Source organism: Mesorhizobium sp. A623 (assembly GCF_054489405.1).
In genome coordinates this window covers 1-54,853 of sequence record NZ_JBTMXB010000022.1, presented here as the reverse complement: position 1 = coordinate 54,853, position 54,853 = coordinate 1, and the positions used below count along the sequence as shown (strand labels likewise).

The 54,853-nt window shown below is 62.7% G+C and carries 55 protein-coding genes and 1 pseudogene (1 of these 56 cut by a window edge); 30 read left to right on the top strand and 26 right to left on the bottom strand.

Annotated elements, in window-relative coordinates:
- The 5 genes from ACX3P1_RS19630 to ACX3P1_RS19610 form a co-directional block, all read left to right on the top strand.
- A protein-coding gene (locus tag ACX3P1_RS19630) for a YcnI family copper-binding membrane protein (RefSeq protein ID WP_459081282.1) crosses the window boundary here: on the top strand, window positions 1–462 show its 3' portion. Its footprint begins 99 nt before the window's first position; 462 of the gene's 561 nt are visible here — the last part of the coding sequence; its start codon lies beyond the left edge, outside the window; it ends in the stop codon at window positions 460–462.
- A gap of 55 nt (window positions 463–517) precedes the next feature.
- Window positions 518–2,161 (top strand): copper resistance CopC/CopD family protein, encoded by a 1,644-nt coding sequence (locus ACX3P1_RS19625; RefSeq protein WP_459081281.1) that lies wholly within the window; start codon window positions 518–520, stop codon window positions 2,159–2,161.
- A 131-nt stretch (window positions 2,162–2,292) separates the two neighbouring features.
- Entirely contained in the window at window positions 2,293–3,720 is a 1,428-nt protein-coding gene (gene gndA, locus ACX3P1_RS19620; RefSeq protein ID WP_459081280.1) for an NADP-dependent phosphogluconate dehydrogenase, read from the top strand.
- 46 nt (window positions 3,721–3,766) lie between these two features.
- Window positions 3,767–4,813 (top strand): L-glyceraldehyde 3-phosphate reductase, encoded by a 1,047-nt coding sequence (gene mgrA / locus ACX3P1_RS19615; RefSeq protein ID WP_459081279.1) that lies wholly within the window; start codon window positions 3,767–3,769, stop codon window positions 4,811–4,813.
- 169 nt (window positions 4,814–4,982) lie between these two features.
- Window positions 4,983–5,387, top strand: coding sequence for a Fur family transcriptional regulator (locus ACX3P1_RS19610; protein WP_459081278.1), 405 nt, complete (start codon window positions 4,983–4,985; stop codon window positions 5,385–5,387).
- Window positions 5,388–5,404: 17 nt separating this feature from the next.
- On the opposite strand, the gene ACX3P1_RS19605 is transcribed toward ACX3P1_RS19610, so the two are convergent.
- On the bottom strand, window positions 5,405–6,838 hold the full coding sequence (locus ACX3P1_RS19605) for an aminotransferase-like domain-containing protein (RefSeq protein ID WP_459081277.1): 1,434 nt from the start codon (window positions 6,836–6,838) through the stop codon (window positions 5,405–5,407).
- An 86-nt stretch (window positions 6,839–6,924) separates the two neighbouring features.
- On the opposite strand from ACX3P1_RS19605, the gene ACX3P1_RS19600 reads away from it, so the two are divergent.
- On the top strand, window positions 6,925–7,788 hold the full coding sequence (locus tag ACX3P1_RS19600; protein ID WP_459081276.1) for a DMT family transporter: 864 nt from the start codon (window positions 6,925–6,927) through the stop codon (window positions 7,786–7,788).
- Between the two features lie 27 nt (window positions 7,789–7,815).
- On the opposite strand, the gene polA is transcribed toward ACX3P1_RS19600, so the two are convergent.
- Window positions 7,816–10,755, bottom strand: a complete 2,940-nt coding sequence (gene polA / locus ACX3P1_RS19595; RefSeq protein WP_459081301.1) for a DNA polymerase I — start codon at window positions 10,753–10,755, stop codon at window positions 7,816–7,818.
- 384 nt (window positions 10,756–11,139) lie between these two features.
- Between polA and ACX3P1_RS19590 the strand changes: the two genes are divergently transcribed.
- The 4 genes from ACX3P1_RS19590 to ACX3P1_RS19575 all read left to right on the top strand — a co-directional run bounded on the left by ACX3P1_RS19590 (window position 11,140) and on the right by ACX3P1_RS19575 (window position 13,816).
- A complete protein-coding gene (locus tag ACX3P1_RS19590; RefSeq protein WP_459081275.1) occupies window positions 11,140–12,525 on the top strand; it encodes a M20/M25/M40 family metallo-hydrolase in 1,386 nt (461 codons plus the stop codon).
- A 42-nt stretch (window positions 12,526–12,567) separates the two neighbouring features.
- Entirely contained in the window at window positions 12,568–13,188 is a 621-nt protein-coding gene (locus tag ACX3P1_RS19585; protein ID WP_459081274.1) for a ribonuclease D, read from the top strand.
- 57 nt (window positions 13,189–13,245) lie between these two features.
- Entirely contained in the window at window positions 13,246–13,458 is a 213-nt protein-coding gene (locus ACX3P1_RS19580; RefSeq protein WP_459081273.1) for a hypothetical protein, read from the top strand.
- A 103-nt stretch (window positions 13,459–13,561) separates the two neighbouring features.
- The gene (locus tag ACX3P1_RS19575) at window positions 13,562–13,816 is read left to right on the top strand and encodes a GlsB/YeaQ/YmgE family stress response membrane protein (protein ID WP_459081272.1); all 255 of its coding nucleotides are present in this window, start codon (window positions 13,562–13,564) and stop codon (window positions 13,814–13,816) included.
- Window positions 13,817–13,930: 114 nt separating this feature from the next.
- Here the strand turns inward: ACX3P1_RS19575 and ACX3P1_RS19570 are convergent, their stop codons facing one another.
- Window positions 13,931–16,177, bottom strand: a complete 2,247-nt coding sequence (locus ACX3P1_RS19570; RefSeq protein ID WP_459081271.1) for a transglycosylase domain-containing protein — start codon at window positions 16,175–16,177, stop codon at window positions 13,931–13,933.
- A 221-nt stretch (window positions 16,178–16,398) separates the two neighbouring features.
- Here ACX3P1_RS19570 and ACX3P1_RS19565 point away from each other — a divergent pair, with 221 nt between their 5' ends.
- Entirely contained in the window at window positions 16,399–16,929 is a 531-nt protein-coding gene (locus ACX3P1_RS19565; protein WP_459081270.1) for a DUF2380 domain-containing protein, read from the top strand.
- A gap of 93 nt (window positions 16,930–17,022) precedes the next feature.
- Here the strand turns inward: ACX3P1_RS19565 and ACX3P1_RS19560 are convergent, their stop codons facing one another.
- Together ACX3P1_RS19560 and ACX3P1_RS19555 are read right to left on the bottom strand one after the other, a co-directional pair.
- A complete protein-coding gene (locus ACX3P1_RS19560) occupies window positions 17,023–17,322 on the bottom strand; it encodes a hypothetical protein (RefSeq protein ID WP_459081269.1) in 300 nt (99 codons plus the stop codon).
- A 265-nt stretch (window positions 17,323–17,587) separates the two neighbouring features.
- The gene (locus tag ACX3P1_RS19555; RefSeq protein WP_459081300.1) at window positions 17,588–19,507 is read right to left on the bottom strand and encodes a DUF4214 domain-containing protein; all 1,920 of its coding nucleotides are present in this window, start codon (window positions 19,505–19,507) and stop codon (window positions 17,588–17,590) included.
- A gap of 632 nt (window positions 19,508–20,139) precedes the next feature.
- Here ACX3P1_RS19555 and ACX3P1_RS19550 point away from each other — a divergent pair.
- The 6 genes from ACX3P1_RS19550 to ACX3P1_RS19525 all read left to right on the top strand — a co-directional run bounded on the left by ACX3P1_RS19550 (window position 20,140) and on the right by ACX3P1_RS19525 (window position 25,532).
- The gene (locus ACX3P1_RS19550; RefSeq protein WP_459081268.1) at window positions 20,140–20,445 is read left to right on the top strand and encodes a DUF982 domain-containing protein; all 306 of its coding nucleotides are present in this window, start codon (window positions 20,140–20,142) and stop codon (window positions 20,443–20,445) included.
- 355 nt (window positions 20,446–20,800) lie between these two features.
- Window positions 20,801–22,261: a siroheme synthase CysG gene (cysG, locus tag ACX3P1_RS19545; RefSeq protein ID WP_459081267.1), complete on the top strand. Its 1,461-nt coding sequence runs from the start codon at window positions 20,801–20,803 to the stop codon at window positions 22,259–22,261.
- Window positions 22,258–22,554 carry a DUF2849 domain-containing protein gene (locus ACX3P1_RS19540; protein ID WP_459081266.1) on the top strand — a complete coding sequence of 99 codons (297 nt, stop codon included), beginning with the start codon at window positions 22,258–22,260 and terminating at the stop codon, window positions 22,552–22,554. The genes cysG and ACX3P1_RS19540 overlap by 4 nt, the downstream gene beginning before the upstream one ends.
- A 22-nt stretch (window positions 22,555–22,576) precedes the next feature.
- Complete coding sequence (locus ACX3P1_RS19535; protein WP_459081265.1) at window positions 22,577–24,247, top strand: nitrite/sulfite reductase; 1,671 nt, start codon at window positions 22,577–22,579, stop codon at window positions 24,245–24,247.
- Window positions 24,222–24,986, top strand: coding sequence for a phosphoadenylyl-sulfate reductase (locus tag ACX3P1_RS19530; RefSeq protein WP_459081264.1), 765 nt, complete (start codon window positions 24,222–24,224; stop codon window positions 24,984–24,986). The genes ACX3P1_RS19535 and ACX3P1_RS19530 overlap by 26 nt, the downstream gene beginning before the upstream one ends.
- Before the next feature lie 9 nt (window positions 24,987–24,995).
- Window positions 24,996–25,532, top strand: coding sequence for a DUF934 domain-containing protein (locus tag ACX3P1_RS19525; RefSeq protein WP_459081263.1), 537 nt, complete (start codon window positions 24,996–24,998; stop codon window positions 25,530–25,532).
- A gap of 13 nt (window positions 25,533–25,545) precedes the next feature.
- Here the strand turns inward: ACX3P1_RS19525 and ACX3P1_RS19520 are convergent, their stop codons facing one another.
- Window positions 25,546–25,740: a hypothetical protein gene (locus ACX3P1_RS19520; RefSeq protein ID WP_459081261.1), complete on the bottom strand. Its 195-nt coding sequence runs from the start codon at window positions 25,738–25,740 to the stop codon at window positions 25,546–25,548.
- A gap of 237 nt (window positions 25,741–25,977) precedes the next feature.
- Between ACX3P1_RS19520 and grpE the strand changes: the two genes are divergently transcribed.
- A complete protein-coding gene (grpE, locus tag ACX3P1_RS19515) occupies window positions 25,978–26,613 on the top strand; it encodes a nucleotide exchange factor GrpE (RefSeq protein WP_459081260.1) in 636 nt (211 codons plus the stop codon).
- 137 nt (window positions 26,614–26,750) lie between these two features.
- Window positions 26,751–27,383 carry a trimeric intracellular cation channel family protein gene (locus ACX3P1_RS19510; protein WP_459081259.1) on the top strand — a complete coding sequence of 211 codons (633 nt, stop codon included), beginning with the start codon at window positions 26,751–26,753 and terminating at the stop codon, window positions 27,381–27,383.
- A gap of 21 nt (window positions 27,384–27,404) precedes the next feature.
- On the opposite strand, the gene olsB is transcribed toward ACX3P1_RS19510, so the two are convergent.
- The 9 genes from olsB to sppA all read right to left on the bottom strand — a co-directional run bounded on the left by olsB (window position 27,405) and on the right by sppA (window position 35,938).
- The gene (gene olsB, locus ACX3P1_RS19505) at window positions 27,405–28,274 is read right to left on the bottom strand and encodes a l-ornithine N(alpha)-acyltransferase (protein ID WP_459081299.1); all 870 of its coding nucleotides are present in this window, start codon (window positions 28,272–28,274) and stop codon (window positions 27,405–27,407) included.
- Window positions 28,275–28,422: 148 nt separating this feature from the next.
- The gene (locus ACX3P1_RS19500; RefSeq protein ID WP_459081258.1) at window positions 28,423–30,693 is read right to left on the bottom strand and encodes an ATP-binding protein; all 2,271 of its coding nucleotides are present in this window, start codon (window positions 30,691–30,693) and stop codon (window positions 28,423–28,425) included.
- Between the two features lie 71 nt (window positions 30,694–30,764).
- Window positions 30,765–31,238 carry a signal peptidase II gene (gene lspA / locus ACX3P1_RS19495; RefSeq protein WP_459081257.1) on the bottom strand — a complete coding sequence of 158 codons (474 nt, stop codon included), beginning with the start codon at window positions 31,236–31,238 and terminating at the stop codon, window positions 30,765–30,767.
- A complete protein-coding gene (locus ACX3P1_RS19490) occupies window positions 31,235–32,095 on the bottom strand; it encodes a TrmH family RNA methyltransferase (RefSeq protein WP_459081256.1) in 861 nt (286 codons plus the stop codon). The genes lspA and ACX3P1_RS19490 overlap by 4 nt, the downstream gene beginning before the upstream one ends.
- The gene (locus tag ACX3P1_RS19485) at window positions 32,092–33,162 is read right to left on the bottom strand and encodes a class I SAM-dependent methyltransferase (RefSeq protein WP_459081255.1); all 1,071 of its coding nucleotides are present in this window, start codon (window positions 33,160–33,162) and stop codon (window positions 32,092–32,094) included. The genes ACX3P1_RS19490 and ACX3P1_RS19485 overlap by 4 nt, the downstream gene beginning before the upstream one ends.
- 68 nt (window positions 33,163–33,230) lie before the next feature.
- Window positions 33,231–34,196 carry a bifunctional Delta(1)-pyrroline-2-carboxylate/Delta(1)-piperideine-2-carboxylate reductase gene (lhpI, locus tag ACX3P1_RS19480; protein ID WP_459081254.1) on the bottom strand — a complete coding sequence of 322 codons (966 nt, stop codon included), beginning with the start codon at window positions 34,194–34,196 and terminating at the stop codon, window positions 33,231–33,233.
- A 33-nt stretch (window positions 34,197–34,229) separates the two neighbouring features.
- On the bottom strand, window positions 34,230–34,571 hold the full coding sequence (locus ACX3P1_RS19475; protein ID WP_459081253.1) for a LapA family protein: 342 nt from the start codon (window positions 34,569–34,571) through the stop codon (window positions 34,230–34,232).
- Between the two features lie 48 nt (window positions 34,572–34,619).
- Window positions 34,620–34,904 carry an integration host factor subunit beta gene (locus ACX3P1_RS19470; protein WP_459081252.1) on the bottom strand — a complete coding sequence of 95 codons (285 nt, stop codon included), beginning with the start codon at window positions 34,902–34,904 and terminating at the stop codon, window positions 34,620–34,622.
- 77 nt (window positions 34,905–34,981) lie between these two features.
- Window positions 34,982–35,938 carry a signal peptide peptidase SppA gene (gene sppA / locus ACX3P1_RS19465; RefSeq protein ID WP_459081251.1) on the bottom strand — a complete coding sequence of 319 codons (957 nt, stop codon included), beginning with the start codon at window positions 35,936–35,938 and terminating at the stop codon, window positions 34,982–34,984.
- Window positions 35,939–36,313: 375 nt separating this feature from the next.
- Between sppA and lptC the strand changes: the two genes are divergently transcribed.
- The 6 genes from lptC to ptsN all read left to right on the top strand — a co-directional run bounded on the left by lptC (window position 36,314) and on the right by ptsN (window position 41,471).
- Entirely contained in the window at window positions 36,314–37,021 is a 708-nt protein-coding gene (gene lptC, locus ACX3P1_RS19460) for an LPS export ABC transporter periplasmic protein LptC (protein WP_459081250.1), read from the top strand.
- A 1-nt stretch (window position 37,022) separates the two neighbouring features.
- Window positions 37,023–37,634, top strand: a complete 612-nt coding sequence (locus tag ACX3P1_RS19455; RefSeq protein WP_459081249.1) for an LptA/OstA family protein — start codon at window positions 37,023–37,025, stop codon at window positions 37,632–37,634.
- Complete coding sequence (lptB, locus tag ACX3P1_RS19450; protein ID WP_459081248.1) at window positions 37,634–38,434, top strand: LPS export ABC transporter ATP-binding protein; 801 nt, start codon at window positions 37,634–37,636, stop codon at window positions 38,432–38,434. The genes ACX3P1_RS19455 and lptB overlap by 1 nt, the downstream gene beginning before the upstream one ends.
- Before the next feature lie 132 nt (window positions 38,435–38,566).
- A complete protein-coding gene (gene rpoN, locus ACX3P1_RS19445; RefSeq protein ID WP_459081298.1) occupies window positions 38,567–40,105 on the top strand; it encodes an RNA polymerase factor sigma-54 in 1,539 nt (512 codons plus the stop codon).
- A 254-nt stretch (window positions 40,106–40,359) separates the two neighbouring features.
- Window positions 40,360–40,944, top strand: a complete 585-nt coding sequence (hpf, locus tag ACX3P1_RS19440) for a ribosome hibernation-promoting factor, HPF/YfiA family (protein ID WP_459081247.1) — start codon at window positions 40,360–40,362, stop codon at window positions 40,942–40,944.
- 62 nt (window positions 40,945–41,006) lie between these two features.
- Window positions 41,007–41,471, top strand: a complete 465-nt coding sequence (ptsN, locus tag ACX3P1_RS19435) for a PTS IIA-like nitrogen regulatory protein PtsN (protein ID WP_459081246.1) — start codon at window positions 41,007–41,009, stop codon at window positions 41,469–41,471.
- 65 nt (window positions 41,472–41,536) lie between these two features.
- Here the strand turns inward: ptsN and ACX3P1_RS19430 are convergent, their stop codons facing one another.
- Window positions 41,537–41,794 (bottom strand): BQ00720 family protein, encoded by a 258-nt coding sequence (locus tag ACX3P1_RS19430; protein WP_459081245.1) that lies wholly within the window; start codon window positions 41,792–41,794, stop codon window positions 41,537–41,539.
- A 63-nt stretch (window positions 41,795–41,857) separates the two neighbouring features.
- Entirely contained in the window at window positions 41,858–42,283 is a 426-nt protein-coding gene (locus ACX3P1_RS19425; RefSeq protein WP_459081244.1) for an Hsp20 family protein, read from the bottom strand.
- 143 nt (window positions 42,284–42,426) lie between these two features.
- Between ACX3P1_RS19425 and ACX3P1_RS19420 the strand changes: the two genes are divergently transcribed.
- Entirely contained in the window at window positions 42,427–43,368 is a 942-nt protein-coding gene (locus ACX3P1_RS19420; RefSeq protein WP_459081243.1) for a nucleoside hydrolase, read from the top strand.
- Window positions 43,369–43,374: 6 nt separating this feature from the next.
- On the opposite strand, the gene ACX3P1_RS19415 is transcribed toward ACX3P1_RS19420, so the two are convergent.
- The 4 genes from ACX3P1_RS19415 to ACX3P1_RS19400 form a co-directional block, all read right to left on the bottom strand.
- The gene (locus ACX3P1_RS19415) at window positions 43,375–44,835 is read right to left on the bottom strand and encodes an amidase (protein WP_459081242.1); all 1,461 of its coding nucleotides are present in this window, start codon (window positions 44,833–44,835) and stop codon (window positions 43,375–43,377) included.
- A complete protein-coding gene (locus tag ACX3P1_RS19410; RefSeq protein WP_459081241.1) occupies window positions 44,832–45,737 on the bottom strand; it encodes a ribokinase in 906 nt (301 codons plus the stop codon). Before ACX3P1_RS19410 ends, ACX3P1_RS19415 begins: the two co-directional genes overlap by 4 nt.
- 78 nt (window positions 45,738–45,815) lie before the next feature.
- Window positions 45,816–46,709 carry a methylated-DNA--[protein]-cysteine S-methyltransferase gene (locus tag ACX3P1_RS19405; protein WP_459081297.1) on the bottom strand — a complete coding sequence of 298 codons (894 nt, stop codon included), beginning with the start codon at window positions 46,707–46,709 and terminating at the stop codon, window positions 45,816–45,818.
- Window positions 46,710–46,821: 112 nt separating this feature from the next.
- The gene (locus ACX3P1_RS19400; protein ID WP_459081240.1) at window positions 46,822–47,346 is read right to left on the bottom strand and encodes a DUF2244 domain-containing protein; all 525 of its coding nucleotides are present in this window, start codon (window positions 47,344–47,346) and stop codon (window positions 46,822–46,824) included.
- A 22-nt stretch (window positions 47,347–47,368) separates the two neighbouring features.
- Between ACX3P1_RS19400 and nth the strand changes: the two genes are divergently transcribed.
- Window positions 47,369–48,154 (top strand): endonuclease III, encoded by a 786-nt coding sequence (gene nth, locus ACX3P1_RS19395; protein WP_459081239.1) that lies wholly within the window; start codon window positions 47,369–47,371, stop codon window positions 48,152–48,154.
- Between the two features lie 14 nt (window positions 48,155–48,168).
- Here the strand turns inward: nth and ACX3P1_RS19390 are convergent, their stop codons facing one another.
- Both ACX3P1_RS19390 and ACX3P1_RS19385 read right to left on the bottom strand, forming a co-directional pair.
- Window positions 48,169–48,624, bottom strand: a complete 456-nt coding sequence (locus tag ACX3P1_RS19390) for a DUF2214 family protein (RefSeq protein ID WP_459081238.1) — start codon at window positions 48,622–48,624, stop codon at window positions 48,169–48,171.
- A gap of 30 nt (window positions 48,625–48,654) precedes the next feature.
- Window positions 48,655–49,152 carry an NUDIX hydrolase gene (locus tag ACX3P1_RS19385; protein ID WP_459081237.1) on the bottom strand — a complete coding sequence of 166 codons (498 nt, stop codon included), beginning with the start codon at window positions 49,150–49,152 and terminating at the stop codon, window positions 48,655–48,657.
- A gap of 201 nt (window positions 49,153–49,353) precedes the next feature.
- Between ACX3P1_RS19385 and ACX3P1_RS19380 the strand changes: the two genes are divergently transcribed.
- Complete coding sequence (locus tag ACX3P1_RS19380) at window positions 49,354–49,587, top strand: hypothetical protein (RefSeq protein ID WP_459081236.1); 234 nt, start codon at window positions 49,354–49,356, stop codon at window positions 49,585–49,587.
- A 179-nt stretch (window positions 49,588–49,766) separates the two neighbouring features.
- On the opposite strand, the gene ACX3P1_RS19375 is transcribed toward ACX3P1_RS19380, so the two are convergent.
- On the bottom strand, window positions 49,767–50,228 hold the full coding sequence (locus ACX3P1_RS19375) for a DUF4214 domain-containing protein (RefSeq protein WP_459081235.1): 462 nt from the start codon (window positions 50,226–50,228) through the stop codon (window positions 49,767–49,769).
- A 59-nt stretch (window positions 50,229–50,287) separates the two neighbouring features.
- Here ACX3P1_RS19375 and ACX3P1_RS19370 point away from each other — a divergent pair, with 59 nt between their 5' ends.
- Together ACX3P1_RS19370 and ACX3P1_RS19365 are read left to right on the top strand one after the other, a co-directional pair.
- Complete coding sequence (locus ACX3P1_RS19370; protein ID WP_459081234.1) at window positions 50,288–51,793, top strand: lipopolysaccharide biosynthesis protein; 1,506 nt, start codon at window positions 50,288–50,290, stop codon at window positions 51,791–51,793.
- Window positions 51,790–53,481: a glycosyltransferase family protein gene (locus ACX3P1_RS19365; RefSeq protein ID WP_459081233.1), complete on the top strand. Its 1,692-nt coding sequence runs from the start codon at window positions 51,790–51,792 to the stop codon at window positions 53,479–53,481. Before ACX3P1_RS19370 ends, ACX3P1_RS19365 begins: the two co-directional genes overlap by 4 nt.
- Before the next feature lie 97 nt (window positions 53,482–53,578).
- Here ACX3P1_RS19365 and ACX3P1_RS19360 read toward each other — a convergent pair whose 3' ends face one another.
- A complete protein-coding gene (locus tag ACX3P1_RS19360; protein ID WP_459081232.1) occupies window positions 53,579–54,577 on the bottom strand; it encodes a glycosyltransferase in 999 nt (332 codons plus the stop codon).
- Between the two features lie 195 nt (window positions 54,578–54,772).
- Window positions 54,773–54,853 (bottom strand): annotated as a pseudogene (locus tag ACX3P1_RS19355) (integrase core domain-containing protein); the annotation flags it as partial.

The window sequence follows — 54,853 nt, the reverse complement described above, 5'->3', positions numbered from 1 at the left end:
TCCGCCCATGTCACGCTTGAAACACAGGAAGCAGCGGTCGGCTCGACCTACAAGGCGGTCGTTCGCGTGCCGCATGGCTGCGAAGGCAAGGCGACCACGGCCATTCGCGTAAAAATGCCGGAAGGCTTCATCGCCGTGAAGCCGATGCCGAAACCCGGCTGGGAAGTCGAAACCGTCAAGGGCGCCTATGCCAGATCCTACACGCTGTGGGGCGAGGCGGTCACGCAAGGCGTCACGGAAGTCGACTGGAAGGGCGGCAATTTGCCGGACGAATTCTACGACGAATTCGTCTTCCGGGGTACGTTCGCGGATAGCCTGACAGCAGGCGAGAAGCTGTACTTCCCGGTGGTGCAGGAATGCGGCGAAGCGACGGACCGCTGGATCGAGATTCCAACTGCGGGGCAGGACGCGGACGCGCTGGAATCCACAGCGCCCGGCGTAAAGCTGCTGCCGAAGAAATAATTTTCTTCGAAGCGGCGTCTTTGACTGAGGATGCCGCCTGGGAAGGGGGAGCGGTATGAGCACGATCAAGCGGCCAGGCCGACTGTTCAGGGCGCTCCGGAAATCTGGAACGGGCGTGTGCCGGGCCGCCGCATGCCTGCTTTGCCTGTTGTGGGTGCTTGCCGCTCTGGCTCTACCCGCTCCCGCTTTTGCCCATGCGGCGCTGATCGGTACGGAGCCTGCCGATGGTGCTGTGCTGGCGCAAAGTCCGGACCGGTTTTCGCTGACGTTCAGCGAGCCGGTTTCGCCGCTGGTGCTGTCGCTGGTCAAGCCCGGCGGCGGCACCGAGGCGTTGACCTCGTTTCGGCTTGATGGCCAGACGGTCGAAATCGACAATGCGCAAGAACTCGGGAAAGGCACGTATGTGCTGAGTTGGCGGGTGATTTCCACCGACGGGCATCCGGTGGCTGGCTCCCTCTTGTTTTCCATAGGCGCAGCCGGCACCGCGCCTGTGGCATCCGAACCTGTCGACTGGTCGTTGCGATCGGCCATTTGGCTTGCCAAAGTCTGTCTCTACATCGGCCTATTCATCGGCGTCGGCGGCACATTCGTGCTTTGCTGGCTGTCGCCGGCCGCCGGAAAGCGCGTGGTCGTCGCGGCGCTGTGGGGCGGTATCGTTGCGGCGGTGGTGTCGCTTGGTTTCCAGGGGCTGGATGCGCTTGGCCTGCCGCTTGCGCGAATTGCCGAACCGCTGGTGTGGAAGACCGCCCTTGGCACCACATTCGGCTGGACGGTGGTGATTGGGCTTTGCGCGCTGGGGCTTGGCCTGCTCTCCCTGATCGTGCCTTGTCTCTTGGCAAAAACCCTCTCCCTTGTCGCTCTGGTGGGCGTCGGTGTTGCGCTTGCCGCCAGTGGCCACGCCAGTGCCGCCGAGCCGCAATGGCTGACGCGGCCGATGGTGTTCCTGCATGGCGTAGGCATCGCCTTTTGGGCGGGCGCGCTTATCCCGCTGGGCTTGGCTTTGAAGGGCAGGACCGTGGAATCCGGTCTTTTCCTGCGGCGGTTTTCGAAAACGATCATGCCTGTCGTCGTGGTGCTGGCGGGGGCGGGGATCGTTCTCGCGGTCATCCAGGTGCAGACGCCGTCGGCTCTTGTCGCCACTGCTTATGGCCGGCTCTTGCTTATCAAACTTGGGTTGCTCGCGGTTCTGTTCGCATTCGCGGCCTTCAACCGCTGGCGGCTGACCGCTCCCACTGAGGCCGGCGATGAGGCGGCGCGGAAAAAGCTGGTGCGTTCAATCGGGGTCGAGACGGTTATCGTGCTGGCAATCTTCGGCGTCGTCGCCGGCTGGCGCTTCACGCCGCCGCCCCGCGCGCTGGCGATTGCCGCCGCGCAACCTGCCTCGATACACATCCATACGCTGAAAGCGATGGCGGATATTTCGATCACCCCCGGCCACACAGGGCCGGTTGCCGCCTCCATCTTCATCATGACCGGCGATTTCGGGCCGCTCAACGCCAAGGAAATGACGCTGGTCCTGTCGAAACCCGATTCCGGCATCGAGCCGCTGAAGCGCCCGGCGAAAAAAGCGGGTGACGGCACTTGGCGGGTCGACGATCTCGTCATTCCGCTGCCCGGCAAGTGGACGGTGGGGCTCGATATTCTGGTTTCCGATTTCGATGCTGTGAAGATCGAAGGGCCTATCGACATCCGGCCGTGACGGGCGCGGGGAATCGGTCTAATCGATTGAAAGAATATGCAGCCGGCACGCCATGCGTGTTGACGAAGCCGGTGCGCAGGGTCGATCATGGCGCTTTGCGGCGAAGAACGAACAATCACAGGCGGAATGATATGACGGAAAAAGCCGAAATCGGCCTGATCGGCCTTGGCACGATGGGTTCCAACCTGGCGCTCAACATCGCCGAAAAAGGGCACCGCATCGCCGTTTTCAACCGCACCACGGCCAAGACGGACGCCTTTGTCGAGAACGCCGGCGCGTTGCGAAGCATGGTGGTGCCGTGCAAGAGCCTGTCCGAACTGGCCGATGCCATCCGGCCGCCGCGCCCGGTCATCATCATGGTGCTGGCCGGCCAGCCGGTGGACGAGCAGATTGCCGCGTTGCGCGGCGAACTTGCGGCCAACGACATCATCATCGACGCCGGCAACGCCAATTTCCGCGACACGATGCGGCGCTTCAAGGAACTGGAAGGTTCCGGCCTGACCTTCATCGGCATGGGCGTGTCTGGCGGCGAGGAGGGCGCGCGCCACGGCCCGTCGATCATGGTCGGCGGCACGGAAGCTTCGTGGAAGCGCGTCGAGAAGGTCATCACCGCCATTTCCGCCAAGTTCAAGGGCGAGCCATGCGCTGCCTGGCTAGGCACCGACGGTGCCGGGCATTTCGTGAAAACCATCCATAACGGCATCGAATATGCCGACATGCAGATGATCGCCGAGATTTACGGCGTGCTGCGCGACGGGCTTGGCATGGGGCCAAAGGAAATCGCGCCGGTGTTTGCCGGCTGGAACAAGGGGCGGCTGGATTCCTACCTGATCGAGATCACCGCCAAGGCGCTCGAAGCCGACGATCCGAAGACCGGCAAGCCGGTGGTCGACATTATTCTCGACCGGGCCGGCCAGAAAGGCACCGGCAAATGGTCGGTGATCGAGGCGCAGCAATTGGGCATTCCAGCGACCGCCATCGAGGCGGCTGTCGCGGCGCGGGTGCTGTCGTCGCTGAAGGACGAACGCGAGGCCGCCGAAAAGGCCTATGGCAAGCTCGACGTGACCCGGCTCTCGGGATCGAAAGAGGATCTGCTCAAGGATCTTGAACTGGCGCTGTTCGCCGGCAAGATCGCGGCCTACGCGCAGGGCTTCGCGGTGATGGCCGGCGCATCCAAGGCGTTCGGCTGGAACCTGCCGATGCCGACCATCGCCAGGATCTGGCGGGCCGGCTGCATCATCCGCTCGCAGATGCTGGATACGATGGCCGAGGCTTTTGGCAAGGGTGGCGCCGAGGTCAACCTTTTGATGGCTCCGGCCTTCGTCGACATGATGAAGGAAGCGCATCCTTCGTTGCGGCGCATCGTTGCGCGGGCTGCGGAAGCCGGCCTGCCGGTGCCGGCGCTTTCCTCGGCGCTCGCCTATTTCGACGCCTATCGCCAGGGGCGTGGCACCTCCAACCTGATCCAGGCGCAGCGCGACTTTTTCGGCGCGCACGGCTTCGAGCGCATCGACGGGCCAGGCGCGTTCCACGGCCCATGGGGCAGCGCACAAGGCTGAGCCTGCCAAAGCCAGCAGCGTCCCGTTCATTCAGTAAGGAAAGAAAATGGCCTATACCCCTGCGGAAAATCGCTACGACACCATGATCTACAATCGCTGCGGCCACTCCGGCCTGAAGCTGCCGGCGATCTCGCTCGGCCTGTGGCACAATTTTGGCGGTGATACGCCGCACGAGACGAAGCGGGCAATTGCGCGAAAGGCCTTCGATCTCGGCATTACCCATTTCGACCTCGCCAATAATTACGGCCCGCCGCCCGGATCGGCCGAAACGGCGTTCGGCGAGATATTGCGGACGGATTTCGCCAATCATCGCGACGAACTGATTATCTCGAGCAAGGCCGGCTATGAGATGTGGAAAGGGCCTTATGGCGAATGGGGCAGCCGGAAATACCTGCTTTCGAGCCTCGACCAGAGCCTGAAGCGGATGGGGCTCGACTATGTCGATATTTTTTATTCGCACCGTTTCGACCCCGAGACGCCGCTGGAGGAAACGATGGGCGCGCTCGACCATGCCGTACGGTCGGGCAGGGCGCTCTATGCCGGCATCTCGTCCTACAATTCACAGCGCACCCGTGAAGCTGCATCCATTCTCAAGCAGCTTGGGACGCCGTGCCTGATCCATCAGCCAAGCTATTCCATGCTGAACCGCTGGGTCGAGGAGGACGGCCTGCTCGATACGCTGGAAGGGCTTGGCGCCGGTTCCATCGTGTTCTCGCCGCTGGCGCAAGGCATGCTGACGACCAAATATCTGCACGGCATCCCGGAAGACAGCCGTGCCGCGCAGGGCAAGTCGCTGCGTCAGTCCTTCATCAGCGAGCAGGCGCTCACCAACATCAAGGCGTTGAACGCCATCGCCGGGCGGCGCGGCCAGAGCCTGGCGCAGATGGCGCTGGCCTGGGTGCTGCGCAAGGGCCGTGTAACCTCGGCGCTGATCGGGGCGAGCCGGCCGGAGCAGGTGGAAGACTGCCTCGGCGCGTTGAAAAACCTCGACTTCAGCGATGCCGATCTAGCCGAGATCGACACATATGCCCGCGATAGCGGCATCAATCTTTGGGCGGCTTCCGCCGAGCTGAAAGGACCGGTGCGCAAGTAGGGGCCGCCCTCCGGCCGCCGTGCCTGAGGAGGATTTGACGCCTTTTGCGTTGTCGCAATCAAGAGGGCAGGCGGGGAACTGCGCCGGCACGGTAGCAAAAGGGGACGTTCATCGCTATTTCATGGGGGCCCGGAAAAACGGGCGATGATCGAGATCGAAGGCAGGGATCATGGCGGCAAGGAATGCGCTGACCAAAAATCAGACATGCGTGCTGGAAAAGCTTGAAGCCGCCGGTGCGCCGCTCAGCGCCTATACCTTGCTCGACCAGTTGCGCGAGCAGGGGTTTCGTGCGCCGCTTCAGGTCTATCGGGCGCTCGATACGCTGGTGAAGTCGGGGCTCGTGCATCGATTGGAGAGCCTGAACTCCTTCGTCGCCTGCGCCGAGCCGCACGACCACAGCCATTCGATGACCGCCTTCGCCATCTGCGACATATGCGGCCAGGTGACCGAATTTTCCGATCCGGACGTCGGCCACCATCTGGATGAGTGGATGCACTCGACCGGTTTTTCCGCCAAGAAAGCCGTCATCGAGTTTCGCGGCACCTGCGCGAAATGCCAGGTCGAGGCGGCGTAAAGCGGCGGCTTGGCCGGCTATCGACGCCGCCGCCGGGTTTCCTGCACCAGGACCTCTCGCAGCACCTGGAACGACTGGTCATCCAGCATTTGCGAGACATTGAACCGCATATAGTTCGTGGCCGATTGTGAGGGGCTGAAGGCATTGCCCGGCGCCAGCACGATTTTTTGCTGGAGTGCCGCGCGGGCGATGTCTGCGGCATCGACGCCACCCGGCAGGCTGCACCATAGGAACATGCCGGCTTGCGGCTCGATCCAGGGCGCTATTCCGAGCGTTCTCAGTTTTGCCGAGACGTCGAACATGGCGCGCGCGAGACGGCTGCGCAGGCCCTCCAGATGCTTGCGATAGCCGCCGTCGCTCAGGGTCTTCAGGATCAGTTCGGCGGCAAGCCGCCCGCCGCCGAACGACGTTGCGATCTTGAGATCGATCAGGCTTTCGATCCATTCGGGCCTAGCTGCCACGAAGCCGCAACGAACCGAAGCGGACAGCGTTTTTGAGAAACTGCCGATGTGAATGACGCGGTCCAGTCCGTCGAACGCTGCGAGGCGCGGTGCCGGGCTGTGTTCGAAATCGGCGAATATGTCGTCCTCGATGATGGTCAGCGCGAACTGCTCGGCAAGCTTGAGAACCCTGTGGGCCACGACAGGAGACAGGATCGCGCCGGTCGGATTGTGGATGGCCGAGTTGGTCAAATAGAGCCGCGGCCTGTGTTCGGAAAGGACGGCGGCGAACTGGTCGATGTCCGGACCGGCGGGGGTGTAGGACACGCTGACGATCTTGGCGCGGTGTGCGCGCAAAAGCGCCTGGAAATTGAAATAGCAAGGATCGTCCACCAGCACCGTGTCGCCAGGTTCGAGCAACATCCGGCAAAGCAGGTCCATCGCCTGGGTACCGGACTCGGTCAGCATGATCTGGTCCGGCGAGCACTCCATGCCTTTCTCCGCCATCCGGCGGGCGATGAGCTGACGCAGCGGCGGGAGACCCAAGGGAGAGCCGTAGTCACCCAGTGCGGGAACGTCCGCCCGCGACAGCGACCGCAGCGCCTTCCTGATGCCCGCTTCGGGCAACCACGATGTCGGCAGCCACCCGCAACCGGGTTTCATGGTGCTGTCGCTTGTCTCCAGCGATTGCCTCGAAATCCAGAAAGGATCGATGACCCGGTCCAGCTTCGGGCCGATTTCCGAAAGGGACAGGGGAGCCGTCAGGCCGGCGACATAAAAGCCGGAGCCGGGCCGGGAATGGATGACGCCTTCGGCGGCCAGCCGCTCATAGGCCTCCACCACCGTCGAGGTCGACACGTTCAACATGACGGCCAATCGCCGGATCGACGGCAGTTTCGCGCCTTGGGTCAGGCTGCGGGCGGCGATGCGCTGCCGGATCGCGGCCATGACCATGGCCACCCGACTGGTTCCAGCCGCCTGCTCATCCATCTGTACTGCACCTTGCACCATTACAGTCTGGCGAAAGTGTACCGGACTGTCACTGGTAACACCAGCGGCCGCCATGGATAAGAGCGGCGCAATTGAAGGAGCGTGCCATGGACCGGATTAAAAGCGGGTGGACCAACGGTCTCATCGGCGTCGTGATCTTCAGCGGGTCGCTGCCCGCCACGCGCGTGGCGGTGATGCAGATCGATCCCGTCTTCCTGACCGTCGCCCGTGCGGCGATTGCCGGCGTGCTGGCTCTTTGCCTGCTGCTGGTGTTCAAGGAGAAACGCCCGTCGCGTGGCGACATGCTATCGCTGATCGTCGTCGCATTGGGAGTCGTGGTCGGCTTTCCCCTGTTGAGCGCGCTGGCGCTTCAGCATGTGACATCGGCACACTCGATCGTTTTTATCGGCCTTTTGCCGCTGGCGACGGCTATTTTCGGGGTTATTCGCGGTGGCGAGCGGCCGAAGCCGGCATTCTGGTTGTTTTCGGTGCTGGGCAGCGCGCTGGTGGCGGGCTTCGCCCTGACGCAGGGGCTCGCGGCCTCGCCCATCGGCGATACGCTGATGTTGGCGGCCGTCATCGTCTGTGGGCTGGGTTACGCGGAGGGCGCAAGGCTTTCGCGTCGGCTGGGAGGCTGGCAGGTCATTTCCTGGGCACTGGTGATATCGTTGCCGATCATGGCCGTGCTGGCGATGGTTCTCGTTCCCTCGACGTTTTCCGGCATCGAGACGCCTGCCTGGCTCGGCCTGGCCTATGTCTCGCTGTTCAGCATGTTGATCGGTTTCGTGTTCTGGTATCGCGGCCTGGCGCAAGGAGGCATCGCTGCCGTTGGCCAGTTGCAGCTTCTGCAACCGTTCTTCGGCCTGGCGCTGGCCGCGACCCTGCTGCATGAGCCGGTAACCGGGGCGATGCTGGCGGTGACCGTTGCGGTCATCCTGTGCGTGGTCGGCGCGCGCAAATTCGCCAATTGAACCGGGGCTAACCCTCGAACCACGCTGTCAGTGCGCCTCGTCCCAATTGGCGGCGGCGCGGGCGTCGACTTGCAGCGGCACGCGTAGCGCGACCGCCGGCATGGCGGCGTTTTCCATCACCGTCTTCACCACCGGCATGGTCACTTCGGCTTCCGCTTGCGGCGTCTCGAAGATCAGTTCGTCGTGCACCTGCAACAGCATGCGCGCCGAAAGACCGGCCTTGGCGAGTGCGCCGTCCATGCGCACCATGGCGCGGCGGATGATGTCGGCTGCCGAGCCCTGGATCGGCGCGTTGATGGCGGCGCGCTCGTTGTTGGCGCGGATCGAGGGATTGGAGGCGCGGATTTCGGGATAATGGGCGCGGCGGCCGAAGATGGTCTCGACATAGCCGTTTTCGCGCGCGAACGCCTTGGTCGCCTCCATATAGTCGCGGATGCCCGGAAAACGCTCGAAATAGCGCTTGATGTAGTCGCCGGCTTCTTCGCGGGCGATGGAAAGCTGGTTGGCCAGCCCGAAGGCGGATATGCCGTAGATGATGCCGAAATTGATGGCTTTGGCGCGCCGGCGCACATCAGAGGGCATGCCTTCGACCGGTACGCCAAACATTTCCGAGGCAGTCATGGCATGGATGTCGACTCCGTCGGAGAACGCCTGCACAAGCTGCGGGATTTCGGCCATATGCGCCAGGATGCGCAGTTCGATCTGGCTGTAATCCGCCGAAATCAGCAAATTGCCCTTGTCGGCGATGAAGGCGGTGCGGATCTTGCGGCCCTCGGCGGTGCGGACCGGAATGTTCTGCAGGTTCGGTTCGACCGAGGAAAGCCGGCCCGTCGAGGTCGCGGCCAGCGCGTAGGAGGTGTGGACGCGTTTTGTTTCGGGGTTCACATAACCGGGCAGGGCGTCGGTGTAGGTCGATTTCAGCTTGGTCAACTGACGCCAGTCGACGATCTTGCGCGGCAGTTCGTGTCCCTCGGCCGCCAATTCCTCCAGCACCTGCGCGGTGGTCGACCATTGGCCGGTCTTGGTCTTCGAGCCGCCGGGCAGGCCCATGCGCCCGAACAATATGTCGCCCAACTGCTTGGGCGAGCCGATGGTGAAGGTCTCGCCGGCGAGTTGATAGACCTCGTCTTCAAGGCTGGCTGCGCGCTGCGCAAGTTCGCCCGACAGACGCGACAGGATCTGCCGGTCGATGGAGATGCCGCGCTGCTCCATGGCGGCCAGCGTGCGCACCAGCGGCCGCTCCAGCCGCTCGTAAACGGAAACCAGACCCTTGGCGGCAAGGCGCGGCTTCAACACATGCCACAGCCGCAGGGCGATGTCGGCTTCCTCGCCGGCATAGGCGGTGGCGCGCTCCAGCGCGACATGGTCGAACGGGACGGCGCTCTTGCCGGTGCCGACGACTTCCTTGAAGGCCATGGCTGCATGGCCGAACCATTTTTCCGACAGCGATTCCAGATTATGGGCGTTGGTGCCCGCGTCGAGCACATAGGAGATCAGCATGGTGTCGTCATACGGCGCTATGTCGAGCCCGTGCCGCTGCAGGACCGTCATGTCGAACTTGGCGTTCTGCAGGATTTTGAGCACCGAAGCGTCGGTGAGCAGCGGCTTGATCGCGGCCAGCGCCTCGCGGACGGGAATCTGGTTCTCCACCAGCCCGCCGCCGAGCAGATCGCCGGCGCCCGATTGGTGCGTCAGCGGCACATAGGCGGCACGGCCGGGCCGGACAGCCAGCGCGAAACCGCACAATTCGGCCTGCATCGGGTCCTGGGTCGTGGTCAGGGTATCGAGCGCGACGATGCCGGCCTCCAGGGCCTCGGCAAGCCAGGCCTGCAGCGTCGGCAGGTCGCGGATCGTGACATAGGCGCTGGTGTCGAACTTGCTGGCGACAGCGGATTCGGCGCGTAGCGCGGAAAGCAGCGATGGCGTCCTGCTTTCCCCGGACCCGGCCGCTGGTGTCGGCTGGCCGGCTTCGTCGCTTGAAGAAAAGAGGGAGGGCTGACCGCTGCCCACATCCGGCCCATGCGCCGTGTCGGCCCGCTCCACCGCAATCTTGGCGGCTTCGATCTCGCCGGCGGCGGTGCCGGTTGCTTCGGCCACCCGGCGCGTCAACGTGGAAAATTCCATCGTCTTGAGAAAGCCGATCAGCTTCGGGCCGTCCGGTTCGTGCAGCACGAAACCTTCCAGCCCGTCAGCAACCGGCACGTCGATCTTCAGCGTCACCAGTTCGCGCGAGATGCGGGCCTTGTCGGCATTGTCGATGATCGACTGGCGGCGCTTTTCCTGCTTGATTTCGCCGGCACGCGCCAGAAGCTGGTCCAAATCGCCGAACTGTTCGAGCAGGAGGGCCGCCGTCTTGGGGCCGATGCCCGGCACGCCCGGCACGTTGTCGACGGAATCGCCTGTCAGCGCCTGCAGGTCGATCATCTTTTCGGGCGGTACGCCCCATTTCTCGATGACTTCCGCAACGCCGATCTGGCGGTCCTTCATCGGGTCGTACATGCCGACGGTCGGGCCGACCAGTTGCATCAGATCCTTGTCGGACGAAATGATGGTGGTATCGCCGCCGGCCTCGCAGGCTAGCCGTGCATAGGTGGCGATGAGGTCGTCGGCCTCAAACCCTTCCATTTCGATGCAGGGCAGGTTGAAGGCGCGCGTCGCCTCGCGGATCAGCCCGAATTGCGGGATCAAATCCTCTGGAGGGGCTAACCGGTTGGCCTTGTATTCAGGATAGAGCTGGTTGCGGAAGGTCTTGGACGAATAGTCGAAAATGACGGCGAAATGCGTCGGCACCACGCCGGCGTCGGTGTTGCGGGCATCCACCATCAGCTTCCACAGCATATTGCAGAAGCCGGCGACAGCGCCGACTGGCAGCCCGTCGGACTTGCGCGTCAGCGGCGGCAATGCGTGATAGGCGCGGAAGATGTAGCCGGAGCCGTCGACAAGGAAGAGATGATCGCCTTTTTTCATGGGCGAAGGGATAGCGCGGCACGGCTTCGCGGTCCATGCCAAAGGCGTTTGCAAGCGACGGTTCCGGCAAAATCCTGACAAGCCGGCCGGTAACACGTATGTTACGAACTTGTAATTTTCGTGCCCTTGAATCGCCACCTTCCGGATCACAAATACAAGGCATCGGCAATTATCGCCGAGTCCGGAGCAAGGCCCGTCCCCCGCCTATACCGGACATTGCGGCAGCCTATCCCCCTCTCCGGGCTGCCGCACCGTTTAATGTGCCGCCGTGGTTCCCCCTCCGCCACGGCGGCATTTTTTTGCACGGCTGGTCCAACTTGCTGGGCTTTTCGTTTGCGGCCCAGCGCTTTAGGGTGCTCCGCAGAATCGAAAGGCCCTCAAAGAATGTCTTCTGTCGCTCCCGTTCTCGACCGTCTCGACCACAATCTTGATCAAAGCCTCGATCGGCTGTTCGATCTGCTCAAGCTGAAGTCGATCTCCACCGATCCGGCCTATGCCGCCGAGTGCCGCAAGGCGGCCGAGTGGCTGGTCGCGGATTTGAAGACCATCGGCTTTACCGCCAGTGTGCGCGATACGCCCGGCCACCCGATGGTGGTGGCTCACCACGCCGGCCCTGCTGGTGCGCCGCACGTGCTGTTTTACGGCCACTATGACGTGCAGCCGGTCGATCCGGTCGAACTGTGGGACAACGACCCGTTCGCCCCTTCGATCAAGGAAATCGCGCCCGGCCACAAGGTCATCACTGGACGCGGTTCGGCCGACGACAAGGGCCAGTTGATGACCTTCGTCGAAGCCTGCCGCGCCTGGAAACAGGTGCATGGCGGCTTGCCCTGCGAAATCACCATCCTGTTCGAAGGCGAGGAGGAATCCGGTTCGCCATCGCTGAAGCCGTTCCTCGCCGCCAATGCGGAGGAACTGAAGGCCGATTTCGCGCTGGTCTGCGACACCGGCATGTGGGACCGTGATACGCCCGCCATCGCGACGGCGCTGCGCGGGCTGGTGGGTGAGGAGATCACCATCCAGGCCGCCAACCGCGACCTGCATTCGGGCGAGTTCGGCGGCGCTGCCGCCAACCCGATCCGCATCCTGGCGAAAATCCTCGCCGACATTCACGATGTGGATGGCCGCATCACCATTCCCGGCTTCTACGAAGGGGTCGAGGAAACGCCGTCGCAGATACTGAAGTCCTGGGAGACGCTCGGCGAGACAGCGGAGGATTTTCTTGGGCCGATCGGCCTGTCCATCCCCTCGGGCGAAAAGGGGCGGTCGATCCTGGAACTGGTCTGGGCGCGGCCGACGGCGGAATTCAACGGCATCAACGGCGGCTATACCGGCAAGGGTTTCAAGACCGTGATTGCCGCGCAGGCCTCGGCCAAGGTTTCGTTTCGCCTCGTCCACAAGCAGGACCCCGCCAAAATCCGCGCCGCCTTCCGCAAATTTGTCGAGGAACGGTTGCCGGCCGACTGCTCGGTCGAATTCCATGAACATGGCGGTTCGCCGGCGATCCAGCTTTCCTACGATTCACCATTCCTGACCAAGGCGAAGCAGGCTTTGTCGGATGAGTGGCCGAAGCCGGCGGTCATGATCGCCATGGGCGGCTCGATCCCGATTGTCGGCGATTTCCAGACCTATCTCGGCATGGAATCGCTTCTGGTCGGCTTCGGCCTTTCCGACGATCGAATTCACTCGCCCAACGAAAAATACGAGCTTTCTTCTTTCCACAAGGGACAGCGCTCCTGGGCGCGCATTCTCGACGCCCTGACCCGTTGAAAGTCTCCCCCGCTGAACGTTTTTCCCCCTGAAGGTTTTCCGATGACGAATATCCGTTTCCACAAGAACGACCTGCCTGACCTGTCGCATTATGATGTCGATGCGGTTGCCATCGATACCGAGACGCTGGGGCTCAATCCGCATCGCGACCGGCTATGCGTGGTGCAGATTTCGCCCGGCGACGGCTCGGCCGACGTGATCCAGATCGCACCCGGCCAGAAGCGGGCGCCGAACCTGGTCAGCCTGCTTCGGAACCGCAAGGTGACCAAGCTGTTCCATTTCGGGCGCTTCGATATTGCCGTGCTCTATCACGCCTTCGGCGTCATGGCCGAACCTGTGTTCTGCACCAAGATCGCCTCGCGGCTGACACGTACCTATACCGATCGCCATGGCCTGAAGGACCTCTGCAACGAATTGTTGGGCGTCAGCCTTTCCAAGCAGCAGCAATCTTCGGACTGGGCGGCGCAAACACTGTCGCCGGAGCAGCTCGAATATGCTGCTTCCGACGTGCTCTACCTACATCGGCTACGTGACGAACTGGCCGGACGGCTTGCCCGCGAAAACCGCGAAAAGGAAGCCGACGCCTGTTTCCGCTTCCTGCCGACACGCGCCAAGCTCGACCTGATGGGGTGGTCGGAAGCCGATATTTTCGCCCACAGCTAAGGGAACTCTGACGGCTGGGCGGCGTTCAGTTGTTCATAGGCAGGCAGGGGAGGCGAAATGACAGCCAGACAACCGATTTCCACCGCACCCAAGGACGGCTCGCGGGTCACGGTCCACTGGACCGACGGCGATGGCGTGGCGAATGAATCCATCGCCCGATGGGACAAGGAGGATGGCGCGTGGTGGGCCTATACAGACGGCCATACGCAAAAGAAAATCGAGCCGACAAGCTGGCGGCCGGCTTCATCGGGCGATGACGACGACGAATAGTCCCCATCTGGCGGGCAACGCCGCTTTGCCATATTCTTTTAACGCAACTTGACCCGATTCGGAGCGTCGCTCCCGATCCCGTCTTTCTTTGGAGGGAACTGCCATGGGTATTGAAAGTCTGCTCGTCTTCCTCATCATCGGTGCAATCGCCGGCTGGCTGGCCGGGCTTATCGTCCAGGGTTTCGGTTTCGGCCTGATCGGCAACATCGTCGTCGGCATCGTCGGCGCTCTTATCGCCGGCTGGCTGCTGCCACGGGTGGGCCTTGCCTTTGGCGGCGGCATGCTGGCCGCGATCATCCATGCCGTCATCGGCGCGGTGATCCTGCTGTTGATCATCCGGCTCGTAAAGCGAGCGTAGCCAAGCCTTCGACAAAGGCTGAATTTCAAAACGCCGCGCGTTCGATGAGACGCGCGGCGTTTTGTTTCGACTGAAGTCTGGTGGGTGGGTGGAATTCCGCCCCCGGGCGTCGCTTTAGCCGCCGCTCAGAATGTCCAGGATGGATGTCTCGCGCTTTTTCAACGGCCCGCCGACGTCACCGGGCGGCACCGGGCGCTTGATCGACGCGGTCGGGCTGTCTTCGACCGGCATCGCAACCTTGCCTTTCGTCTGCGCCGATTGCGTGGCGCGCGCCGGCGCGGGTGAGGCTGCGACGGCCCGGCCGACAGGGGCGGGCGGGGCAGGCTTTTGCGCCGGCGCAACGGGCGAGGGCGCTTCATCCCGCACGATATTTGCCGGGGGCGCGGATTTCCAGGTGCCGGGCAGCGGCGCGATCTTCACGCCCTCATGCGCCGCGACCATGAATTCATGCCATGCCAGCGCCGGCAGCGCGCCGCCCGTGACCCTTTTCATGGGCGTGCCGTCGTCATTGCCGAACCAGACCCCGGTCGTGAGATTGGCGGTGTAGCCGATGAACCATGCGTCGCGCGAGTTCTGGCTGGTGCCGGTCTTGCCGGCCGAGGGCCAGTTGAAGGCCGCTTTCTTGGCGGTTCCGGTCTCGACGGCGCCGGCCATCATGGCGTTCATCATGCCGACGACTTCCGGCTTGACGACGCGCGGCGCGTTCGCTGCCTGGTGCTGGTAGAGCACCTTGCCGTTGGCATCGGTCACCTTGCGGATGAAGTGGATGTCCGGGCGAAAGCCGCCATTGGCGAAGGGCACATAGGCGGCCGTGAGTTCGAGCGGCGTCACTTCCGAGGTGCCGAGCGCGATCGAGGTGTTGGCCTTGACATCGGACTGGATGCCCATGCGGTGCGCGGCCTCGACCACGGCCTTGGGACCGACTTCCATGGTCAGTTGGGCTGCGACCGAGTTCAGCGACTTGGCCAGCGCCGTGGCCAGCGTGACCTTGCCGTAATACTTGCCGCCATAATTATCGGGTGTCCATTTGCCGATCTTGATTGGCGCGTCGTTGCGCACGCTGTCGGGCGTGCGGCCGGCTTCAAGCGCCGCCATATAGACAAAAGGCTTGAACGCGGAACCCGGCTGCCGGCGCGCTTCGGATGCGCGGTCGAACTGGCTGGTGGAATAATCATAGCCGCCGACCATGGCGCGTACCGCGCCGGAACCGTCGATCGAGACGAGCGCGCCCTGGGTGACGTCGAGCTTCTTGCCGTTTTCGTCGATCAGCCGCCGGATCGATTTTTCGGCCAGCTTCTGCAAGGTAAGATCGACGGTGGTGTCGACGACAATATCGCCTTGCACATCGCCGATCAGGTCCGGAAGTTCTTCCATGACGGTGTCGGCGACATAATTTTCCGAGCCGGTCCAGTAGGAGGGCGCGCGCGTGGCCGGTGCGCTTATGGCGCCGGACTGCTGCTTGGCGCCGATCATGCCTTCGTCGCGCATAGCCGCCAGCACGAGTTGCGCCCGTTCTTCGGCGGCTTTGGGATCACGCGCGGGAGACAGCCGCGACGGCGCCTTGAGCAGGCCGGCAAGCAGGGCTGCTTCCGCCAGCGTCACGTCGTGAGCGGACTTGCCGAAATAGCGGCGCGAGGCGGCTTCGACGCCATAGGAGCCGGATCCGAAATAGACCCGGTTGAGGTACATCTGCAGGATCTGGTCCTTGGTGTGCTTGTGTTCCAGCCAGAACGCCAGCAGCACCTCCTGGACCTTGCGCTCCAGCGTGCGGTCGGGCTTCAGGAACAGGTTCTTTGCCAATTGCTGGGTCAGCGTCGAGCCGCCCTGGCTGAGGCGGCCGCCCAGGATGTTGGTCACCATGGCGCGCGCCAGGCCGATCGGGTCGACGCCGAAATGCGAGTAAAAGCGGCGGTCCTCGATGGCGATGACGGCTTCGGGGATGTAGGGCGACATTTCATGCAGGCCCACGGCCTCGCCGCCGCTCATGCCGCGGTTGGCAACCAGTTGCCCGTCGGCGGAAACGATCTTGATGTTCGGCGCCCGGTCGGGGATGGCCCAGGTCGTTGCGGCCGGCATCTTCGCGCCGTAATAAACGACGATGCCGGCGGCGGCGATGCCGCCCCATATGGCAAGGACGAAGCACCAGTAAAGCAATCGGCTAAAAACGCCGAACAAGCCGCGCCGGCCTTTGGCTCGACCGCGCCGCGAAGATCTTGACCGTGCGGATTTGCTTTTCGACGAAGCCTTGCGATTGCTTGGCACGACGCGGTCCTCCTCGCTCACCGAAAAGCCGTTCGACGCCCTTTGTTTCGACGATTCCTCGAAACGGGGCTCGATGCGTCTGTCTCTGCGGTTTGCCATGCCCTGCGCTTCAAGTCCCCGTGCGCGTCCCTCTTGGACAGTAGATGCGGCGATTTAAGGGTGCGTTAAGGCGAGAGATTTTAATGTGCAGGAAAATCAGCTACTTGAGATCGAGCCGCTACCGCTTCGTTCACGGCCCTTCAGGCGGGGGTGTCCTGTGAGCCGTGCCATGATAGCCTGCGCCATTCTCGAGGAGGGCACGATCCTAATCGGAGGGTACGATGATTAGCTCGGCAATTTCCAAGGCTGCAATGGCGGCGTTGATATCATTATGCTTCGGTGCTGGCGGAAGTTTTGCCAAGGATGCTGCCGCAGCCAAGGTTGTCATTGCGAATTTCGATTTCGTGGATACTTCAGGCGAAGTTAAGGACGAAACAGCGCGGCACGAGACGCAATTGCACGACTTCGAATCCGTGTTGCGGGAAACCATGGCAAAAGATAGCGGCATCGATCCTGTTGCGATGTCATGCGAGGCAGGGCGGTGCTCATTGGCCGACCCTGGGGTAGATCAGCTCCTGCGACAGGCTAAGGCGGCGAATGCGAGATACCTTGTTACGGGCGGCCTCCACAAAATGAGTACGCTGGTCGGCTGGGCCAAATTCGTTGTTTTCGATCTTGAAAAGAGTGGCCAGGTTTGCGACCGGCTTTTGACGTATCGTGGCGATACAGCCGAGGCGTGGCGGCGGGCGGCCAAGTTCAGCGCAGAAGACATCGTCAGGTACTGCTTCGCTGACGTTCGACAGCCCGGATAATAGCTGCTTCGCCAGCAATATGGTCGATCGCATGTCCGGATGGATGCGCGGGCGTGCCCAAAACTTACGCCGACGCAATGATGGCCGGATCGCCTACCACTTGGTGCGGATGAGACTGTCGGGCTTCCCGACCAGGCCATAGGTCTCGCGCAAAACCTTCTCGGCTTCCGCCGCATTGCCTTTTGGCAGGGTGTGAAGCCCGCCGCGGGGAAAATGCAGGGTGCTTCCTTCGAGACGGTAGCCGACTTCATAAGGATGGCCGCAACTGTCGAGGAAACGGTACTGCGTCTTCCCGTCTTTCTGCATGGGTTCAAGCTGGGGATAGACGCAATTACCGGCAAAAGCGGGCGATGCGGTTACGGCCAGAAGGGTGAAGACGAGTAGGGATTTCATGGCTGTCTCCTTTGCGACGATGTTAACAGGAGAACAGGCGAGTGCGGCAAGCTTAAGGAGAAAGCAGGACCGAGTGTCGTGTCTCCCGGATGAACCGAGCCATCGAATTCCACACGGTCGGGCATCTGTTTTCGACAACCCGGCTGGTGCCGGTCTTCTCCCGATCGAGGCGGAGGGCCTTTTGCACCGTTGTGGGGTCAAAGAAAACCCCGCCAGCCGGAGCCAGCGGGGTCGAATGGTGGATCAGTCTCAGGTGAGAGGATGATCAGGCGAAGACGATGTCCGCAGCGGTAATGCCAGGAACGCCCACCAGCTGAATAACGAGGTCGTTGGCGGCGTTGAAGTTGCCGTCATTATTAAGGTCGGCAAGTACGTAGGTGTTGCCGGCCTCCGTGAACGTCGCGACCGCGAGCGTGTCACCGCCCACATTGAAGAAGCCGGGCACACCGCCGGCAAGCTGAGCGATCGTCGTGGCGGTGGTGATGCCAGCAGCGACGGTGTCCGTCTCGCCGGTGAGGTTGAACGCCGACAGGTCGATCGTGTCCGTACCCGCTGTGCCGAAATCAGTAACAGCGTCGAAGTTCACATAGGTCGAGTCAGCCTGTGCGGTGTAAACGAGGTTCTCATCGCCGGCACCAAGATCAATCGTATCAGCGCCAGCGCCGCCATTGATCGTGAGTTCGATTCCAGCACCAGTGCCACTCGCGTCAATGTGGTCGACGCCAGCACCGGTGTTTACGACCGCACCGTCGGAAGCCGCGCCGACGGTTACGTCATCGTCGCCAGCACCGGTACTAACAACGGCATCCTCAGCGTCAAAAATGACCATATCGTTGCCCGAGCCCGTCGTCGACGTTTCGAGAACGGCAGAGGCGGACAAGTCGACAGCTACGTCACCGGTAGCTGCCGAAGCGTCAAACGTCTCAAGAACAGTCGAACCAGCGAGGATCGCGACATCCCCTGCACCGGTTACCGTCAAGGTTTCAAGATTGATAAATGGGAGCAAGACAAGGTCCGGCGACGGTACGGCCGCTGCATCCCCATTAGCTTCAAGGGTGATGTGCTCGATGCCCGCCGTGGTGTCTGCCAAAGCAGCATCTACCGTCTGGAAAATTCCGAAAGGAGCATCGTCTACAGCCAGATGAAGCGTGTCGTTGGCTCCCGCAAGGCTTGCTTCGATACCAATTTGGATCACGGAAGGGCTACCCGAAATTCCATAGATAGTATCCAGCGAGGCATGGGAATAGGTAGCAGAGGCAGAGGAATTTATCTGCTTTACGCCCGTGACGCTGGACAGGTCCAGAAAAGTTGCCGCAGTGTTGTTGTTGTTGATTGTTTCGACATTCGAGATGACTGGAGCGGCACCTGAGACAAGGCCGCCAGCGCTGATGTTCAGCACATCGTTACCGGCGCCACCGTCGATGACGTCCGTGCTGTCGAGCGAGTTCGCAAGAATGGCGCGGATATTATCGGCACCATCCGTGCCATGAATGACATCCACACCACCGGTCTGAAAGTTCATAGCATTGGTGAGCGTGAAGATGCCGCCAGGGTTGTCGCCGCCAAAGAAAGCATCCGTCGCCGTGTTGGCGGCTTCGACCGTTGCCGGGTCAGCGGTGATGCCGTCGAGGATGCCATGCGACGAATCGCTGGCCTGGTCCGTCAGGCGACCGTTGTCCTGATAGATGTCGACAAACGTCGCCGCCGCTTCAAGCGCCCAATGCAAACCGGCATCGACCTTGTTCTGCAGATAGGCCTGGTCCGGGGTGCCTTCGTTGGTGGAGGCGTTGCCGAGGATAGAGGCGACCACGCTGCCTGCCGTTTCGCCGGCTTCCATGCGAGCGCTGTAATAGGCGAGGCCATCAGCGTCGATCGCACGGCCGAACACGTTCTGATAGGCCTGCTCCAGGAAATCGTTCTGACTCAGCAGGTCCGGGTACGTGAAATAGGGATAGGTATCGGAAGCTTCGGGCGAAGCTGCGAAAGAATCGCCGATATCCTGGATGGAGACTCCTGCCTCGACCCGACCAACCCAGTACTGCAGGCCAGCCGGGTCCGGAGCGCGATCGTAGAAGCCGATGTATAGTTGGGCAATGAGTTCTGCTGTGCTTGCCATTGTAGAGGATCCCTTGTTCCAATGGTCGGTGTACGTAAACGCCGAGCCGTCGCCCCGCGTCGTGCAGATGATAGTTTCTAACCCACCGCTACCGGTGAGCTACCCGAAGACCGAAGGAATTAAAGACCCCGCGAGAATACTCGCCATCAAAAGAGAAATACGATCCCCAGCCTGAAAATTCTATTTAAGTATTAGCCAACCAGCAAGCAGGAAATGCAGCGCGGAAAATTGATGCACCGCACTGCGCTTGGCTTCCGTTATTCCATATCCGGCACATCTCCGGACCCGAGCAGCGTGGTCGCGGCCCGTACTCCCCGATATCCGGATTGGCCTCTCGGCTCCAGGCAATCACGCCGACGTGCTTGTCAGCTAGCGCATAACTGTCGGTGCCGGGAAATCGCATCGGCGATGGAACCTTCCCACGCGAAGGGTGTTGTTCGGATGATCCTTCCCCCCTTTGGATCGCCGGGTGTGTCCCCTCCACGCCCACACAACTGAGGCCCGCTGCCGTCAAGCGACAGTGGGCCTTTCTCTTGCCATTTTCGTGGAACTAAAGTCGTAGGTGATCGTTAATCAACATTAACAGGCCTGCTTTGGAGTGTGGCGTATCCCCCGGATGCGCCGTTTCCTACGCCTGAATGAACCTTGGATCGATCCGATTGTCGGGTGGGCCCGAAGTTCCAACCGCACGGGAGGTATGCATGGATCGTTTGCAGTTTGTGTCAACGGTACGCGTCGCGCGCGGACAAGGCCATCCGGTCGAGGAGATCGACAGCGTCGCGGAAGCCATGGCATTCTTGCGCGAATGGCCCGTCGGGCGCCGTGGGCCGGTCTATCGCTGCGCGTTGAACTGTTGCGCCGCCGCGATTGCCGCGCAGATGACGGCGGAGGAAGCCAGAAAGTCGTTCGCGGGATTTGCCCGCATTACCGGGCTGCTCGTCGAGGGCGAGATACAGGCCGCGCATATCGCGGATCAGCAAAATTTGAGCAAACGAGCGGCGCAGTAAGTTGCAGCGTCTTTTCGTAAGACGGCACTTCGACAATTTGATTTCGAATCGGGATAAAACCGGATTTCTTTTTTCGATCTGATGCTTAGGCGTCCGGTTCACCTATCGTTTCGTCTCGCCCTAAAATCATCGATAGCGGCGTGGTCTGCCGGCTCTGCAGCGCTAGGCAAAAGACGCGGCGTCTCTGCTTTGTGCGCGGCCTTGCGGGTGGCGGCTCATCAAAGCGGAATGGTTTTCTCCAGCTTCTTCCGCTTTCAGAAAAGCGATTGCTTCCCACGGTGTCCGGCGCGAGCCGGTTTCTTCTGATTTTTCAGGCCGGCGCGTACAAATCCTGATCGTTCAGGAACACCGCGCCATGCCGTATGTGAAGCCAAAGCTGAATGCCTTTCCCATCTTCCTGCGGGTCGAAGGCAGGATTGTCGTCATCGTCGGCGGCGGCGAGGAGGCGCTGGCGAAGGCGCGGCTGATCGGCCAGTCGAGCGCCCAACTGCGTATCGTCGCAGACGATGCCTCAACCGAGTTGCTCGATTGGGCCAAGGCTAACGGCGCAACCCATATCGCCGCCGCCTATGCCGAAGAGCATTTGCACGGTGCGGTCGTCGTGTTCGCGGCCACCGGCGAAGAGGCGCTCGACCGCCGCATCGTAGGCGACGCGCGCCGGCTCGGCATTCCGGCAAATGCGGTGGATCGGCCCGAACTGTGCGATTTCTTCACGCCCGCTCTGGTCAATCGCGCGCCCGTTGCGGTCGCCATCGGCACCGAAGGGGCGGGGCCGGTACTTGCCCAACTGATCCGCGCCCGTATCGACCAGATGCTGTCGCCGTCGCTCGGGCCGCTTGGCGCGCTTGCCGCCTCGTTTCGAGACGTTGCGGAAGGGCTGTTGCCGAAGGGTAATCTGCGCCGCCGTTTCTGGCGCGCGTTTTTCACGGGCGCTCCGGCCCAGGCCATGCAGGCCGGGCAGGCGTCGCTGGCGCACGATGCGGCCGTTAACCTGCTTCTCGCCAATGCCTCGCCGCTGGGGCACATCGCGCTTGTCGGTGCCGGCCCCGGCGCGGAAGATCTGCTGACGCTGCGCGCGCAGCGGCTTTTGATGGAAGCCGACGTCATCTTGTATGACGCATTGGTGCCGGAAGCGGTTGTCGCCATGGGCCGCCGTGATGCCGAGCGCGTTTCCGTCGGAAAGCGCAAAGGCTGCCATTCCAAGACGCAAGACGAGATCAACGCGCTGCTGGTCGAACTCGGCCGCGAGGGCAAGCGCGTGGTGCGGCTCAAAAGCGGCGACCCGCTGGTGTTTGGGCGCGCCGGCGAGGAAATGGCGGCTCTTCGAGACGCCGGCATTTCCTATGAGATCGTGCCGGGCGTGACGGCGGCCTTCGCTGCCGCTGCCGATTTCGAACTGCCGCTGACGCTGCGTGGTGTCTCCTCGTCCATGGTGTTCACCACCGGGCACGATTTGAAGGGCAAGTCGCTGCCGGATTGGGCGAAGCTGGCCATCTCGGGCGCGACGGTTGCGGTCTATATGGGCCGCTCGGTGGCAGCGGACGTTGCCGGTCGGCTGATCGCTTCCGGCCTTTCGCCCGACACGGCAGTGGCCGTGGTCGAGAATGCCAGCCTCCCCGATTGCCGGCGGTTCCATGGAACGCTGGCCGACCTGCCGTCGCTGGAAGCGCGCACCGACCTCGACGGCCCGGTCATGACCATTATCGGCGATGCTGTCGCTGGCGCCAATTTCGAGCGTTCGGAGCCGCTGGCAACTCACACGCCGGTAAGGGCTTCTCGCGCAACCGCCCGCACAAATCAGGGACTTCACGCATGAAAATCCTCACCGCCAACCGCCTCATCGACGGCGAAGCCGTCTGGTACGCGCACGGCCTCTGGCACGAGACGATCGACGATGCCGAAATCGCCGACGACAAGGCCGGAGAGGAAAGGCTGGAAGAGATCGGCAAGGCGGCGTTCGCGGCCAATCTGGTTCTCGACGTGGCCGTCATCGATGTCGAACTGCTTGACGGTGCAATCCGCCCGACCCGCCTGCGCGAGCGTATCCGCGCCGCCGGGCCAACCATTCGCAATGACCTTGGCAAGCAGGCCCGCCGTCTGGCGGCATAGATACAGCGCCCGGAGAGACGCCATGTACCGTTATGACGAGTTCGATCATGCCTTCGTAAAGGCCCGCGTCGAGGAGTTCTCCGAGCAGGTGGACCGGCGGCTGGCCGGAGAGATCACCGAGGATCAGTTCAAGCCGCTCAGGCTGATGAACGGCGTCTATCTCCAGCTTCACGCCTACATGCTGCGCGTCGCCATTCCCTATGGCACGCTGTCGTCGCGCCAGTTGCGGATGCTGGCGCATATCGCGCGCAAATACGACAAGGGCTACGGCCACTTCACTACGCGCCAGAACATCCAGTTCCACTGGCCGGCGCTCTCGGAAATTCCGGCAGCACTTGGCGACCTTGCCTCGGTCGAGATGCACGCCTTGCAGACCAGCGGCAATTGCATTCGCAATGTCAGCGCCGATCATTTCGCGGGGGCCGCCGCCGACGAGGTCGCCGATCCGCGCCCTTATGCCGAGATATTGCGGCAGTGGTCTTCGGTGCACCCGGAGTTCACCTATCTGCCGCGCAAGTTCAAGATCGCGCTGACCGGTGCCGAGCGCGACCGCGCCGCGATCCAGACCTACGATATCGGCCTGCATCTCAAGAAGGACGCCAACGGCAAGCTCGGCTTCGCCGTCTGGGTCGGCGGTGGCCAGGGACGCACGCCGCTGCTTGCCAAGAAGGTTCGCGACTTCCTGCCGGAACAGCATTTGCTTTCCTACATAACCGCGATCATGCGCGTCTATAATCTCTCCGGGCGTCGCGACAACAAGTGGAAGGCGCGCATCAAGATCCTCGTGCACGAGACCGGCGCGCAGGAATTCGCGCGCCAGGTCGAAGCCGAATGGGAGACGCTGAAGGATACCGAACTGAAACTGCCGGAAGCCGACATTCGCGCCATCGATGCCTATTTCGCGCCGCCGCCGCTGGTCGACCGGCCCGAAGGCGACGAGGCGGTAAGGCTGGCGCGTCTCGATTCCAAGAGCTTCTCCGAATGGTTGAACCGCAACGTCAACACGCATCGGCACCCGGACTATGCGTCGGTGACGATTTCCCTGAAGGGCATCGGCGAAACGCCCGGCGATATCAGCGACAGCCAGATGGAGGCGGTTGCCGACCTCGCCGAAAAATACGGTTTCGACGAGGCTCGCGTCAGCCATGAGCAGAACCTGATCCTGCCGCATGTCGCGCGCGCTGATTTGAAGGCCGTCTATGACGGGTTGGTCGAGATCGAATTGGCCACAGCCAATGCCGGCTTGATCAGCGACATCATCGCATGCCCCGGCCTCGACTATTGCTCGCTTGCCAACGCCCGTTCTATCCCGGTCGCACAGCAGATCGCCTTGCGCTTCGCTTCGCTGGAGCGGCAGCGCGACATCGGCGAGTTGAAGCTGAAGATTTCCGGCTGCATCAATGCCTGCGGCCATCATCATGTCGGCCATATCGGCATTCTCGGCGTCGAGAAGAAGGGTGCTGAACTCTATCAGGTGACGCTTGGCGGCTCCGGCGACGAGAATGCGTCGATCGGCGACATCATCGGACGCGGCTTCGGCCCGGACGAAATCGTCGACGCGGTCGAGACGCTGGTCGAGAAATATCTCTCCATTCGCAACACTCAATCGGAACGCTTCCTCGACGTGTATCGCCGGGTCGGACCGGCACCGTTCAAGGAGGCACTCTATGGAGCAGAAGCCAGGGCAGCTTGACCGGGTTTCCGGTGCCGAGGCCGGGGCGACCGCCGACGCGGCGGGTCTTGACGCGCTCTATGGCCATTTGCCCGCCGTCGAGATTATCGAACGTGCGGTAACCGATCTGTTTACCGGCGAGATTGCTGGAGTTTCGTCGTTCGGCGCGGATTCGGCGGTGCTTTTGCATCTGATCGCGCAGGTCGATGCCGATTTGCCGGTGATCTTTCTGGATACGGGCAAGCATTTCGAGGAGACGTTCTCCTATCGCGACGCGCTGGCAGCGGATTTTGGGCTGACGAATATCCGCATCGTTGCCCCCGATGCCGTCGCGCTGGAGCGGATAGATCCGACTGGATTGCTGCATCAAACCGACGTCGATGCCTGTTGCGCCGTGCGCAAGGTAGAGCCGATGGCGCGAGGCGTGGAGCCGTTCCAGGCGTGGTTTACCGGCCGCAAGCGCTTCCAGGCCTCCACCCGCGCTGCCCTTCCCGTATTCGAGGCGGTCGGCCCGCGCATACGCGTTAATCCGCTCGCGCGCTGGACCACGGCTGACCAGGCCGACTACATGCGCGCCCACGCCCTGCGGGAAAATCCGCTGGTCGCCTATGGCTATCTGTCGATAGGCTGCTTTCCCTGCACAAAGCCGGTCGCGCCGGGCGAGGATGCGCGCAGTGGCCGTTGGGCGGGGCACGCCAAGACCGAATGCGGCATCCACCTGTCGGGACTTGAAAAGTCGCTTACCGATGCGTCGCTTTAAGGTGTGTGCATGACCGAACAGCAATCAGGGAAAGAGACTCGCCTGTGGACCCCGCAAGGGTTTCGCGAGGATGATTGGACCTATGCCGAAAACGCCGAGGCACTGGCGGACGCGGGGCGTTTCATACTGCCGCTGCAAGTGTTCCTCGAACTTGATCCGCAGACGCGGGCCCTGTTCAGGGATCGGCTGGGCGTGGTCCTGCAAGCGGGCGATCGGCTGGATGACCTTGCCGAACGGCTCGACATGCTGTCGCTGGTGGCGCTGGTCTTTCCGGCCTTCACCGACGGCCGCAGCTACTCCAAGGCCGAATTGCTGCGCGGCCGTCTGGCCTATGGGGGCGCCATGCGGGCGGTCGGCCAGGTGCTTGTCGACCAATTGCCGCATATGCTGCGCGTTGGCTTCACCGAGTTCGAAATATCGAATCCCGTCCTGTTGAAGCGCCTCGAAGTGGGCGACATCGGCGGCCTGCCGGTCTATTACCAGCCATCCGCAAAACTGGCGTCGGTGTCGGGGAAATATGCTTGGCGGCGGACGCCCGCCGGTTGACGGCTGTTGGCGCTTACCGACCCTGCGGGGCTTCGGCCTCGCTGTCTTCCAGCCGGTCGAGCAAGTCTCTGAGATAATGCGGAATGTCGCTTGCCACCTTGAAGGTCGGCATCGACTGCATGTAGCGCGCCACCTTGCGGTCGCCAAGCTGACGCTTGATTTCGGTGGCGAGTTGTTCGCGCGTGGAAGTCGGTTTGCAGGCGATCATTTCAAAATCCTTTGTCGACCTCGAAACCCTCCGATACCGGTTAGGTTCCCACAATATGGTTCCACGGCAAGCGATCAGTGCAACTACGGTAAAGTTTGAATTAATTTTGAATCGCCTGCATCAGGCAGGTCTTTTGTTTCAAGGCTGCGCCCGAATCGGTCTTGCCCCTTGATTTTTGGGTGCCGAACCTCGATATCGGCAGCAAATCCGAACCACATGAGATGACAGGGATTGGCCATGAGCAATCAGCCGGACGACGAACATATGCCCGAGGAAATCGACGCTGCCGATACGGCGAGCGACCGGTCCGAAGGCGGTGTCGCCGACGACTATGAGGCGCTGGTGCGGCTCCTGAAGGAAAACGAGGAGCTGAAGGACCGCGCTTTGCGGACGGCAGCCGAGATGGAGAATTTGCGCCGCCGCACGGCCCGCGATGTCGTGGATGCCCGGGCCTATGCGGTCGCCAATTTTGCGCGCGACATGCTGCAGGTGGCGGACAACCTCCAGCGCGCGATGGACGCCATTCCCGTCGAGGCGAAGACATCGGGAGATGCGGGCTTTACCGCGCTTATCGATGGCGTCGAGATCACGGCGCGCGGCATGCTGGCGACGCTGGAGCGGCACGGCGTGAAGAAGCTCGCGCCCGAGGGCGAACGCTTCGACCCGAATTTCCACCAGGCGATGTTCGAGGTTCCCAATCCCGACATTGCCAGCGGCACCGTGGTTCAGGTCGTGCAGCCCGGCTACTCCATCGGCGAGCGCGTGCTGCGCCCGGCGATGGTGGGCGTTTCCAAGGGCGGACCGAAATACGGGGCCAACGAAGCGCCTGCCGAGCCCGGCCCCATCAACGAGCAGGCCGAGAAAGACGCGTAAGCGGGCGAATAGAGAGTAGCGAATACGGAATAGGGAGTAGCGAATAGGGTTTGGCAGGCTGTCCATTGACGCGGCGCGCATGTTCGCGTCTCCTGCCTACTCGCTACTCGCTACTCGCTACTCGCCGGGCCGCTTTCATGAACCTCATCACGCTGCTCGATTATGCCGGCGTCATCGTGTTTGCTGCAACCGGTGCGCTTGCCGCGTCGCGCAAGCAACTCGACATCATCGGTTTTCTTTTCCTGGCCAGCGTCACCGGCATCGGCGGCGGCACGTTTCGCGACCTGATCCTGGGCGTGCCGGTGTTCTGGGTGGAAAATCGCATCTATGTGCTGATCTGCGTGCTTGTGGCGATCGCTGTGTTCTTCACGGCGCACCGCGTCGAGTCCCGCTACAAATTGTTGCTGTGGCTGGATGCCATCGGTCTTGCCGCCTTTTCGGTGATGGGGGCCGCCAAGGGGCTGGCGATTACCGGGTCGCCGGTCGTGGCCATCGTCACCGGCGTGCTCACGGCTACTTTTGGCGGGATCCTGCGGGATCTTCTGGCCGGCGAGCCCTCGGTGTTGTTGAAGCCCGAAGTTTATGTGAGCGCGGCCCTTGCAGGTGCTACGATCTTTACACTTGGCGATCTCGCTCATCTGCCGCCGCTGTTTTCAGACATTGCGGGGTTTGCCGTCGCGTTCGCGGTGCGTGGCGGCGCACTGAAATTCGGCTGGACTATCGCGGGCTACAGGAGTCGGCCGGGGCGTCGGCCCGAAGACATTCCGTAAGGATTTAAGTGGGCCAACAGTTCACGCAGCGAAGCGGTGGCCCTCGCCGCCATAATAGCTGACATAGCGCGCGGCGATCTCCTTGACCGGCATCACCACAAAGACATCGACCGTGCCGAAGTCATCGTCGATGACGCAGCCGTCGCCGATGCGCGCGCCGACCCGCAAATAGCCCTTTACCAGCGGCGGCATCGCTGCGATGGCGGCCTTGGCGTTGACCGCCTCGATCGGCATCATATCCATCGCATGGTAGCGGCCGGCAACCGCCCGCACGTCCCAGGCCACGCCCGTCCGGCAATGATGGGCAAGATAGGTCAACGCCTCGGCATGTGCGGCAGGGACGGTTCCGGGAAAGGATGCGCATCCCGTCATCACGCCGATTTCGTAATGATTGATATAGGCCCAGATACCCTGCCAGAGCGCCTCGATGGTGCGCTTGGACCGGTATTGCGGCAGGACGCAGGAACGTCCCAGTTCCAGGAAGCGTTGGCCCGGATGGCGCGCGATCAGCCCTCTCAGTTCGAACTCGTCCTCGGAGTAGAACCCGCCCACAGACGCTGCCGATTCCTGCCGCAGTAGCCGATAGGTGCCGACGATTCGGCGATGCTCCGGCCCCGGCAGACTGGTATCGAAGACAAGAAGATGGTCGCAGGCCCTGTCGAAACGATCGGCGTCGGTATGGACGCCGGACGCGCCGCTTGCCGCGCCGAGTTCGTCGTAGAAGACGCGGTAGCGGACCTGCTGGGCGGCGGCGATCTCGTCCTCATTGCGCGCCAGGCGGACTTCCAGATTGCCGATGCGGGCTAGCGGCGCGGCCGAAACCGCCAGATCGGCCTTGTGGCTCCATGTCCTGGAACCACCGGCTTTCGCATAGGCTTCACCTTCCGGCATTGCTGCTTGCACGAGCGATTCTCCTTCGAGCCCTCTCTCTGGCATCGAGATGCGATTGTGGTGCAACATGATTGTGACAGCAACGTGAAAATGCGTGAAGGGGCCGCCGGCGGACCCGCGTGCAGCGCAAAGGCAAGCCGTTTTGCGGTCAGGCCGCAACCTGCTGTTCGACCGCAAGCGCCAGCGCTTCGGGGTCGAGCGGCTTGGTCAGGAAACCGCTTGCGCCATGCGCCAGCACCGTGTGGCGGGTGTTTTCCTGGCCATCGGCCGAAAGCACCATGATGGGCATCGGCGGCAGGCCGGCATCTTCCTCGTGACGGCGGATGGCGCCGATAGCGTCCAGCCCATCCATTACCGGCATATGCAGATCCATCAGGACAATATCGTAACGGTCGCCGCCCGCCATGCCGATGACGGCGTCGACGGCGGCCTTTCCGGTGCCGACGACGTCGACGCGGTGCCCGGCCTTCAGCAGCGTGGCGCGCGCCAGCATGGCGTTGATTTCATTGTCTTCCGCGACAAGCACCGACAGGCCCGTCCGCCGTCCGGTCGCCTCGGCGGCAACGCTGCGGCTGTCTTGTTGCGACGGCACTAGCGTCGCGACATTGCCCGATACCAGCATGCGCAGCAGTGTTTCCCCCCGCACCGGCCGCGCCAGGAAGGTTGCGTAGCCGTTGGAGCGGAGATCCGCCAACAGGCTGCGATCGGTTGGCGCGATCAGCGTGATCGCCTCGCAGGAAGGAAAGCCGGCCTGGCGAAGCCGTCTCAACAGCCGCGCTTCACGATCTTCCAGGGCGGCGTCGATCAGGATCACGTTGCAACCCACGGCGAGCAGGGCGGCCTGCGCCGCAGTGGTGGCGATTTCGGCGACCCCGCCATGGTCATGGATGGTGCCGGCGATGGCATCGGCTTCGACGGCATTTTCCGAAAGAATGACCACACGCTTGCCCGACAGCATGGACTGGCGGCTCTGGAGGGTTTCATTCGGCGAGACAATAGGGATTTCGAAGGTAAATTCGGACCCTTCGCCGAGCGTGCTGGAGACGTTGATTTCGCCGCCCATGGCCAGAACCAGGCGTCGCGAAATGGCCAGCCCAAGGCCCGCGCCGCCATGCATTCGGGTGGAACTGCCGTCGGCCTGTTCGAATTCCTCGAATATGCGCTCCCGGTCGGCCTCGATCAAACCCGGCCCGGTATCGGCAACGGCGAAGCGGATGCGGTCGGCGGTTTGCGTGCGCACGCGCGATATCGTCACCAGCACCCCGCCGGTGTCCGTGAATTTTATCGCGTTGCCGATCAGGTTCAGCAATACCTGCCGAATGCGGCCCGGGTCGGCAACGATCGTCAGCGGGACGTCGGGTGCTGCCCGGCAGGCGAGGCCTATGTGCTTGCCATAGGCGCGGTTGGTCAGCAACTCGACGATGCTGTCGCCGATTTCGCGCGGCGACATCGGCTGCGGTTCCGGATCGAAGCGGCCGGCTTCGATCTTGGAATAGTCCAGCAAATCCTCGATCATCGCCAGAAGGGCGCTTGTCGACGTCGAAACCGCCGCGACGTAGGTGCGCTGTTCGGGCGACAGGCCGGTGTCGGCGAGAAGCTTGGCCATGCCCATGATCCCGTTCATCGGGGTGCGGATTTCGTGGCTTACCGTCGCCAGGAAGCGGGATTTGGCCTGGCTGGCGTATTCGGCCCGTTCGCGGGCCTTGATCAGCGACGATTCCGCATTCTTGCGGGCCGTGATGTCGCGCGCGATGGCGCGATGCGAAACGGCCCCGCTGTCCTTGTCGCGGACAGACAATTCTATCCATGAAAACCAGCGCGGCCCTTCCATCGTGCGGATCACCACGTCGGTTGAACTCAAGCATTCGCGGTCCGCAAACGCGGCGTCCGGCACGATGCCGACATCGATGCCGAGATCGGTCAGGGTCTTTCCCGAAACATCAACCGGATCGATCCCCAGCAGGCTGGTAAAGACCCTGTTGGCGTGAACGATCCTGCCGTCGCGGTCGCGGTGAACGACGAGGTCGCCGAGCGCGTCGATCAGGTCGCGAAAACGCTCTTCGCTTTCCTGCAATTCCCACATGCGGTCAGCGAGTTTTTCGATTTCGACGCGGCTGTGCCGTGCATTGTCGCCCAGCGTCGCGACGGTCCGCTTGAGGCTGGCCTGCATGGCAAGCGCGCACGCGCCAAGCACCAGGAAGGCAATGCTGACGAAATGCGGCGCACCCGAGAGATAGGCAACGCCCGCCACGACGAATATGGCGCAGAGCGTAAGGAAAGGCAGAAGCTCGCGATCAGCGCGCCGTAGGTCGGGCATCAGCGGCGGCGGCTCGAGTTGCAGGCGTGCCGGGGAGGCCGCGCCTGTACCGGTCGCGCTTGCGGCTCGCTCGTCTGCGTTGCTGTCGGATTCCACGATCATGCGGCAATCCATGGCAGACAGAGATTATGGAATTTTGTGGCGGATCGTTCGCATTTTAGCGATCAGCCAGATTATGGGCGCGGTTCGCGCCGCCAGCCGATGAATTCGTCGAAAATCACGGCAATGGCCCCTACCGTTATGAAGGCGTCCGCCAGATTGAACACGGCAAACGACCAGGCCGGCGTGTGGAACAGGATATAGTCGATGACATGGCCGTAGATGGCGCGGTCGATGAGATTGCCGAGCGCGCCGCCGACGATCAGCGCGAAGCCGATGCGGGCAATGCCCTGGCCCGGTGTTGTCTTGGCCGCCAGATAGAGAACGAAGGCGACCACGCAGACCGAAACGACGATCAACCCGGTGTCGCCGAACGAATCCAGCATCGAAAAGGCGATGCCGGTGTTGTAGGTGCGATAAAGCGCCAGGAAAGGCAGGATTTCGACCATTTCCCGCAGGTTAAGCCCGGTTTCGACGAGGTATTTTATCCATTGGTCGAGCGCTATGGCGACGACGACCAGCAGGCCGTAGGGCAACAACCGTTTCATGAGCGGGAACCTTCCGGCTCGAGCGTGAGCGCGCTGCGGCGAATCTCGAAAAGCATGATGCCGGTGGCGACCGCGAGGTTGAGCGAATCGGCGCGCCCGGCCTGCGGAATCCGCAACAGCCGGTCACAGCTTTCGGCGAGCATATCGGGCAGGCCCTGCTGCTCGTTCCCCATCAACAGAAGCGTCGGCCCGCGCGAAAAATCGACCGAGCGGTAGTCTACCGCGCCCTTCAAATGCGTGCCGGCGACGAGGCCGGAAAAACTCCCGCGCCACGCCAGGAAGGCTTCGGGCGTCGCCTTGACCACCGGCACGGCGAAGATCGAACCCATGGTGGCGCGCACGGTTTCGACCGAGAACGGATCGGTGGTTTCACCGACGAGGATCACGCCCTTGGCGCCGACCGCGTCGATCGTGCGGATGATTGTGCCGAGATTGCCGGGGTCGCGCACCCGGTCGAGCGCCACCCAGACGTCGCCGGGCTTGGCGTGAACGTCTTTCAGCGCCAGCAATTGCTGGACAAAGACGCCGACCACCATTTGCGGATTGTCGCGACGGGTGATCGCCGACAACACTTTTTCCGACACTTCGAGCACGGTTCCGCCTTGGGCGACCGTGCGCGCGGCGACCTTTTCGACCGCCGCGTTGCCGCGCCCGGCCTTGGCGAAGACCAGCGTCCGGATCGACCAGCCGAGATCGAGCGCGTCGATGACCAGCTTCAACCCTTCGGCCATGAAGGCGTGCTGCTGGTCGCGGAATTTCTTCAGCGCCAGCGCTTTTATCTCCTTGATCAGCGGATTGGCGAGGCTGGTGACTTCCTTGACTTGACCGACCGCGCGGCGGGTTTCATGCTCGCTCATTTGGAGACCCAACGCGAGAACAGCGAGGTGGAGAGCGCTCGCCCTGCCGACTTTTCGCGAATGACCAGTTCGCCGGATTCAACCGTGCCGCCCATGCCGGCAAAGGTATCGCGCATCAGCGCATGGATGGCAAAGAACGAAGAACGGATCGAATAGGCGGTCAGCACCACGGCCAATGGCTTGGGGGTGAGGATGGCGCGGCAGAGATCGGTCAGCGCCGGCAAATCCTCGAACAACTGCCAGACCTCGCCCTTGGGACCGCGCCCATAGGCGGGCGGATCGAACAGGATGATATCGTACTGGCTACCGCGCCGTTCCTCGCGCTCGGCGAATTTCATGGCGTCGTCGACGATCCAGCGGATCGGTTTTTGCCCAAGCCCGGCCATTTCCTGATTTTCGCGCGCCCAGCCGATGGCCTTCTTCGAGGCGTCGACATGGGTGACTTCGGCGCCGGCGCGGGCCGCGACCAGCGAGGCGAGGCCGGTGTAGCCGAACAGGTTGAGAACCTTGACCGGGCGTTTGGCAGCCTGGATCAGGCCGGCCATATGGTTCCAATGCGAGGCTTGCTCGGGAAAGACGCCGACATGGCGAAACGAGGTGAAACGGCCGAGATAGTCGATGCCGTCATGCTTCATCGGCCATGTTTCGCCAAGCGGCTCCTTTGGGAAGCGCCAGCGGCCCATGCCTTCTTCCTCGGTGTCACCGGTGAAGACGGCATCGGCGCGGTCCCATTCCTTTTGCGGGAGAGCACGCTGCCAGATCGCCTGGCCTTCGGGCCGCACGATGCGATAGGGGCCGTATTGCTCCAGCTTTTCACCCGCACCGCTGTCGAGCAGCGCGTAATCGGTATTGGGGGCGACTTCGAGGATCAGCGGCAGGTTTTCGGCCGGCAACGCGCCTTCGCGGCGGGCAAGCACGCGCGGTTGGGATTTGTGCTCGTGCCGGATTTCGGCCTTCGGCTCGGTTTTTTTGGCAGGCTGTGGATCGCGTGGCCGCACCGGCCCGGTCCCGGCTTTCGCGGGCTGATGCGGGCGGTTGTCGCGGCGCTGATCGCGAAAGGATTTCAAGAAGGTAACCTCGTCAGGCGGATCGCCGCTTCTGCCACAGCAGGCCCGCCCGTGCAAGAAAAGGTGGTTTAGGCTTTAAGCGCACGGTAAACCGCGATTCCGGCGGCCAGATCCTCGAGTGCCGCACCGACCGACTTGAACAGCGTGATTTCCTGCGCGCTTTCACGGCCCTTCTTTTCGCCGCGCGCCAGTTCATGCAGGTCGGCGACGATCGCATCGGCCTTCAGCACGCCGGAGGCCAGCGGCTGGACGATGTCGCCGGCTTCCTTGGTCGCGCCGGCGCGGGTGTCGACATAGACGCGGGCGCGCGAAATCGCGTCGTCGTCGCTTTCGCGCATGTCGGGCGTGAAGCCGCCGACCAGATCCACATGCGTTCCCGCTTTCAGCAGCGCACCCTTGATCAGCGGCGTGGTCGAGATGGTCGCCGAGGAAACAATGTCGGTATTTGCCAGTTCGGCGTCGAGGTCGCTGACCGCTTCGGCGTCAAAACCGTCGGCGCGCAGATCGGCCACCACCTTTTCGGCATTGGCCGGCGTACGGTTCCAGATGCGGATTTCCTTGATCGGCCGCACCGCCGAATGCGCCCTTGCCAGGAAGGGCGACAGCGCGCCGGCTCCCACCACCAGCAGCCGCGAGGCGTCCTCGCGCGCCAAATAGGAGGCAGCGAGCGCCGAAGCGCAGGCCGTGCGCCACTGGGTCAGGCGCTGGCCGTCGATCAGGGCTTCCGGTTCGCCGGTCGCGCCGTTCAAAAGCAGATAGAGGCCCATCACGGCGGGCTTGCCGATGGCGTTGTTGTCGGGCGAAACGGTGACGATCTTGACGCCGATATGGCCGTGGGCCGAGGTGCCGGCGGCGTTGAAGTCGGTCCATGCCGGCATCAAAAGCAGGGTCGAGGCTGCGCCGTCCGGCCGCTCGACGCTGTGGTGGTGGCGCACCGGTTGCACCGCGCCATCCCGAAAAGCCGTCCGCAGCGTATCGACCAGACCCGGAAAGGTAAGCGCGCGGTCAATCTCGGCGGGCGAGATATGCAGCATCAACAAAACTCCATCTTGGAAGAAGCCGCGGTGTCAGGCCGTCGGCTTCGGCAGCGCCGTATGGGATTGGCCTTGCGGGGTTGGCGCCGCGGTCTTGACCACCTGGCGCAAATTCTCCGCTTCCATGCCGCGCTGGCGGGCAAGCTTGCGGTAACGGCCCTGCCGGAACCATGTCGCCAGGCCGCCGACGATCATGCCGAGGCCAAGCGCCAGGAACAGGAAGATGAACAGCGGCAGGGTAAAGGTAAGTGCCGGATTGCCGGGATTGAACGGATCGAAGGTAAAGGCGACCGCAGCGCGGTTGGCGACGGCCAGGGCGATCAGGATGACCGCGAGCGGCGCGAAAACCACGATGAGCATGAAGCGATTGAACATGGATGTATCCCGGCGAAAGCAGTCGTGCCTCAAACGTCCTTGAGGGTCTTACTTTCCCGCGTTCAGCCTTTCGCGAAGTTCCTTGCCGGTCTTGAAGAACGGCACCCATTTTTCCTCGACCTCGACCGAATCGCCGGTGCGTGGGTTGCGGCCGGTGCGCGCTGGGCGGTTCTTGACCGAAAAAGCGCCGAAGCCGCGCAATTCGACCCGGTTTCCTTCGGCCAGCGCGTCGGTGATCTCATCGAAGATGGCGCCCACGATGTTTTCGACGTCGCGCAAAAACAGATGCGGGCTGCGTGTGGCGATGATTTGTACGAGTTCGGATTTGATCATGAGGGCGGCCCTGCTGAAATGATGCGGACTGGCAATGGTACTGATTTTACTTGGTTTCGTTCATCTTGAGCGAGAGTTCAAGGGTGCCAGACGGAGACAAGACCGTCAAGGAACAAGCGATCCGCGCCCAATTCCTGGAGCATGTCGCTGCTTGCATCGGGCAGGCCGAGCGCCCGGCTTATCGTTCGCGCCAGCGCTTTCGAGAACAGGAAGCTGCTGCCGCTTTTCGTATCTTTCCATTCCACGACCTTCAGCTTGGCGTCGACGCCCTTGCTGGCGAGCCAGTCGACAGCCTCCGCCTCGCCGCCCACCGCATCGATCAACCCGTTGGCAAGCGCCTGCCGGCCGGTGAAGATGGAGCCGTCGGCCAGCGCCAGCACTTGCGGCCGCGTCATCGAGCGGCGCTCGCCGACGAGGCCGACAAACCAGTCATAGCTGTCGAGAATGAGTTTTCGCACCATGGCGCGTTCTTCGTCGGTGGTCGGGTTGAAGGGCGACGGCTCTGCCTTCAACGGCGAGGACTTCACTTCTTCCAGCTTGACGCCGATCTTGTCCATCAGGCCGGTGACGTCGGGAAACTGGATGAGCACGCCGATCGAGCCGACGATGGAGGACTGGCGGGCGACGATGTGGTCGGCAGCACTTGCGATCATGTAGCCGGCGGAGGCGGCGAGCGTTCCCACCTGCGCGGTCACCGGCTTCTCGGCGGCCAGCTTGCGCACTTCCTCGAAGATCATCTCGCCGCCGGCGGTGGTGCCGCCGGGCGAATCGATGGCCAGGATGACACCCTTGACGTGCGGGGATTTGCGGATTTTCTCCAGCCGTTCGACCAGTTCCTCGTTTTCGGTAATGGTGCCGTCGATCCTGACCTTGGCGATGTGGTCGGCGGATGCGCCGGACAGGCCGTCGCCGTAAAACCAGCTTGCCAGAGCGACAAGGCCGAGCGCGGCAATGACGATCGCCGCGACGCGCCAGAATGTCAGCTTGCGCCGCAACCGGCGGCGGTCGATCAGGTCGTCAGCTCTCAGCGCCATGGTCGGTCTCGCACTCGACAGGTCGATTGGACCTGAAACCCAGTTTGGAAGCAGGGACTTTTAGAGCATGCACCGCTCGACCGCTACCCATTTTGCGGCGGCGGTGCCTCTTTGCATGGGGGCGGCGCCCGCGACGGGGCCGTCGTCGGTCGTTCTCGCCAAAGCGGAAAATGGGAAGAAGTTGCTTCTGAGTCGGCTGTATTTTCCATTCCGAAAAGTGTATCGGTCACATTTTGGCGATTTTTCCTACGTTTGTGCTTGCGCGCCCGCCCCGCCATCCCACCTATCAGGCTGGACGGCAGGGCAAAGAGCTGGGATCAATCGAAATACCAAGTTCCGATCGCCGGATGTCGGTTGGTCCTGAAGAAAGCAACCATGTTGGCACGACCAATCGATACGGCCGGCAGCGATGACGGTGTTGTCCTGCCCGAACCGGGCGGGACTGGGCCTGTGCGGGCGTCCGCTTTCGGGCGCGCCCAGCGCCATTCGCGCCGCGTCCGGCTGTTCAAGATCGTCCTGCCGCTGATTGCCGTCATCATCGCCATCGGCTTTCCAGTCTATTCCTACATGGTCGCGCCGCCGCCGATCCAGGTAAAGGCGGACGCCAGCGCCTTCTCCGATGGCAAGCTGGTAATGGCCAACCCGAAACTGGAAGGCCTGACCAAGGACAATCTTACCTATTCGCTGAACGCCTTGCGCGCCATTCAAAGCGCGGGCGAGGAGAGCCTGGTGGAGCTTGAAAAGATCGATGCCAAGCTGCCGGTGTCGGCTGACAATATAGTGACCGTGGGCGCGGCGCACGGAATCTACAATCGTGACAACAACACGCTCGACCTCGACACGGAGATAACGGTATCCACGACCGATGGCATTGTGGCACAACTGAGATCGGCCTTTCTGGATATGGCAAAAGGCACTATGAAAACGACACAGCCTGTCGACATTAGCCGACCCGGGTCGCGGATCACCGCTGACGGGATGACGGTGAAGGAAAACGGCAAGGTCGTGATTTTCGAAAAGCGTGTGCGTCTCAATATCGACCCCGCCACGCAAAAGGCGGCCCAGGGAAAGAGCGGAGAATAAGATGCTGGCCATTTCGACACGTTTTGCCGCCGCGGCTTCGGTTCTGCTGTTGCTCGGTGTTCCGTCCGCCATGGCGCAATCGAAGTCGCCCAGCACCATGTCGGGGCTGAAATTGAGCGGAGACCAGCCCATTCAGATCGAAAGCGACAAGCTCGAGGTCCGTCAGAACGAAAATCTCGCGATTTTCACCGGTAATGTCAGCGTCGTGCAGGGGCCGACCCTGATGAAGGCGGGCGTGATGAAGGTCTATTATGTGAAGGACGAAGGGGCTGCCAGCAAGAAGGCTGGGGCCAAGGCGTCGGATACCACGGCATCCGGCGATGCTGCGGCCGCAGGCGTCTCGCCCATGTCCGCCGGGACCAACATCGATCATCTGGAAATTGACGGCAAGGTTTACATCAAATCGGACGACCAGGTCGCCACGGGCGACAGCGGCACGTTCGACATGAAGAGCCAGGTGCTGGTGCTGTCCGGCAAGAAAGTCGTTCTTACCCAGGGCTCCAACGTTCTGGTCGGCTGCAAGCTGACCGTGCAGATGCAGACCGGCCTTGCCCAGGTGGATGCTTGCGGTGGCCGTGTCATGATGTCGTTGACGCCGCAGAAATCCAAGTGATGGCTGTTATCAACTCCCCGGCGCAGCCCACTGGAAAGCAGGCGGAGCCGACAGCCAAACCGGATAAGGCCCTGTTCAAGGGCACGCTGATCGCCAAGGGCCTCTCAAAAAGCTACAAGGGCCGCAAGGTCGTAAGCAATGTGACGATCGGCGTTCGCGCCGGCGAAGCCGTCGGTCTGCTCGGCCCCAACGGCGCGGGCAAGACGACCTGCTTCTACATGGTCACCGGTCTGGTGCCGGTCGATGAAGGCACCATCGAGATCGACGGCTTCGACGTCACCTCCATGCCGATGTATCGCAGGGCGCGGCTCGGCATCGGCTATCTGCCGCAGGAAGCCTCGATCTTTCGCGGCCTGACCGTTGAGCAGAACATCCGTGCCGTGCTCGAAGTCATCGAGAAGAACCACAAGGTGCGGGAGCGCAACCTCGATGAACTGCTTGAGGAATTCCATATAAGCCATTTGCGCAAGGCGCCTTCCATGTCGCTGTCGGGCGGCGAGCGCCGGCGCCTGGAGATCGCGCGCGCGCTGGCGACGCGACCGGCCTACATGCTTCTGGACGAGCCGTTTGCCGGCATCGACCCGATTGCGGTGGCCGATATCCAACAGCTTGTGCGCCACCTGACGGCGCGCGGCATCGGCGTTCTCATCACCGACCACAATGTGCGCGAGACGCTGGGGTTGATCGACCGGGCCTATATCATCCATGCCGGCGAAGTCCTGACCCATGGCAGGGCCGAACAGGTCGTGGCCAATGCCGACGTGCGGCGGCTGTATCTTGGCGAAGGCTTTACGCTGTAATCCGCTGAAGATCCCGATAACGCGCTGGTAAGCCGTCCGTGCTATCTGTTGCCTTGACAGGCAAGAGCCGGGCCAGTTCCTATGTCCGGCTGGAAAATTGTTTTCGGCGGTCATGAGGCGATAAATCCGGCTATGGCGCTCGGCGCGAAATTGCAGCTCAGGCAGAGCCAGTCGCTGGTGATGACCCCGCAACTGATGCAGTCGATCCGGCTGCTGCAGCTCACCCATGCCGAACTGGAGCGCTTCATCGATGAAGAGATCGAGCGCAACCCGCTGCTTGAGCGCGCCGAGAGGCAGGACGACGCCGGGGACGACGCTGGGGATGGGCCGGCAGCGGACGGCGGCGACGTGCCGCGTTCGGGCGATCAGGAAGACTGGTTCGACAAGGACGCACCGCTGAGCGCGGAGGCGATGGCCGACAGGCTGGACACGTCGCTGGAAAACATTTTCCCGGACGATCCCGGCACCAGCGACAGGCTCGGCCCGACGCTGGACGCGCAATGGAAAACCACGTCCGGCATCGGGGCCGGTCCGTTTTCCGCGTCCTTGGACATGGAGGCGGTCGCCGCAAGCGCCGTTACGCTGCGCGATCATGTCGGCGGGCAGATCGCGCTTGGCTTCCGCGATCCGGCACTGAGGCTGATTGCCGCCGAACTGGCCGACAATCTTGACAGCGCAGGCTATCTCAGCGCCGACATGGCGGAAATCGCCGACCGTCTCGGGGCGGACGAAGCGGCCATGGCGGAAGTTCTGGCGCTGTGCCAGACATTCGAGCCATCGGGCATCTTTGCCCGCGACCTTGGCGAGTGCCTGGCGCTGCAGCTTGCCGCGCGCGACCGCTTCGACCCGGCCATGAAGATACTGGTTGCCCATCTCGACCTGTTGGCCAAGCGCGACTTTCACACCCTGAAACGGCTCTGTGGCGTCGACGAGGACGATATTCTCGACATGCTGGCGGAAATCCAGGCGCTGGACCCCCGACCGGGCATGGCCTTTTCAGGCGGAACTAGCGAGGCAATCGTCGCCGACGTCGAGGTGCGGGCTGCCGGCGATGGCGGGTGGGCGGTGGAACTCAACCCGGATACGCTGCCTCGGGTGCTGGTCGATCAGGTCTATTTCGCGCATGTCTCGAGCCATGCAAAGAGCCAGGCCGACAAGGATTTCCTGGCCGAATGCCAGCAAAATGCGAGCTGGCTGACGCGCAGCCTCGACCAGCGGGCCAAAACCATCCTAAAGGTCGCTTCCGAGGTCGTGCGCCGGCAGGATGCGTTTCTCGTCCATGGCGTGCGCCATCTGAAACCGCTCAACCTGCGAGCGGTGGCCGACGCCATCGGCATGCACGAATCAACGGTCAGCCGCGTCACCGCCAACAAATACATGCTCACCCCGCGCGGCGTATTCGAACTGCGCTATTTCTTCACCGCTTCGATCGCCTCCTCGCAAGGCGGCGAAGCGCATTCGTCCGAAGCGGTGCGCGACCGCATCCGGCAGTTGATCGACGAGGAAAAGCCCGCGGACGTGCTTTCCGACGATGCTATCGTGGATATGCTGGAGGCCGTTGGCATCGACATCGCCCGGCGTACGGTTGCGAAGTATCGGGAAGGCATGACTATCGCGTCGTCCGTGCAAAGGCGGCGCGAAAAGCGCGCCCTGGCGAACGCCGGACGCTGAATCCGGTGGAATTTTCCTGCTTCGACCTTATTTGACAAGCCGCGGGGAAGTGGCTAGAAGCCCGCCCGCATGAGGTGGGCTAACGGCCCGCATGCGGAAGCGTCGCCATAATGACGGTAATAGGGCGGTCTGTGAGCAATCTGAAAGCTCGGACGTAAAAACGGCGCAGGAAACGTCGCGAAGCTTGTGCGCACGGAGCACGGGTATAAACTCCAGACAATGTGAAGCCCTAAAACAGGAAGGTCGATTTCCAGATGACGCTGCGCATATCGGGAAAACACATGGATATCGGGGATGCGTTTCGCACCCGCATCACGGAACGTATCGGCGAGGCGATTGAAAAATATTTCGACCGGGGTTTTTCGGGTCAGGTAACGGTCATCAAATCAGGATCGCGCTATTCGGCCGACTGCATGATTCGGCTGGATTCGGGGGCTTCCCTGCAGGCCGCCGGCGATGCCCAGGACCCGAGCCAAGCCTTCGATGCCGCAGCCGAGCGGCTTGAAAAGCGCCTTCGGCGCTACAAGCGCCGTCTGAAGTCGCATTACCCCAACAATGTCGGCAGCAGCGCCGATGCCGTCGAAATGGCCTATGCGGTGATGGAGCCGCTGGCCGACGACGACGAGGAAATTCCGGAGAATTTTGCGCCCGCGATCGTGGCCGAATCGTCTATGGCGTTGAAAACGATGTCGGTGGCCTCGGCGGTGATCGAACTCGACACCAAGGACAGCCCTGTCTTCGTCTTCCGCAACGCCGGAAGCGATCATCTCAACATTGTCTATCGCCGGCCCGATGGAAATATCGGCTGGATCGACCCCTCGACGACCAAGCTCTCGTAGGGATAGGGACCATCCGCGCTGGAGTGGGGACTCCGGCGACGGTGAAGCAAGGGATAGTCACAATGGATCTGACCGATCTGATCGACGCAAAAGCGATCATGCCGGCGTTGAAAGTCAACTCGAAGAAGCAGTTGCTTCAATCGCTGTCCGAGCGGGCGGCAGCGATTTCCGGGATTCCGGAGCGGGAGATATTCGAAACCATCCTGCAGCGGGAGCGGCTCGGCTCTACGGGTGTCGGCAACGGCATTGCCATCCCGCATGGCAAGATCGTCGGGGTCAAGCACATCACCGGCGTATTCGCCAGGCTGGAGACGCCGGTCGATTTCGAAGCGCTGGACGACCAGCCGGTCGATCTGGTGTTTCTGCTGCTCGCGCCGGAAGGGGCAGGTGCCGACCATCTCAAGGCGCTGTCACGCATTGCGCGGGTGCTGCGCGACGCCGACACGGTAGCCAAGATCAGGGGGACGCACGATGCGTCCGCCATCCATGCCCTCCTGTCGGAGACACGGGCTTCGCACGCGGCCTGAGCTTATTTTGATAAAACGAGTTCAAAGGGCCGCTGATTGCGGCCCTTTTCGTTGAGGTCATTTTTTTAGTGGATAGCGACCGTCACGAGATCGTTTTCCATGGCGCCGGCCAAAGCACGGTCGCGGGCGTCCGAAAGCAGGATCGGCTGGCCGTTGGCGGAAAACAGCGCCCACAATTCCATTCCGGGCGCGATTTCGCCCAAAGTGGGGAAACGGCCGCGCAGATCGTCGCTAGACACCTTGCGCAGGTAGGCCACCGAGCCTTCGCCAAGCAGGGCGAATTCGCCCTTGGTCATGGCGGTATTTTCTTGGGTTCTGGTCATTTCAGCCTCCTTTTCGCGTGGATGCCGCTTCGGGCCATCCCGCATAAGAGCCATCGGTAAAGATCAGTCTTTCACCGATATGTTTATTTTCCGTACCAGCCGCTCACACTCCGGACGGTCGAGATCGATCGACAGCAGTCCGTTCTTCAGTTCCGCGGCGATCACGCGCATGCCATCTGCCAGTACGAAACAGCGCTGGAACTGGCGTGCCGCGATGCCGCGGTGGAGAAACTCTCGGTCAGTGTCGTCGGTCTGGCGACCGCGCACCATCAACTGGCTTTCCTCGACGGTAATGTCGAGGTCGTCATCTGCAAAACCGGCCACCGCCAGCGTTATCCTCAACCGCTCGGCGCACCCTTCGGTTCCGCGCAAGCGCTCGATATTGTAGGGCGGGTACCCGTCGCCGGATTTGGCGAGGCGTTCCAGCGTCTTTTCCATGGCGTCGAAGCCAAGCAGGAGCGGGCTGGAAAAGGGCGTCATTCTGTTCATACCACCGCGTGTCCTCTTAAGAGCGACATAACTGGAAAAACCCGACTGGCATTTTTCCCGATGGTGTTGATATGGTCTGCCTTGCGGCCAAGTTCAAGCGCCATTCACCCTGCCCGAAACGACTCATCCGACAAGGAATTCCCATGCCAGCCCAACGCAGGATCATCATCGACACCGACCCCGGCCAGGACGATGCCGTCGCCATCCTGCTGGCACTAGGCAGCGCCGAGATCGAGGTGGTGGGAATTACCGTCGTCGCCGGCAACGTGCCGCTGAAGCTGACGGAGAAGAACGCGCGCAAGATCTGCGAGTTGGCCGGCCGCAGCGACATCAAGGTTTTCGCCGGCGCGATACGCCCGCTGATGCGGCAATTGGTGACGGCCGAGGAAGTACACGGCCAAACGGGCCTAAATGGGGCGCAATTGCCGGAACCCGTCATGACGCTGCAGGACCAATATGCGGTGGATTTCATCGTCGAGACGCTGATGCAGGAAGAAAGCGGCACGATCACGCTGTGCGCGCTCGGGCCACTGACCAACCTCGCGCTGGCGCTTGTGCGGGAGCCGAGGATCGCACCGCGCATCCGTGAAATCGTGCTGATGGGCGGCGGCTTTTTCGAGGGCGGCAACATCACGCCGGCGGCCGAATTCAACATCTATGTCGATCCGCACGCCGCCGATATCGTGCTGAAATCGGGCGTTCCCATCGTCATGATGCCGCTTGATGTCACCCACAAGGCGCTGACTTCAGCGGCGCGCACGGCTACCATCCGCAACATCGGCACCAGCGTCGGGCAGGCGGTAGCCGATATGCTGGAATTCTTCGAACGCTTCGACGAGGCCAAATACGGCACCGATGGCGGGCCGCTGCACGACCCCTGCGTGATCGCCTATCTGCTCAAGCCGGATCTGTTTAAGGGCCGCGACTGCAATGTCGTGGTGGAGACGACATCGGAACTGACCATGGGCATGACCGTCATCGACTGGTGGGGCGTGACGGGACGGCCGAAGAACGCGCTTGTCATGCGCGACATTGACCATGACGGCTTCTTCGCGCTGCTGACCGAGCGGCTGGCGCGGCTGTAGCTTTTTTCAGGCGCCAGTCGGCCATGGCAAGGTTGCTTCGTAAGCGGCGGCCGCACGCAGCACCGCCATGTCGCCGCGGGGGCGGCCGATCAACTGCATGCCCATCGGCCTGCCCTGCGTATCGAAACCGGCCGGCACATTAACGGCGGGGCAGCCGCCCAGCGTCGCAAAGCAGGTCACCTGCATCCAGCGGTGATAGCTGTCCATCGGCGTGCCCGCGATGTTGTTCGGCCACGGCGTCTCTATGCCGAAGGGGAAAACCTGCGCCGAGGGCAGGGCGATGAGATCGAATCGCTCGAACAGCGCCAGTAAAGCCTGATGCCAGGCGGTGCGAATACAGGCGGCGGCATGGATTTGCGGAGCGGTCAGGCGCGCGGCACCGTCTGCTTCCCACAGCGCCTCCGGCTTGAGCAGGCGGCGGCGCTCGGGGTCTTGAGCCAGAAGGTTCAGGGCGCAGCCGCTGGACGCATGGCGCAGCGTGACGAAGGCTTGCCACAAGGCCTCGACGTCGAAATCCAACGGCAATGGCTCGCTGTCGAAAGAGGCATCGCCAAAGCGTTTCAGCGCTGCTTCGCAAAGGCTGAGAATGCCTTGTTCCATCGGCACCCTGCCGTCGAAATCCCCAAGCCAGCCGATGCGCCCGCCTGAAGCCGCAACATTGAGGCCGGCAAGGAAGGAACCGGGCTTTTCATAGGAAAGTGGCGCTTGCGGATGATAGCCCGCCTGCACGTCGAGCAGCAGTGCCATGTCGCGAACGCTGCGGCCCATCGGTCCGTCGACGCCCATCTGCGCGTAGAAGGCCTCCGGGCTAGGGCCGCCGGGAACCAGTCCCTGCGAGGGCCGGAAGCCGAACACATTGTTGAAGGCGGCCGGATTGCGCAGGGAGCCGCCAAAGTCGCTGCCGTCTGCGACGGGCACCATGTCGAGCGCCAATGCTACCGCAGCACCGCCGCTGGACCCGCCCGCCGTCCACGCCGGATCGAAGGCGTTGAGCGTCGGGCCGAATACCGGATTATAGGTGTTGGAGCCGAGGCCGAATTCGGGCGCGTTGGTCTTGCCGATGATGATGGCGCCGGCCTCGCGAATGCGCTGGACGAAGAAATCGTCCTCCTGCGGCACGAAATCGGCGAAAATCGGCGAGCCGAAGGTCGTTTTCAGCCCCTTGGTCAGCGCCAGATCCTTGATGGCGATGGGTAAGCCGAACAGCGGCCCCGATGGCGCAGCCACCTTGTCCGCCGCATCCGCTTCGCGCAACAGATCGGCCCGCTCGCGCAGCGAGACGATTGCGTTGACGTGCGGATTGACCGTTTCGATGCGGTCGAGAAAGGCCACCATGATCTCGCGCACGGACAAGGTCTTGCGTTTGACGGCATCCACCAGATCGACGGCGGAAAGGCGGCAGATGTCGTGCGCCGGCGGTATCTTATGCCTATTTGGCGAAATGGCATCCATCGCTTCAGTCCTCATTTCGCGGCTTCCAGTGCGGCGTCGACATCCTTGGCAAAGGGAATGGACGGTTGTGCGCCGGGCTTCAGGCAGGCGAGCGAGCCAGCGGCGGCGGCGCGTTCCAGTGCTTTTTCGAGCGGCAGGCCGGCGGCAAGCGCCGCACCCAGATAGCCGCAGAACGTGTCGCCCGCGCCGACGGTATCGACGGGTTTTATCTTGAGCGCCGGCACTTGCAGAAAATCGTCTGCGGTGGCGGCGATAACGCCGTCGCCGCCCAGCGTGACGACAATGGTGCGGCCCGTCTTTTGCGCAAAGGCGCGCATACGGGCGGGGCGGTCGCGGCCGGCAAGCGCCAGCGCCTCGCCATAGAGGTCGAATTCCGTCTCGTTGGCCACGACATAGTCGGCCTTTTCGAGAAAGCCGGCCGCTTCGGCGCGGAAAGGCGCGGTATTGAGCACGGTGACCGCGCCCGCCTTTCTGGCCGCATCGAGAGCGGCTTCGACGGTCTGCAAGGGGATTTCTTGTTGCAGAAGGACGATGTCACCCTTGGCCAGGAAGGCCTTGGCAAGATCGCCCGGCAGTACCGAATCGTTGGCTCCCGGCGCGACCGCGATCACGTTCTCGCCGGCATCGTCGACCAGGATGGCGGCGGTGCCGGTGCTCGCATGCATCTGGCCCACGCCCGAAAGATCGATTGCAGCTTGCTCAAGACAGGTCAATGCCTCGGCAGCGAAGCTGTCCTTGCCGACTGCGCCGACCATGCGGACCTTGGCTCCGGCCCGCGCTGCCGCCAGCGCCTGGTTGGCGCCCTTGCCGCCCGCGGACGTCTTGAAACCCGAGCCGCGAACCGTTTCGCCCGGGCTGGGCAAACGGTCGACCGTGGTGATCATGTCGAGATTGATCGAGCCGATGACGATAATCATGAAAGGAAATGCCTCCCGGAAGTTGCCGGGAGGCTAGCCTTTCCAAACGGGTCTTTCCAGACGGCAGCGCCGGGAAAATCAGGCGGAAAGCTTTCCCGCCTCCCAGCCCAGGATCGCGCGCTTGCGCGTCAGGCCCCAGTGATAGCCTGTCAGTGCGCCGGATTTGGCAAGCGCCCGGTGGCAAGGCACGACGAACGATACCGGGTTGGCCCCGCAGGCAGCACCCACGGCGCGCGACGCGTCCGGCGCGCCGATATCGGCGGCAAGGGAGGAATAGGTGCGGGCCTTGCCGAGCGGAATCCGCAGCAGCGCCTCCCACACGCGCACCTGAAAATCGGTGCCGATCATGACGACACGCAGCGGTTGGTCGGCGCGCCAGCGGGAGGGATCGAAGACGCGCGCGGCATAGGGAGCGGTCGCGGCCATGTCTTCCACATAAATGGCGTTCGGCCAGCGGCCGGCCATATCGGCGAACGCCGCCCGCTCTTCGCCGGGGTCGTTGAAGGCCAGGCCGGCCAGACCGCGATCCGTCACCATGATCAGCGCGATGCCGAACGGCGAAATGTGGTAGCCATAGCGGATGGTCAGGCCGGCGCCGCGCGTCTTGTAGTCGCCGGGCGACATGGCCTCATGGGTGACGAACAGGTCGTGAAGCCGGCCGGGACCCGACATGCCGAGTTCAAGCGAGGTTTCGAGCAGCGGCAGGCCGCTATCGAGCAGTTTTCGCGCATGGTCGAGCGTAACGGCTTGCAGGAAGGCCTTGGGTGACAGGCCGGCCCAGCGCGTGAACAGTTTCTGCAGGCCGGTCGGCGTCTCGCCTACTTCCTCAGCCAGCACTTCGAGCGAGGGCTGGTCGCGATAGTCGAGGCTGATCTTTTCGATGGCGCGGCGCACGATCTCGTAGTCGCCGCCCTCCGGCGTAATGTCTTTTTCGAGGGTGGCACGAGGGGCTAGCGGCATCGGCGCATTCATAAGCATCCGGGTGTTCATGGCAATATCTCCTTGGCCATGAATATCGTCGCCTTGGCTCCCGGCTTCCACCCGAAACTTGCCTTGCTTCCCGCGAAATGCCGGACTTGTGCCGCTATCCGGCCTTGGCCGTCGCCAGCGCACGGGTAAAGGCCGTGGCGAAGCTGTCGCGATCGTCGGGGTTGAGGAAGCCGCCGATCGATACGTGCTGCCCCTGCGCTTCCACTTCCATCCTGGTGATGCCGATTTCGCTGTGGCGGGCCACGGAAAAGCGTGTCCAGAACGGGTTGAAGTGGTGCGCTTCCAACTTGCCTGAGGGAGCGGTCTTGCGGATGTCGAGGGCCGTGCGCGACACCGATACTTCTTCACGGGCGCGGGCGGCGCGATAGTTGATGCGGAAGGCGATGTAGACGCCGAGGACGTCGAGCCCGAAGAAGCCGAACACCGGCCATGCGCCATGCGACAGGAAGATGGCTCCTGTCACGGCCCAACTGAACATCAGTCCGATCATGATGAGCGTGAAGCCGGTGCGGCCCAGCGAACGGTGCGGCGTCAGCAGCGCCCGGAAAAAGGGCTCGTCGGCTCGAAATGACGCGCCTGACATGGGGTTGCCAGGGCAAGAGGCGTTTGTGTCGCTCATGTCTAGATATTATAGGAGGAATATGGCCAATCCCAAGCCCAAAGATACATCGCCGCCCAAAAATAAAATGCAGGCAGGCAAGCGCGGCGCGTCGACCGCCAAGCCGCGCGCCGCTCGCGTCCGCTCGCGCTACAGCGAGGCGGAAGTGCGCGAAATCTTCCGACGCTTTGCCGTCCAGCGGCCGGAGCCGAAGGGCGAGCTGGAGCATGTCAACGCCTTCACCCTGCTGGTTGCGGTCGTGCTTTCGGCGCAGGCGACCGATGTGGGCGTGAACAAGGCGACGCGCGCCCTGTTCGCGATTGCCGACACACCGCAGAAGATGCTGGCGCTGGGCGAGGCCGAGGTCGGCGCTCATATCCGCACCATCGGCTTGTGGCGCGGCAAGGCGAAGAATGTCGTGGCGTTGTCCGCGGCGCTGATCCGCGACCATGGCGGTGAAGTTCCCGGCAGCCTCGAAGAACTGGTCAAATTGCCGGGGGTAGGGCGCAAGACCGCAAATGTGGTGCTCAACATGGCGTTCGGGCAGCACACGATGGCCGTCGACACGCATATTTTCCGCATCGGCAACCGGCTGGGGTTGGCGCCGGGCAAGACGCCCGAGCAGGTCGAGCAGGGACTGCTAAAAATCATTCCCGACGAATATATGCGCCACGCTCACCATTGGCTGATCCTGCACGGCCGCTATGTCTGCAAGGCGCGCAAGCCTGACTGCCAGGCTTGCGTCATCGCCGATATCTGCAAGGCGGCCGTGAAGACCAGTTGCATTCCCGCGCCGCTGGTCGAGGTCGCGCCGCTGGACCCGGGCTAGCTTTCAGCTTTGGATCAAAGCCCATAGCCGCGCGCCATGGCGGCGGCAAATACCGGTATCAGCAGGAACACGACCGCCTGCGTCCGCACGGCGCTGCGCACCGAAGCGAGTTCGGTTGCCGGCACCTGGAATTGAGGGTCGGCGCCCGCGTGCCGGTTCCAGGCGATGTAGCGCATGGTCGGGCGGATCGATAACAGGCCGACGGCAAGAAATGCGGCCATCTTGGCCCAGAAAACCCAGTTGTAGACGTAGAATTCCCAGCCCTTGAGGCCATAGACGACGCGGCCGACGCCGACGAGAATGATCAGCATCGCGACAAGCCCGTAATGGCGATCGATGCGGGCCAGCCGGTTGATTGTGGACCGCGAAAGGTCGCCGCGCACCAGCACGAATTCGGCGCCGATGATGCCGGCCAGCGAAAACACCAGCAGATGGTGAAGAATGGCAAGTCCGAGATCGGCGGTGTCCATGGGGCTTCCTTGTGTTTTAGTAGAGCGGTTCTAGGTCAAGAGCTGGCGTTCCGGCTGTGCAGGGACCGAATCATCTTCAGGCGGGGTCAAGGTGCGGATCAGCGTCGCCAATTCCGGTTCGTCGACGAGCAGCGCGGCCTCGGCGGGCGCAAGCCATGCGCGCCGTCGCGTCTTTCGTTCGCGCCAACCGGCCAGTTCTTCCGTCACCGACAGCAGGTAAACCACCACGTTCACCCGCACGAAGCTGCTCGAGAGCCGCTTCCAGTAGGAATAGGCGCCACCGGGGGCCTTTTGCATAGTGCCGACGACGCCGGCTTCCTCGGCCGCCTCGATCGTGGCGGCCTTGCGCCCGCTTTTGCCCTTCATGGGCCAACCTTTGGGGACGATGAAGCGCCGCGTTTCGCGCGACGTGATCAGCAGAACCTCCAACTCGCCATTTTGATCCAACCGATAGGGGATGGCGGCAACCTGCCGAATGACCCCTCCCTTCCTGGCCTTCTTTAGCGCGTTTTTCTTGGTGGCTGCCATTGCATGCGATTTCCCGAACAGGAAAGCCCTTAGACCATCTGGCCGGAAAGTGGAATCCGGTTTCGGTGCGGACCATCCTACGGCAGCGCGCCCGAAGCGGTGCGCGGCGGTTTCGTGCTCGGGAATGGCCGGCTACCGGCAGACCGTCCTGAGGCTGCTGGCGTATGGCTCTGTCCGGCATGTCGGCCTCATGGTGGGTACTTGCGGCTGCGGCAGGGGCAGCACGCGCCGATCCAACTCGCGGTTCTGCTGCTGCAACTGCTGGAACTGCTGGCGCTGAAACTGGTCTTGCAACGCCCGCAATTGGGCATCGTTTTGCCTTGCAAGAGCGCCCTGGTTAGCCGGATTGATCATATCTATGGCGAACGCGGCCGGGCCCAGGCAAGGCGAGGCCCCCAATGCCAGGGCAAAGACTGCCGCTATCTTGTACCGTGACATCCGCCGCTCCATGATCCAACGCAAACCTATCATTAAGATAGGAGGCTTTGTCCTTTTCGCCAGCCATTTGACGGTTCCTGTTTTGGTCGGGGGAAAGTGCCGTGACCCCGCACCGGAAGGGGACTTCAAGGCAGTCGCCATAGGGTGCTATCAAGCGGCAAAGCAGTGAGGCTGCCTCACACGAACCAGATGCCATCGCTGACGGCGTCTGCTGTGCCGGCGATGTTCTCGTTGCTGTCGGAGAAGAAAGCCAAAAGGTCGCCGTGATTGGTCTGGCCGGTGTCGAGCTTGTTGGTCCAGTAGGCAAAGCCGTCGGCATCGGGTTCGCGCCCAAGCACGTTCTCGTAGAGCAGGTTGATGAAGGCGGTGCTGGATAGAGAATCTTCGCTGCCATAGTGCTGAGCGAATTCCGGACTGCCGACGTTCGGCTTGAAAAATATCGGATCGAGACGGCCGGCTGAAACCGGAACGACCGTGCAAGCCCCAACCGTTCGAGACGAGCCATCGTGGCGACGAACATCGCCACCGATGCGCGAGACGAGGACGTCGCCTGCGCCGTCGCATCGGCACATCGCAGTATCTGTCGCCCGAATGGGGTAGGAGGTCACCCCATCGGCCACGATGCTCGTACCCTGCATTCTCTGTAGCTTACCTGTCGCGGTGGCATCGGCCCGGACGAAGCGCCCGGACGAAGCGCTTGGGCGAGGCGAACGGGGACACGATCGGTTCAATGACACGCCTGCACGTCTCGTTCCTGTTCTCCGCCACAGACAAATACCTGTCGTTGCTCGTCACGATCGCCATGACCGCGATCGTTGCGCGGCTCCTGTCGCCGGAGGAGATCGGCGTCTTTGTAGTCGCGAACGCAGTACTCGTGCTATCGGAGACCCTGCGAGACTTTGGAACCGGGACTTACATCATCCAGGAGAGAGTGCCGAGCCGCGAAGGCGTGCGCACTGCCTTCACCGTGATGGCCGGAATCGGCGGAGCGGTTTCGCTCGCACTATTTTCTGCTGCGCCGCTGTTCGCCGAATTCTACGCCGAGCCGCGTCTCGTCACCGCATTGCGGATCGCCTCGCTGGGCATCCTGGCGAGTTCTTTCGCGGCAGTCTCGATGTCGGTTCTCAGGCGCGATATGGATTTCAGGACCCTGGCGTTCATCAACGTCGGCGGGATCGTCGTCAATCTCCTGGTAGCGGTCGGGCTGGCATTGGCCGGATGGAGTTACCTTGCCCTAATCGTCGGGGGGGTCACGGGTCAATTCTTCGTCGCCCTTGCGGCGATGATCTGCCGACCCAACTTCTGGATGTTCGTGCCATGCCTTTCGAAGTGGCGGGAAGTGCTTGCCTTCGGCGGCTGGTCCAGCATGACGACCCTTCTCAACAATCTCTATGCGTTGCTGCCGCAGCTTTTGCTGGGACGGACGGCCGGGTTCGACGCAGCCGCGCTCTACAACCGCGCGACGATTCTGTGCCAGCTTCCCGAGCGTGCAGTGATTGGAGCCGTACAGCCGCTGCTGCTGCCCGCGCTGACGGCCAAAGCCAGGATGGGCGCAGACCTCAAGCGCGCCTACCTCCATGCGCTCAGCCTGCTGTCTGCGGTCCACTGGCCGCTGCTCCTGGGGCTGGCGATATTGGCCGAGCCGGCGGTGCGGATCGTGCTCGGCCCGCAATGGGACGCGGCTGCACCGCTTTTACGCATCATGGCGCTGGCGTGGCTGACGACGGCCGCGGCGGCGCTCACCTTCCCGGTGCTCGTCGCCGTCGGGCGGGTACGCGACACGCTGATCGCGAGCCTTATATCGTTGCCGCCTTCAGCGCTCGTCCTGGTGCTGGCGGCGCCCCATGGCGTGACGGCGGTGGCGGCAAGCATGCTGGTCGCGCTTCCGCTGCAGGTTGGCGTCGCCCTGGTCACGATCCGCCGCCATGTCGGATTTACCTGGACCGAGATCGCGTCCGCCGTGTGGAAGAGCGCCGCTGCTGCGTCGGCCTCGGCCGCAGTCCCTTTGGCGATCGCCTCACACAGCGGCTTCCGCGCCGACCTGTCCTTCTTCCTGCTCACCATGGCCGTCGCAGGTGCCGGCGCCGGCTGGCTTGCCTCACTGGCCATTACGCGCCATCCACTGCTCGCGGAGATTCGCGCGGCCAGCGGTTTCATGGCGCGGCTTGGACCTTCTTCCGCAACCTCCCGGGCGCGGCCATGACGATCATCTTGCCGGACAAGAATGACGATTGCGCGCTCGCGGACCCGCCGCCCCCGAATGCCTGGAACCTTGAGCCCTTCGTGGCGCGGTGGCTGGAGGATGGGCCGAAGCGCCTGCGCGCCAACCACGGCCTCTTCCGCGAACTCCTGACGGAGGCGCACGACTTGCTGGCGGCCGGCGACGCCACCTCGGCGGCGGCATGGTGCGAGATCGCAGGCTTCCAGGCAGCGGCAGCGCACTCCGCCCTCTTTGCCAGTCCGGAACTGGAAGCCATGGTACGCGCGCTCGCGCATCGCAGCTTCGGCGACGCTCCGATCCCGCGTGGCCCCGGACTGGCCCTCCCGGGTCGTCGCATCCTGCATGTCGCCACCTATGTTCAGCCGATCGGAGGCCTTTCGCGCATGATCTGGCGCTGGATCGAAGCGGATGAAGATGGGGTGCATTCGGTCGCGCTGATCCGTCAGCGCCGCGCAATACCGCAGCAACTCGTCGCGGCGGTAAAGGAGAGCGGAGGAAAGATACACGACCTGAGCAGCGAGGGGCCGGCAGACCTTTTCGGTCTGGCTGGATCGCTGCGCCGTGCTGCCGCCGGCGCCGATCTCGTCGTCCTGCATATCGACACGCGGGACATCGTGCCGCTTCTGGCCTTTTCCACGGCCGGCGAGAGGCCGCCGATCGCCTATCTTGATCACGCGGATCACGCCATGTGGATCAGCGTGTCGATCGCCGACATCGTCATCGCGCTCAGAAATTCCGGAAAGCAACTGGCGCTCACGCGCCGGAGCGTTGCGCCGGAACGCTCCGTGCTCCTGCCTATACCGCTTCCCCGCATCGAGCGCACTCTCACGAGGACGCAGGCCAAGCGCATGCTCGGGATTCCCGAGGAAGCCCTGCTTCTCGTCTCCGTCGCCCGCAAGGTGAAGTACCGCAGCGTGGAGGGCGCCAGTTTCGCCGACGCCCATGTGCCTTTCCTCGAGCGCTGGCCGGGCGCACGGCTTGTTGTCCTTGGAAGCGGTAGCCCCCCCGAATGGGCGGCGGCCGAGGCCAAAGTCCCCGGCCGCATCGAGGGCCTGCCGGAAAGTGACCAGACCGCACTCTACTACCAGGCCGCAGACATCTATGTGGATTCCTTTCCCTTCGTCTCGACGACTTCCCTGCTCGAGGCAGGAGCATACGGCACGCCTCTTGTCAGCCGCTATCCGTTCGGGCCGGGCGCGGAGATACTCGGCGCGGACATGCCCGGCCTGGAAGGACATCTGGTGCGCGCGCTGGACCTCGCTGCCTACAACGCCGCGCTCAATGCGCTGGCCGCTGATCCGGCGGGCAGGGAGAAACGGGGTGATGCCACCCGCCTGGGCATAACAACCCACCATCAGGGACCAGCATGGAGTGCGGCGGTTGCGGCGGTCTACAAGGCCGCGGGAGCCGTGTCACCAGTCCAACCTGCCGCTATCGCCCTGGATGTCCCGCATCTAGGCTCGCCGGACGTGTTTGTGCCCTTCGTCCACGGCCAGATGCTCAGCCGTGACCAACTCATCTGCTCCCAACTCGCGCTGATGCCGCCGGGACGGCGCATGCGGCACTGGCTCGACCTGGTGTTCAGGCATGGACTGCGCTTCGGCGGGCGCGGTGACCTTCTTAAATGCTGGGTGCCGTCGCGCCTGGTGGCCCGGATTCGACGGTCTTGACTGCCTGGGTGGGACCAATCGCTCCTGAAAGGCGCCGCCGTCGTTCGCGGGCGCACGGTAGGGGACGCGTTTTCGCTCAGCCGCACTAAAGTACGTTTCAGCGATTGTGCGCCCGTGCAAAGGCCCCGAGTGTCCTGCGGCCGAGATGGCGGGCATGATGGAGCGAAAGTCCTGCGGCGACGCCGAAGGCAAAGGTGACGGGCGCCAGCACCGAGCGCCGCCACTGCGCATAACGCTGCATGATCTCTCCTTGGAGGAGCATTTCCCACTTCGCCGCGATCGTCTCTGACGTGTACTCCTGTGCCATGGCCTCGCCGTTTCTGACCAGGCTTGCGTAAAGTTCCGGATCTTCGGCCAGCTGCAGCACATGGTCGAGCGCCTCGCGGCCGGACGACGCGACGAGGTAGTCGCGCCCTGGCGTCGCGACCTGCCGATAGGCCGAATCGTGTCCGCCGATGAAGGGAATTTTCGCGTGCCAGGCATTGAAGAGCTTGCTTGGGGGCTTCGTGCCGTGTCGATTACGGTCGAAGCTGCGTATGCCGATGACGACGTCGGTCTCGCGCATGTCGTGCCACTGCTCGCGGGCCGGCACCTCGAACGCAATGCCGTGCGCTGCGAACATAGCGTGCCAGTCGACAACCGTTCCGGCGAGGTTGCGGTCGATCTGTCCGAAATAGGCGACTGTGCGCACACCGCGCCGGCCGGGATCGCGCTCTTTGATGCCGGCCTGTACCCAATGAGGCATGTAGCCCGCCGCGCGTCCCGCCTGGTCGCGGTTCTGGACGATGTGGTAGTTAGCCCATTTCCGCTTCGGATAGTCTGCCCGCACGCAGGCGACGAAGGCGCGGGAATCCGGCCGCAGCCCGAGCAGCGTATCGGAATGGACGAGATTGACGGCCGCTGGATCGAGCCGGTTGGTGCAAGTCACGTCGAGGCGCCCGCGTCGGGCGAGTAGCACAAAGGTCTGCAGGCACCAGGAAAGCTCCCCATTCGAGAAGATGTCCGTGGAGGCCACTGCGGTGTCTATGTCGTCATAGCATCCGACAAGCCGGGCGATTTCCGCCTCGCTCCGCCCCACGACAAAATTGAAGCGCATGGCCGCTCCCTTACGGATGCATGTCGAAGCCAAAGCCCGATGCTAGCAACGCCAGGACGCGCCGCGCAGGGGGCCTTGCGTCGTATGGTGTCCTCATTTCGGTGTAGAGGTCATCCGGAAGTGTACGCCCGTGTCGATACCGTCTTCGAGTCAGCCTGTTCATTGGTATTCATTGGTGGCGTGATTCGCTTTGCCGATCATCTGGGCCTCCTTCAGCGTATAGAAGATTTCTCCATCGAGCAGTTCGTCGCGAAGCTTCGAGTTGAAGCTCTCGCA

Bases quoted from the DNA above. Each gene is read 5' to 3' on its own strand.
- hpf (WP_459081247.1), top strand. From the start codon at position 40,360: ATGACGCTGCGCATATCGGGAAAACACATGGATATCGGGGATGCGTTT.
- ACX3P1_RS19410 (WP_459081241.1), bottom strand. From the start codon at position 45,737: ATGATTATCGTCATCGGCTCGATCAATCTCGACATGATCACCACGGTC.
- ACX3P1_RS19585 (WP_459081274.1), top strand. From the start codon at position 12,568: ATGACGAATATCCGTTTCCACAAGAACGACCTGCCTGACCTGTCGCAT.
- ACX3P1_RS19560 (WP_459081269.1), bottom strand. From the start codon at position 17,322: ATGAAATCCCTACTCGTCTTCACCCTTCTGGCCGTAACCGCATCGCCC.
- ACX3P1_RS19430 (WP_459081245.1), bottom strand. From the start codon at position 41,794: ATGACCAGAACCCAAGAAAATACCGCCATGACCAAGGGCGAATTCGCC.
- ACX3P1_RS19580 (WP_459081273.1), top strand. From the start codon at position 13,246: ATGACAGCCAGACAACCGATTTCCACCGCACCCAAGGACGGCTCGCGG.
- lhpI (WP_459081254.1), bottom strand. From the start codon at position 34,196: ATGCTGCATATCTCGCCCGCCGAGATTGACCGCGCGCTTACCTTTCCG.
- ACX3P1_RS19470 (WP_459081252.1), bottom strand. From the start codon at position 34,904: ATGATCAAATCCGAACTCGTACAAATCATCGCCACACGCAGCCCGCAT.
- ACX3P1_RS19605 (WP_459081277.1), bottom strand. From the start codon at position 6,838: ATGGTGCAAGGTGCAGTACAGATGGATGAGCAGGCGGCTGGAACCAGT.
- ptsN (WP_459081246.1), top strand. From the start codon at position 41,007: ATGGATCTGACCGATCTGATCGACGCAAAAGCGATCATGCCGGCGTTG.
- ACX3P1_RS19500 (WP_459081258.1), bottom strand. From the start codon at position 30,693: ATGATCGTGGAATCCGACAGCAACGCAGACGAGCGAGCCGCAAGCGCG.
- ACX3P1_RS19565 (WP_459081270.1), top strand. From the start codon at position 16,399: ATGATTAGCTCGGCAATTTCCAAGGCTGCAATGGCGGCGTTGATATCA.
- grpE (WP_459081260.1), top strand. From the start codon at position 25,978: ATGAGCAATCAGCCGGACGACGAACATATGCCCGAGGAAATCGACGCT.
- ACX3P1_RS19390 (WP_459081238.1), bottom strand. From the start codon at position 48,624: ATGGACACCGCCGATCTCGGACTTGCCATTCTTCACCATCTGCTGGTG.
- cysG (WP_459081267.1), top strand. From the start codon at position 20,801: ATGCCGTATGTGAAGCCAAAGCTGAATGCCTTTCCCATCTTCCTGCGG.
- ACX3P1_RS19490 (WP_459081256.1), bottom strand. From the start codon at position 32,095: ATGAGCGAGCATGAAACCCGCCGCGCGGTCGGTCAAGTCAAGGAAGTC.
- ACX3P1_RS19610 (WP_459081278.1), top strand. From the start codon at position 4,983: ATGGCGGCAAGGAATGCGCTGACCAAAAATCAGACATGCGTGCTGGAA.
- ACX3P1_RS19575 (WP_459081272.1), top strand. From the start codon at position 13,562: ATGGGTATTGAAAGTCTGCTCGTCTTCCTCATCATCGGTGCAATCGCC.
- ACX3P1_RS19550 (WP_459081268.1), top strand. From the start codon at position 20,140: ATGGATCGTTTGCAGTTTGTGTCAACGGTACGCGTCGCGCGCGGACAA.
- ACX3P1_RS19510 (WP_459081259.1), top strand. From the start codon at position 26,751: ATGAACCTCATCACGCTGCTCGATTATGCCGGCGTCATCGTGTTTGCT.
- ACX3P1_RS19385 (WP_459081237.1), bottom strand. From the start codon at position 49,152: ATGGCAGCCACCAAGAAAAACGCGCTAAAGAAGGCCAGGAAGGGAGGG.
- nth (WP_459081239.1), top strand. From the start codon at position 47,369: ATGGCCAATCCCAAGCCCAAAGATACATCGCCGCCCAAAAATAAAATG.
- ACX3P1_RS19625 (WP_459081281.1), top strand. From the start codon at position 518: ATGAGCACGATCAAGCGGCCAGGCCGACTGTTCAGGGCGCTCCGGAAA.
- ACX3P1_RS19590 (WP_459081275.1), top strand. From the start codon at position 11,140: ATGTCTTCTGTCGCTCCCGTTCTCGACCGTCTCGACCACAATCTTGAT.
- ACX3P1_RS19425 (WP_459081244.1), bottom strand. From the start codon at position 42,283: ATGAACAGAATGACGCCCTTTTCCAGCCCGCTCCTGCTTGGCTTCGAC.
- ACX3P1_RS19540 (WP_459081266.1), top strand. From the start codon at position 22,258: ATGAAAATCCTCACCGCCAACCGCCTCATCGACGGCGAAGCCGTCTGG.
- ACX3P1_RS19525 (WP_459081263.1), top strand. From the start codon at position 24,996: ATGACCGAACAGCAATCAGGGAAAGAGACTCGCCTGTGGACCCCGCAA.
- ACX3P1_RS19475 (WP_459081253.1), bottom strand. From the start codon at position 34,571: ATGTTCAATCGCTTCATGCTCATCGTGGTTTTCGCGCCGCTCGCGGTC.
- olsB (WP_459081299.1), bottom strand. From the start codon at position 28,274: ATGCCGGAAGGTGAAGCCTATGCGAAAGCCGGTGGTTCCAGGACATGG.
- lptB (WP_459081248.1), top strand. From the start codon at position 37,634: ATGGCTGTTATCAACTCCCCGGCGCAGCCCACTGGAAAGCAGGCGGAG.
- lspA (WP_459081257.1), bottom strand. From the start codon at position 31,238: ATGAAACGGTTGTTGCCCTACGGCCTGCTGGTCGTCGTCGCCATAGCG.
- ACX3P1_RS19455 (WP_459081249.1), top strand. From the start codon at position 37,023: ATGCTGGCCATTTCGACACGTTTTGCCGCCGCGGCTTCGGTTCTGCTG.
- ACX3P1_RS19415 (WP_459081242.1), bottom strand. From the start codon at position 44,835: ATGAGGACTGAAGCGATGGATGCCATTTCGCCAAATAGGCATAAGATA.
- rpoN (WP_459081298.1), top strand. From the start codon at position 38,567: ATGGCGCTCGGCGCGAAATTGCAGCTCAGGCAGAGCCAGTCGCTGGTG.
- ACX3P1_RS19535 (WP_459081265.1), top strand. From the start codon at position 22,577: ATGTACCGTTATGACGAGTTCGATCATGCCTTCGTAAAGGCCCGCGTC.
- ACX3P1_RS19600 (WP_459081276.1), top strand. From the start codon at position 6,925: ATGGACCGGATTAAAAGCGGGTGGACCAACGGTCTCATCGGCGTCGTG.
- ACX3P1_RS19570 (WP_459081271.1), bottom strand. From the start codon at position 16,177: ATGGCAAACCGCAGAGACAGACGCATCGAGCCCCGTTTCGAGGAATCG.
- polA (WP_459081301.1), bottom strand. From the start codon at position 10,755: ATGAAAAAAGGCGATCATCTCTTCCTTGTCGACGGCTCCGGCTACATC.
- ACX3P1_RS19365 (WP_459081233.1), top strand. From the start codon at position 51,790: ATGACGATCATCTTGCCGGACAAGAATGACGATTGCGCGCTCGCGGAC.
- ACX3P1_RS19520 (WP_459081261.1), bottom strand. From the start codon at position 25,740: ATGATCGCCTGCAAACCGACTTCCACGCGCGAACAACTCGCCACCGAA.
- sppA (WP_459081251.1), bottom strand. From the start codon at position 35,938: ATGGCGCTGAGAGCTGACGACCTGATCGACCGCCGCCGGTTGCGGCGC.
- ACX3P1_RS19420 (WP_459081243.1), top strand. From the start codon at position 42,427: ATGCCAGCCCAACGCAGGATCATCATCGACACCGACCCCGGCCAGGAC.
- ACX3P1_RS19405 (WP_459081297.1), bottom strand. From the start codon at position 46,709: ATGAATGCGCCGATGCCGCTAGCCCCTCGTGCCACCCTCGAAAAAGAC.
- mgrA (WP_459081279.1), top strand. From the start codon at position 3,767: ATGGCCTATACCCCTGCGGAAAATCGCTACGACACCATGATCTACAAT.
- ACX3P1_RS19360 (WP_459081232.1), bottom strand. From the start codon at position 54,577: ATGCGCTTCAATTTTGTCGTGGGGCGGAGCGAGGCGGAAATCGCCCGG.
- ACX3P1_RS19400 (WP_459081240.1), bottom strand. From the start codon at position 47,346: ATGAGCGACACAAACGCCTCTTGCCCTGGCAACCCCATGTCAGGCGCG.
- ACX3P1_RS19530 (WP_459081264.1), top strand. From the start codon at position 24,222: ATGGAGCAGAAGCCAGGGCAGCTTGACCGGGTTTCCGGTGCCGAGGCC.
- gndA (WP_459081280.1), top strand. From the start codon at position 2,293: ATGACGGAAAAAGCCGAAATCGGCCTGATCGGCCTTGGCACGATGGGT.
- ACX3P1_RS19375 (WP_459081235.1), bottom strand. From the start codon at position 50,228: ATGCAGGGTACGAGCATCGTGGCCGATGGGGTGACCTCCTACCCCATT.
- lptC (WP_459081250.1), top strand. From the start codon at position 36,314: ATGTTGGCACGACCAATCGATACGGCCGGCAGCGATGACGGTGTTGTC.